A 55687-nucleotide genomic window follows, 5' to 3' on the forward strand; every position below is an offset into this window, starting at 1 on the left:
GTGGGGAAGAAAAACAGGGTTCCAGCATGGTTGCGCGCCGCCGTTTTTGCTGCGGCAGCCAGCATGGAATTCGCTGGTGCTTGACGCACATGGCCGTATTCTGGCCGTGTTGCTTTCATGGAGGAGCGGCAGCGGTCCAGTACGGAGAAGTCCGCAGCCGTTTAAAATATCATTATTTTTGGGTGGTTGGGGAAAACATGACACATGCAAAGCGACTTCAATCGTTGCTGCTCGGGCTGTCTTTGACAGCGTTTGGCATCGGGCGATGGGCCACGGCGGCACCGGCTGCCGGCACCTATCCCGGCACCGGCGGTCCCGTGCCGTTCGAAATGAATCTGCAACCGCCGGCGACACAGATCGCCCATGAAATCTACGATTTGCACACCCTGATGATGATCATCTGCCTGGTGATCTTCGTGGCCGTGTTCGGCGTCATGTTTTATTCCATCTTCAAGCACCGCAAGTCCCTGGGCCACAAACCGGCCACCTTCCACGAAAGCACCACCGTCGAGATCGCCTGGACCGTCGTGCCTTTCCTGATCGTCATCGGCATGGCCCTGCCTGCCACGCGCACCGTGGTGGGCATGAAGGATACCTCGAACGCCGATATCACCATCAAGGCCACCGGCATGCAGTGGAAATGGGGCTATGACTACCTGAAAGGCGAGGGTGAAGGCATTTCCTTCCTCTCCAACCTGTCCACGCCCCGTTCGCAGGTGGGGGCGCCAGGCGCGCCGCCGACGGAAAAACGCGGTGAAAACTACCTGATCGAAGTCGACAACGAAGTCGTGGTGCCGGTCAACAAGAAGATCCGCATGGTGCTGACGGCCAACGACGTTATCCACGCCTGGTCCGTGCCCGCCTTCGGCGTGAAACAGGATGCGATTCCCGGCTTCGTGCGCGACACCTGGTTCAAGGCCGACCATATCGGCACCTTCCGCGGCAATTGCGCCGAACTGTGCGGCAAGGAGCACGCCTTCATGCCCATCGTTGTCAAGGTCGTATCCAACGAGGACTACAAGGCCTGGGTTGATGTAAAACAAAAGGAAATGGCGGCATTGGCCGATGATCCAAGCAAGGTGTGGACCATCGACGAATTGAAGGTCAAGGGCGAGAAAGTGTATACGGCCAACTGCGTGGTCTGCCACCAGGCGACAGGCAAGGGCGTGCCCGGTGCCTTTGCAGCGCTGGACGGCTCTGCCGTGGTGAACGGTCCGAAAGCGGAACAGATTCATGTCTTGCTGAACGGGCAAAAGAGCGGCAAGTATCCAGCGGAAATGCCCGCCTGGAAACAGCTGTCCGACACGGAAATTGCCGCAGTGATCACTTACACGCGCAATTCCTGGTCGAACAAGGCCGAAGAGAACATCGTTCAACCAGCCGAAGTCGTGGCTGCACGCAAGTAATTAGGAGCCGTACATGAGCACTAGCACCTTGGACCACGCCGGTCACGACCATGCCCACGACCATCCCAGTGGCTACCGCCGCTGGCTGTTTGCCACCAACCACAAGGATATCGGTACCCTGTACCTGTGGTTCTCGTTCATCATGCTGTTGTCGGGCGGCGTGCTGGCCCTGATGATACGTACGGAACTGTTTCACCCAGGCTTGCAATTCTTTCACCCTGAATTCTTCAACCAGCTGACCACCATGCACGGCCTGGTGATGGTGTTTGGCGCCATCATGCCGGCCTTCGTCGGCTACGCCAACTGGATGATCCCGCTGCAAGTGGGCGCATCCGACATGGCCTTCGCCCGCATGAACAACTTCTCGTTCTGGCTGCTGCCACCGGCCGCGCTGCTGCTGGCCACGTCCTTCCTCGTGCCGGGCGGCGCCACTGCTGCCGGCTGGACCCTGTATGCGCCGCTGTCGACGCAGATGGGCCCCGGCATGGACATGGCGATTTTTGCCATGCATCTGATGGGCGCCTCGTCCATCATGGGTTCGATCAACATCATCGTTACCATCCTCAACATGCGCGCTCCCGGCATGACCTTGATGAAAATGCCGATGTTCTGCTGGACCTGGCTGATTACCGCTTACCTGTTGATCGCCGTGATGCCCGTGCTGGCCGGCGCCATTACCATGACCCTGACGGACCGCCATTTCGGCACGTCCTTCTTTAACGCTGCCGGTGGCGGCGACCCCGTCATGTACCAGCACATCTTCTGGTTCTTCGGCCACCCCGAGGTCTACATCATGATCTTGCCGGCCTTCGGCATCGTCTCGCAGATCCTGCCCGCGTTTGCCCGTAAACCCTTGTTCGGCTACGCCTCGATGGTCTACGCCACGGCCTCGATTGCGATTCTGTCCTTCATCGTCTGGGCGCATCACATGTTTACCACCGGCATGCCGGTGACGAGCCAGCTGTTCTTCATGTACGCGACCATGCTGATCGCCGTGCCGACGGGCGTGAAAGTGTTCAACTGGATCGCCACGATGTGGAAGGGTTCCATGACGTTCGAAACGCCGATGCTGTTTTCGGTGGGCTTCATCTTCGTCTTTACCATGGGCGGTTTCACGGGCCTGATCCTGGCGGTGACGCCGATCGACATCCAGCTGCAGGATACCTATTACGTGGTGGCGCACTTCCACTACGTGCTGGTGGCCGGTTCGCTGTTTGCCCTGTTCGCCGGCTTCTACTACTGGTCGCCGAAATGGACGGGCCATATGTACAACGAGACGCGCGGCAAGATCCACTTCTGGCTGTCCTTGATCACGTTCAACGTGACCTTCTTCCCGATGCACTTCCTGGGCCTGGCCGGCATGCCGCGCCGCTACGCCGACTATCCGGCGCAGTTCACGGATTTCAATATGATCGCCTCGATCGGCGGCTTCGGTTTTGGCCTGATGCAGGTGTACTTCCTGTTCTTCGTGGTCTTGCCGACCATCCGCGGCGGCAAAGCTGCGCCAGCGAAACCATGGGAAGGCGCGGAAGGCCTGGAATGGACCGTGCCGAGCCCTGCGCCATTCCACACGTTTGAAACGCCGCCAACCGTCAAGTAGTCATCGTCAATGTATGCCAGTGTCACGGGCCGGCGCTGCTGCCGGCCCCTTTGAATAGAGTGCCTGCCATGACCGAAGTAAAAACTGAGCGCAAGAAACCCAACAACCTGCGTACGGGGCTGATACTGGGGGCCCTGGCGGCCTTCTTCTTCCTGTCCGTATTTGTCAAGCGCATGTGGCTCTGACGTGACGACGCCGATGCAACAGGAAACACGCGGCCTGAACCGCAAGATGCTGGGCAAGCTGATCGTCATTGCCATCCTGATGTTTGGCTTTGGCTATGCCCTGATTCCCGTCTACAAGCAGATTTGCGAAGTGATGGGCATCAATGTGCTGACGCAAAAAGATGGCACGGTGGCCTACGATAACAATACGCAGGTCGATACGACGCGCAGCATCACCGTCGAGTTCGACGGCAATGCCCAGGGGCCATGGCGCTTCCGCCCGACCGTGTCGAGCATGCGGGTGCATCCGGGCGAACTGGTGACCGTCATGTATGAAGTGGTCAACACGCAAAACCGCGTCGTCAATGCGCAAGCCATTCCCAGCTATGCGCCGCAGAGCGCCACGCCGCATTTCAAGAAGGTCGAGTGCTTCTGCTTCAAGCAGCAGACCTTGAAACCCCACGAAGCGCGGCAGATGCCGGTGGTGTTCTTCCTCGATCCGGCGCTGCCGAAAGAAGTGAAAACCATCACCCTGTCGTACACGTTTTTCGAGATCGCCGGTCTGAGCCAGGCTCAAACGCCGGCCGTCCAATAGGAGAGTGTCATGGGCGAACCCAAGCAGCCTGAAAAAGCGTCGTTCCTGTATTCGCTGCGGGCCGTGGTGTGGTCATTCACGGGTCTGCGCCGCAAGAGCGATTTCGACACGGATTCGGCCAAGCTCAATCCCGTGCACATCGTCATCGCCGGTTTCCTGGTGGTGGCTTGCCTGATCGGCATCCTGATTTCGATTGTTAAATTCGTCGTTTTATAAATTATAAAAAACCACCCTATAAGTTTTTGAGGAGATGATGATGAGTTCCAACCACGCCGCCGTACCTTATTATTTCGTGCCCGGCCCGTCGCGCTGGCCCATGCTGGGCGGCGCCAGCCTGCTGCTGACCATGATCGGCGCCTCGGCCTGGGTCAACGACGTCTCCTGGGGCCCGTACGTGAATTACCTGGGCATCGCCGGCATCCTGCTGGTGCTTTATTTCTGGTTCGGCGACGCCATCAGCGAATCGGAGCAGGGCCTGTACAGCGAGCGCATCGATCACTCCTTCCGCTGGAGCATGAGCTGGTTCATCTTTTCGGAAGTCATGTTCTTCGCCGCCTTCTTTGGCGCCCTGTTCTATGCGCGCAGCATCTCGATGCCATGGCTGGCTGACCTCGACCACAAGGTCATCTGGCCCGATTTCGCCGCCCAATGGGGCAATACGGGCCCGGCAGGCACGGTGCAGGAATTTACCACCATGACGCCGTTCTGGATTCCGACCATCAATACGGCCTTGCTGCTGACGTCGGGCGTGACCCTGACCATCTCGCACCACGCGCTGCGCGCCGGCCACCGCGCCATGACGGCGCTGTTCCTGTTCGCCACCATCGTGCTGGGCGCCGTCTTCATGGGCTTTCAGGTGTATGAATACATGCACGCCTACAGCGAACTGAATTTGAAACTGACGTCCGGCATCTACGGCGCCACCTTCTTCATGCTGACGGGCTTCCACGGCTTCCACGTGACCCTGGGCGCCATCATGCTGTCCGTCATCCTGTACCGCGTGCTGAAGGGCCATTTTACGCCCGACCACCATTTCGGCTTCGAAGGCGCGGCCTGGTACTGGCACTTTGTCGATGTCGTCTGGCTGGGACTGTACGTGGTCGTGTATTGGTTATAATGGCGGGGCAGGGCGTGCGTCGTTGACGCTTGCGCCTGCACCATAAAAAAAAGCCGTACCGGGACATCCTGGGTACGGCTTTTTTCTTAGCGTGAAGAATTTGCCAATCAGGCAAGAAGAAGCTTAATGTATGCCGGTCGGCTGAATGTAGCCCAGATGATGCGCCAGCAGGATCAGCAGGAACAGCGTGATCGAGAAGCCCACGCGCATGGCCAGCGCCTGCACGGTGCGGTTGCTCTTGCCCTTGTCGCGCATGAGGAAGAACAGGGCCGAGCCCAGGCTGCCCAGAATCAGGATGAAGGCAATGGCAACGAGGATTTTCATGGATGGTAGCGCCAGGCTTGAGGAGGTTTCATTGTAATGCGTATCCGCTTCCATTTTAGATGGATTCCATTTGTTGTAATGCTGCTACTGGTGGCGCTGGGTATTTCTCTGGCGCAATGGCAGCAGCGCCGTGGCGACGAGAAAATCGCCCGCGCCGCCCGGCTCGAGGCTGGCAACCAGGCCGCACCGCTGGCATTGACGGCCGTGCCCTTGCTGCCGGCCGATGCGCAAGCGATCGAATACCGCCGCGTCACCGTCACGGGCCGTTTCCTGCCCGCCTGGACGGTCTACCTGGACAACCGTCCCTACAAGGGCCAGGCCGGCTTCCATGTGCTCACTCCCTTCCAGATCGACGGTTCCCGGATGCACGTGCTGGTGGCGCAGGGCTGGTTGCCGCGCAACAACGCCGAGCGCACGCGCATCCCCGACTACGCCACGCCCACGGGCACGGTGACCATCAGCGGCATCGCGCGCCTGAACGCTGGCCATGTCATGGAACTGGGCACGGCGCCGCCCCTGGCGCCGCACGCCATCGTGCAAAATGCCGACATCGGCCAGCTGGCACAGGCCAGCAGCCTGGCCTTGCAGCCCTTCCTCATCGAACAAACAGTCGCCCCAGTTGATCTGACAGCGCCGCCAGCGGCCAGCGCGCTTCCCGTGCGTGACTGGCCGGCACCCGACCTGGGCGCGGACAAGCACCGCGGCTACGCATTCCAGTGGTATGCACTGGCACTGATGGCTTTTTTATTTTTTGTCTTTACAGGATTTCGACGTGCAAACAAACAGCCCTGAAACAACACAAGACAGCACCGGCAAGCAGCTACAGAACACGGGTCGGTGGAAACTATTGGCCGTGGTGGCCGTGTGCGCCTTTCCCATCATCGCCTCGTATTTCACGTACTACATCATCAAGCCCACGGGCCGCAACAATTACGGCGCCCTGATCGACCCGCGCCTGCATCCTATACCGGAGGAGGCGTTGCAGGTGACAGAACTCGACGGCAAGGCCGCGCCGCTGGCGCAGTTCAAGGGCAAGTGGGTGCTGCTGCAAACGGGGCCGTCCGATTGCCAGGAAGCATGCAAGAAGCAATTATTTGACATGCAACAACTGCGCCTGATGCAGGGCAAGGAGCGCGAACGCCTTGAACGGGTCTGGCTGGTGACGGATGCGCAGCCGCTCGACACCCTCGTGATGCGCGAATTCGACGGCACCAGCATGCTGCGCGTGAATAACGACGCCCTGAAAGCCTGGCTGCCCGTGGAGGCGGGCGGCAAGACCAGCGACCACCTGTATTTGATCGATCCGCTGGGCAATTTGATGATGCGCTTTCCGAAAGATGCGGACCCGAACAAGATCAAGAAAGACATCGCCAAGCTGCTCAAAGCTTCGGCGATCGGTTAAGGAGTCTGCATGCCGACGATGCATCTCTCTGCGCTGGCCCAGCTGGGCTTGACGGGTCTGCTGGTGGCGCTGCTGCCGTTGACCATGGTCTGGGTGTCCGCGGACGCCAACAAATACCGCAAGCTGGTATGGATCGCCGTCTTTTTGACGGTCGACCTGATCATGTTTGGCGGCTTTACGCGCCTGTCCGATTCGGGCCTCGGTTGTCCTGACTGGCCAGGCTGCTATGGTTCCGCCAATCCTTTCCTCGCGCACGAGCACATCGTGGCGGCGGAAACCCTGATGCCGACGGGACCCGTGACGGTGGTCAAGGCGTGGATCGAAATGACGCACCGCTATCTGGCCATGGCCATTGGCGTGCTGATCGTGGCGATGATGGTGCAGGCGTGGCGCCAGTGGAAGAAAAGCAAACGCCAGGAATTTGCCCCGGCGTTGCCGACGGCGCTGTTTTTGTTCGTCTGCCTGCAGGGCGCGTTCGGTGCCTGGACCGTCACATTGAAGCTGCAGCCGGTGATCGTTACCATCCACTTGCTGCTGGGCATGGGCTTGCTGGCCATGCTGACGTGGCTGGGCGGGCGCCAGGACCATGCCGTCAAACCCTTGCTGCGCGCCGATGCGGATGCGTCCGTGCTGCGCCCCGTGCGCGCGCTGGCCGTCATGTCGCTCGTGCTGCTCACAATGCAGATCGCGCTGGGTGGCTGGGTGAGCACCAACTACGCCACCCTGGCCTGCACGGATTTCCCCCTGTGCGGCGGCAAAGTCATTCCGGAGATGGATTTCGAGCATGGTTTCCATTTGTGGCGCGAACTGGGCAAGACGGCCGCCGGCCATTACTTGCCGTTTTCAGCGCTGACAGCCATCCACTGGGTGCACCGCAATTTCGCCTTCATCGTGCTGGCCGGTGTCGGCTATACAGTGTTGCGCGCGTGGAAACTTCCATCCTTGCGCGGCACAGCCCGCTGGCTTGCCTTGGTGCTGGCCTTGCAGGCGGCCACGGGCCTGGCGACGATCTACCTGAGCTGGCCATTGTCGATTGCCGTCCTGCATAACGGCGGGGCGGCGCTGCTCGTGTTGTTGCTGACCATGTTAAACTACAAGGCTAAATTCCAACTCGATGTAGCGCGGAAATCTGCTTCCGCCTCCGCGCCAGTGCCCTCGGCACCAGCCAGTTCTTCCCGTATCGCATAAATGACTACTCAGACCATCAGCCGTAAACCATCCCCCCGCATCGCCCAGTACTGGGCGCTGACCAAGCCCCGCGTGACGCAACTGGCCGTGTTTTGCGCCGTCATCGGCATGTTCCTGGCCAGCGAGGAGTTGCCGGACTGGCGCGCGGTGGTGTTTGGCACCGTCGGCATCTGGCTGCTGGCAGGCGCCGCGTTTGCCGTCAACTGCCTGGCCGAGCGCGAAATCGATGCGCGCATGGCCCGCACGGCGCGCCGCCCGATGGCCATGGGCGACATCACCGTCAAGCAGACGGTGGTGTTCGCGCTGGTGATCGGCGGCCTGGGCATGGCGATTCTGTATAACCTCGTCAATCCGCTGACCATGTGGCTGACCTTTGTCACCTTTGTCGGCTACGCCTTGATCTACACCATGGTGCTGAAACCGGCCACGCCGCAAAATATCGTCATCGGCGGCCTGTCCGGCGCCATGCCGCCTGCGCTGGGCTGGGCTGCCGTCGCCAACGACGTGCCGATGCAGGCCTGGCTGCTGGTCTTGATCATTTTCGTGTGGACGCCGCCGCACTTCTGGGCGCTGGCCATGTACCGCCGCGACGATTATGCGCGTTCGGGCTTGCCCATGTTGCCCGTCACGCACGGCTTGAAATTCACGCAATTTCACGTCTGGCTGTACTCGATCGCGCTGGCCGCCACCACCTTGTTGCCCTTTGCCGTACGCATGAGCGGCCTGATCTACCTGGTCTCGGCCGTGCTGCTCAATGCCGGTTTCCTGTATTACTCGTGGAAAATGTACCGCCACTACACGGACTTGATCGCGCGCAAAGCTTTTACGTATTCCATCATTTACCTGGCATTGCTGTTCGCAGCCTTGCTGGTCGACCACTATATTCCCCTCGGAACATGAAAAAATACCTGACCTTGTTGTTGGCGGCCGCCCTGGTCGCCGTCCTTGCTGGCTGCGGCAAGCCGGCCGCGCCCAAGCTGGCATTCAAGAATACGGACGTGACGGGCCTGGGCTACGCGCGCGAGTTCGCGCTGACGGACCACACGGGCCACCCGCGCACCCTGGCCGATTACAAGGGCAAGCTGGTGCTGATGTTCTTCGGTTACACGCAATGCCCGGACGTGTGTCCCACTACCATGGCCGACATGGCGCAAGTGATGCGGGAAATGGGGCCGCAGGCGGAGCAGGTGCAAGTACTGTTCGTCACCGTCGACCCCGAGCGCGACACGCAGCAATTGCTGGCGCAGTATGTGCCCGCCTTCGACAAGCGCTTCGTGGGCCTGTATGGCGACGCCGCCGCGACGGCCAAGGTAGCCAAGGAATTCAAAGTGTATTACGCCAAGGTCGAGGGCGAAACGGATAGCAGCTACACGGTCGACCACACGGCCGGCACCTATGTGTTCGACCGCGAAGGCAAGATCCGCCTGTTCGTGCGCCACGGCGAAAAACCTGCCCTCATCGCGCACGATCTTAAACTTCTGCTATCCTGATCCGGTCGCGCCCCCGGGCGCCATCTTCAGGATTTGCAGTACATGGATAAACGTTTCGAGCCTCACGCACGCCTGGCAGCCATCATCTTCTTGCTGATCGGCTGCTTTTTCGTCCTGCGGCCCTTCCTGGCCGCCATGCTGTTTGCCGCCTGCGTGGGCATTTCCAGCTGGCCCCTGTATATCCTTCTGCTGGAGCGTCTGAAAGGCCGGCGCAACTGGGCGGCCGCCATCATGACCGTGTCCCTGATCCTCGTCATCGTGCTGCCGCTGGCCCTCGTCACTTACAACCTGGCCGACAATGTGTCGCGCGTGTACGAGCAGATCCGCGTCGCGCTGGAATCGGGCGGCCTGCATCCTCCGGCCTGGCTGTCCAGCATTCCCGTGGTGGGCGAAACCATCGATGGCTATGTGCGGCGCCTGCTGGAAGACCGCGAAGAATTATTGAATTTGGGTAAGACCATGCTGGAGCCGGCGCGCCATTTCCTCGCTTCCGGCGGCATCTTGCTGGGCACGGGCCTGGCGCAGACCAGCTTGGCCGTGTTTGTCAGCTTCTTCCTCTACCGCGACGGCCAGCAACTGAGCCGTGCCCTGATGACGGGCGCCGGCCGCATCATCGGCGACAGCGCACCGGGCGTGGGCCTGACCATCAGCCGCACCGTGCGCGGCGTCATGTACGGCTTGCTGGGCACGGCGCTGGCGCAGGCTTTGGTGGCCGTGGTGGGTTTTTTGATCGCCGGCGTGCCGGCCGTGGCGCTGCTGGGCGTGGCCACTTTCATCTTTTCGCTGATCCCCGTGGGGCCGCCCCTGATCTGGGGCGGTGCCGCCATCTGGCTGTTTACGGAAGGGCAGACGGGCTGGGGTATTTTCATGGTGATGTGGGGCGCGCTGCTGATCAGCGGCGTGGACAATGTCGTCAAGCCCATGCTGATCAGCCGCGGCAGCAGCCTGCCATTTTTGCTGGTGCTGCTGGGCGTGCTGGGCGGCGTACTGGCCTTCGGCTTCGTCGGCATCTTCATCGGCCCGACCCTGCTGGCGGTGCTGTACAGTTTGCTGCAAACGTGGACGGTGGGAGAGACCACCGTGCCACAGGGCAAAGATACGCTGACGCGCAAGAAGTAATCAGTCTCTTAAATCCGCATCCAGATCCCGCTCCTGCTTGGGGATTACCTTGATCAGTACGATGCGGGGCCCGTTCATTTTCTTGACGACGATGTCGAAGTCGACAAAGGTGATGCGCTGGCCCTGCTTCGGAATGTCCCCCAGCTTGACCATGATCAAGCCGCCCACCGATTCCACATCGTCCAGCCCCAGTTCCTCGTTTTCAATATCGATGCCGAGGATGCGTTCGAGCGAAAAGATGGGCAGGCTGGCCTTGCCGATCAGGGTGCCGTCGCTTTGTTTGAGCCAGTCGTTTTCATTGCGGCGGAATTCATCGCGGATTTCGCCCACCATGGCGCCAAGCAAGTTATCCAGGGTGATGAAACCCAGCGGGCGCTTGCCCTTTTCGCCGATCAAGGCGAAGTGGGGCGCGCCATCTCGGAACCGGCGGAACAGTTCCAGCGCCGGCGTGCGCGCGGAAATGATATCGACGGGACGCAGGAAGGGCGTAAACGAGGTGATCGGTTTACCCGCCTGCTGGGCAAAGAACAGGTCTTTCAGGTGCACCACGCCTAGCACATCGTCTTCATTCATGTCGAAATACGGGTAGCGGCTGAAGCGGTTGCGCAGCACCGTGTCGAGGTTTTCTTCCAGGGTGCTCGACGCGTGCAGGGCGATCACTTCATTGATCGGACGCATCAGGTCCGACACCGTCATTTGTTCGAAATCAAGCGACTGGGCCAGGATGTTGCGCTCGTCGCGCGTAAATTTTTCGCCCGGCTGGCTGGTGCGCAGGATCAGTTTCAGCTCTTCGGACGAGTAATGGGCGTCGTGGCCGCCCTTGCCGGACAGGCCCGCCATGCGCAGCACCCAGTTGGCGCTGGCGTTGAGCAGGTAAATGGCTGGATACATGGCCCAATAGAAACCATACAGGGGAATCGCGCTCCACAGGCCGACGGCTTCCGGATTGCGGATGGCCATCGATTTGGGCGCCAGTTCGCCCACGACGATGTGCAGGAAGGAAATGACGCTGAAGGCGACGACGAAAGACACGCCGTGGATCAGTTCTTGCGAAGTGACGCCGACGGCGCCGAACAGCGGCTCCAGCAAGCCGGCAAACGCCGGTTCGCCGACCCAGCCCAGGCCCAGCGAGGCCAGGGTAATGCCCAGCTGGCAGGCGGACAGGTAGGCGTCCAGCTGGCCATGCACCTTGGACAGGATGCGGCCCCGTAGTCCCTGTGTCTTGGCGATGGCGCGAATGCGCGTGCGCCGTAATGTAACGATGCCAAACTCGGCGGCAACAAAAAAACCGTTCAGCGCGACCAGGAAGAGGGCGAGCAGGACTAGCAAGACATTGTGCATGGGGGCGCTGAAGATGGGCTGTAAAAACGTCATCTTAAACGACGAAGGGCGGCATAACCTAATTTAGCCGCGCCCCCCGCCCCTGCAGGCGGTGGCGCGCGCTGGGTTATTCCCGCTTTTTCAGCCTTTGGCCGCCGTTTGCGGTCCTCCGCGCATGGCAAAGACCATGACGGCCGAGACGATGGCGGGGATGGCGACGACGAGGAAAATCGTGCTGTTGGGCCAGTTCAGGCGGATCAGTTCGCCACCGAGCACGGGGCCGATGATGGAGCCGATACGCCCGATGCCCAGGCTCCAGCCTATGCCCGTCGAGCGCAAGGTGGTCGGGTAGTAGCTTGCCGCCAGGGCGTTGACGGCAGGTTGGCCGCCCACCACGCAAAAGCCCGCGATGAAGATGGTGATGAAGAGGAAGGCCAGCGACACGTCGGGACGGCCGATCAGGGCAATCGCCACGGCGGCGACTAAAAAGCATGGCAGCAGGATGCGGCGGAAGCTGGAGCGGTCGATCAGCTGGCCCATGACGAGGGTGCCGATGGTGCCGCCCACTTGCAGGGCCGTGCCCGCCAGCACGGCGTTGGCCGTGGACAGGCCCGCTTCCTTGGCGATGGTCGGCAGCCAGTTCGACAGGAAATATAAATTCAGCAAGTTCATGAAGTTGATGACCCACAACAGAATTGTCATCTTCGCGCGGCCACCCGTAAACAATTGCAGCACGGGCGCGCCCTTGTGTGCCTTCTCATGCACGACATATTGCGTGTCGGCCGTGATGCTCACGGTCGGATCGATACGTTTCAACCACTGCGCCACTTTGTCGAGCTTGCGTTTCTTCAATACCAGGAATTGCATCGATTCCGGCAGCAGGAAGAACATCAGCACGCCGATCACCAGCGGCACCACGCCACCCACGTAAAACACGGATTGCCAGCCGAATGCGGGAATCAGCGCGGCGGACAGCAAGCCACCGAGCACGGCGCCCAGGGTAAAACCGCACGAGACCAGCATCATCAGCGTGACTTTCTTGCGCAGGGGGCTGTATTCGCCGGCCAGCGCCATGGCGTTTGGCATCACGGCGCCCAGGCCCAGTCCCGTGATGAAACGGATTAGCTGCAATTGTTCGATGTTCGTCGCCAGCGGCGTGACCAGCATGCACAGCGAAAAGAAGATGGTCGAGCCGATCAGTACGGGGCGGCGCCCGAACTTGTCGGCCGTGATGCTGAAGACAAGCGAGCCGACCAGCATGCCCAACAGGCCCGCGCCAAACACGGGGCCCAGGTTGGCCTTGCTGACATGCCAGTCGGCGATGATGGCTGGCGCCACATAGCCCATCGCCTGCACGTCGAAGCCATCCATGATGACGCACAGCCCGCACAGGATCAGCATGCCGATCTGGAAGGAGCCGATCTTGTTGTTATTGATGAGATCGGGAATATCGATCGTCTTGCCTGCCGTGGACATGGTGCCGCTCCTGTTTTTTTATGGTGGTCGCGCCCTTCCGGCGAGGGATAGGCGCGTGTTTGTCTCAGGCTTCATTACAATCGCTTTTGATTGATTATTCAAACGTTATTTTCGAATGGATTTATCGGATTAGCTAATGAATATGGCGCAGAAGCAACCTTATCTACATGCTAATATCGCACCATGAAAAATCTTGTTAGCCACTTTCTTGCCCTGCAAGCCAGCCTGCCGGCGCACGGCCCCGGTTTCAGCGCGCTGATCCTGCGCGACGGCGAGACCGTTTTGGAGCTGCATCACGGCCTGGCGTGCCTGGAACTGGGCGTGCCCCTGACGGCGCAGTCGCGTTACTACCTGGCTTCGGAATCAAAGCAATTCACGGCAGCCTGCGTGCTCGACCTGGTGCGCCGGGGCACCATTGGCCTCGACGATGACGTGGCGTCCCATCTGCCCGAGGTGCGGCAGTTCGGCGCCATCATCACGGTGCGCCAGTTGCTCAATCACACCAGCGGCATTCCCGATTATTTTGACTACCTGGCGTGCCAGCTGGGTCGCCACGACGGCGATTACTTTGACAATGCGCTGCTGCTGCGCCTGATCGCCCGGATGGACGCGCTGACGTTCCCGCCCGGCAGCGCGCATGCCTACAGTAATTGCAATTACATTTTGCTGGCCAAACTGGTGGAGGTGGTATCTGGTCAGCCGCTGGCCACGCAGGCGCGCGAACGCCTGTTTGCGCCGCTGGGCATGCACGCCACGGCATTTGATGTCGACCGGCAAGCTGTCATGCCGCAGCGCGTGCGCAGCTATACCGTTGATCCTGCGCAAGCGTGCGCCTATCGCCAGCACCTTGGCAATGCGAATACAGTCGGTGACGGCGGCGTGTATGCCTCGCTGCACGACCTGGTCTTGTGGGAGCGCGACTGGCAGCGCCAGTACCACGACCCGGCCAGCCTGGTGCGTGCGCAGCTGGCCGAAACGCCGGGCCCCGATGGCCAAAGCTGGTCCTACCGCTTTGGCCTGGAGCAAATCGAGCATGGCGGACGTGCGGTGGTATTCCATGACGGCGGGCTGTGGGGTTTCCGTGCCTTGCTGCTGCGCGTGCCCGAGGCAGGCCTGTCCGTGATCCAGCTGGCGAACGTGGATAGCTGCGAGCCGGACCAGGCGGCCTGGCTGGCAGCCATCGCCACCGATCTGGACGCCTGATCAGTGCCGCTTCAGTGCACGGCGCGGCCGGGCACGGCCGCCAGGATCACGTCCAGCGCCGGGTGCATGATCTTGCGTTCGTTCGAGATGACGTAAAACTGCTCGCGCAGGGACGAGGCGTCACCGACCAGCACGGCGCCGAATTGCTCCTCGATATCGGCCGCCAGGCTGGCCGAGGCGAAGAACAGGCCCAGGCCCTTGCGGCCGAAGGCGTTGAGCATGGCGTTGTCTTCGAATTCACCGACCACGTCGGGGCGCACGCCCTGCTGCACCATCCATTCGTCGATGCGTCCACGCAGGGCGTTATTGCGCGCGGGCAGCAGAAATGGCGCGCCGTGCAGGCTGTGCGGGAAATTATCGCGGTAGTGTTCGGCCAGCGCGGGGATGGCGAACAGCTTCATGGCGCTTTCGCCCCACAGGTGGCTGGACACGCGCAGGCTGGCGCCGGCCGGCACGGCGCGGTCCGTCAATACCAGGTCCAGCTTGTGCAGGGCCAGGTCGGCCAGCAGGGACTCGAATTCATCTTCCAGGCACACCAGCTTGACGGGCTTGTCCAGGCTGCGCGTGGCGTCGAGCATGCGGTAGGCCATCAGTTTCGGCAGGGAATCGGAAATGCCCACGGTCAGGCGCATCTTTTCCGCGTCGGTGTCGGCCAGCGCTTCCTGCATCTGTTCACCGAGCAGGAAAATCTGGTCCGCGTAGCCGAGCGCCAGCCGGCCCGCTTCCGTCGGCACCAAACGCCGTCCCTGCGGCTGCAGCAGGGACTTGCCCAGTTCCTTTTCCAGCAAGGCCAACTGGGTGCTGATGGTTTGCACGGCCAGGCCCAGGCGTTCGGCCGCGCGCGTCACGCCGCCTTCCTTGGCGACTACCCAAAAGAAATACAAATGGCGGTAATTGAAACCGGTAGTTTTCATCGTGAGGGCCTATCTTCTGTTTTTACGAAGTAATACTTCCATTATCTTCTATTTTTAAATGTGTCACACATCCCTATACTACGTTCCATTGAATTTGGATAAAGGGGAACTATCGATGAAACATTTCAGAGTGTCATTTTTAGTGACATTTATCTGCTTGGGAATTTCCGCCTGGTGGGGTTACACGCACGGTGGCGTGTCGACCATGCTGTCGGCATTGGGCATTGCGGTGATCCTGGGCGTGATGGAAGTGTCGCTGTCGTTTGACAACGCGGTGGTCAATGCCTCGGTGCTGAAGAACTGGGACAAGTTCTGGCAGAACCTGTTCTTGGGCGTGGGTATCATCATCGCCGTGTTCGGCATGCGTCTGCTGTTCCCGCTGGTCATCGTGGCGCAAGCGGCGGACCTGGGCTTGATGGAAGTGTGGAATCTGGCCCTGAGCAACCCGGAACAGTATTCGATGCACCTGACGAATCACCATGCGGAAGTGGCGGCTTTCGGCGGCATTTTCCTGCTGCTGGTGTTCCTGAACTTCCTGCTGGACTCGGAAAAAGAAACGCACTGGCTGGGCCGTATTGAAGAAAAACTGGGCGCGCTGGGCAAGATCTCCTCGATTTCCGTGATGATCGCGCTGGGTACCCTGATGGTCAGCCTGTCGATGATCGAAGAAGGCCAGAAGCTGGTGGTCTTGACGGCCGGCTTGTGGGGCATCCTGACCTACGTGGGCGTCGATGTGATCAGTGGCTTGCTGGAAGGCGATAACGGCGACGGCAACATGGGCGACATCATCAAGCGCGGCGGTATTGGCGGCTTCCTGTACCTGGAAGTGCTCGACGCCTCGTTCAGCTTTGACGGCGTGATCGGCGCGTTTGCCATCACCAAGGATGTCGTGATCATCATGCTGGGTCTGGCGATTGGCGCGATGTTCGTGCGGTCGATGACGGTGTTCCTGGTACGCAAGGGTACGCTCGACGAGTTCGTTTATCTGGAGCACGGCGCGCACTATGCGATCGGTATCCTGGCCGTGATCATGTTGGTCAGCATGAAGTTCCACATTCCCGAGATCTTCACGGGTCTGATCGGTGTGGCCTTCATTCTCGCCTCGCTGTGGTCGTCGATCCGCTACAAGCGCAGGATGGCCCTCGAAGAAGGCAAGATGGAAGCGCTGGAACCAGTCAAGGCAACAGTAGCCTAAAGAATGCGCGGCAAACGACTACACCGGTTTGTCGGCAAGTTGTAGCAAGCGTCGCCGCCGGCCTGGGGAGTCAGGCCGGTGGAGGGCGCCAGGTGTTATTTATTTCATTAGCTGGACTTTATTTCACATAGGAGAAATACATCATGGCAATCAGTCTGCAAAAAGGCGGCAACGTCAACCTGAGCAAGGAAGCTCCTGGCATTTCGAAAATGATCATCGGCCTGGGCTGGGATGCCCGCGCCACCGACGGCGCCGCCTTCGACATCGACGGTTCCGTGTTCCTGCTGAAGGCCGATGGCAAGGTACGCGCCGACGTCGACATGATTTTCTACAACAACCTGAAATCGAGCGACGGCTCCGTCACCCACTCGGGCGACAACACCACCGGCGCCGGCGATGGCGACGATGAAACCGTCATCGTCGACCTGGCCACCGTGCCAGCCGAGATCGACAAGATCGCCGTCTGCGTGACGATCCACGATGCCGAAGCGCGCAAGCAAAACTTTGGTATGGTATCGAAGGCTTACGTGCGTTGCGTGAATGCCAACGGCAACACGGAAATCGCCCGCTTCGACCTGTCGGAAGACGGTTCGGCGGAAACGGCCATGGTCTTCGGTGAAATCTACCGCAATGGCGCCGATTGGAAATTCAAGGCCATCGGCCAGGGCTACAAGGGCGGTCTGGGTCCTTTGGCAGCCTCGTTCGGCGTCGGTGTGTAAGGTAGCCACACCAAACCTACTGCGCGGTGCGCTTTGCGGCCGGCGATGCTCACCGTACTAAAGTACGGTTGCGCTTCTCGGCCACAAATCACATCCGCTCGCTACGGTTTTGTGCGGCACCGTTATTCTGTAGTAAGGGCGGCGGTTTAGCCCGACACCATCATCATCGTCAAGGAAGGAACAGTTGTATGCCAGTTTTCAATATTACCGGGGACGTCGACCCGTTCCTGCATGTGTCGCTTGCCAAAGGCGAGAAGATTTATTGCGAATCCAACGCGATGGTGATGATGGAAACCAATCTTGAGCTGAAAGGCAAGATGACTGGCGGCATAGGCGCGGCGCTGATGCGCACCTTTGCCAACGGGGAATCGTTCTTTCAGCAGCATATCGAGGCCATGCGGGGCGACGGCGACTGCCTGCTGTCGCCCACCTTGCCCGGCGCGATGCGGGTGCTCGAGGTGGGCGCCCAGCAATACATGATCAGCGACGGCGCCTTCGTGGCGGCCAGTGCTGGCGTGGAATTGAAGGTGCGCACGCAAAGCCTTGGCAATGCGCTGTTTGCCCAGAGCGGTGGTTTTTTCATCACCGAGACGGCAGGCAGCGGCCAGTTGGCGGTATCCGGTTTTGGCGCGATGTCGATACTGGAAGTGACGCCTGGCAAGGACGTGGTGATCGATAACGCCCACGTCGTGTGCTGGGATAACCGCCTGCAATACGAAATTTCCATGACGACCGGCAGCAGCGGCGGCTTTCTGGGTAATTTGATCAATAGCCAGACCAGCGGCGAGGGCATGGTGCTGAAGTTTTCAGGCACGGGGAAAATCCTCGTATGCTCGCGCAATCGCGCGGCCTTCCTCGCCTGGACCCAAAGCAAGCCGGCGTAACACGTAGTTGATGTAACCAACCAAACAGGAGCAATGCGTATGTCTGTCAATTTGAGCAAAGGCCAGAAGATTTCTCTGGACAAAGAAGCTGGTGCCACCCTGACCCGTATCACCATGGGCCTGGGCTGGGATGCCGTGAAGACCAAGGGTTTCCTGGGTTTCGGTTCGAAGACGGAAGCCGTCGACCTGGACGCCTCGTGCGTCATGTTCGATGAAAACAAGAGCACGTCCGATATCGTCTGGTTCCGCCAGCTGAAAAGCAAGGACGGCAGCATTGTCCACACGGGCGACAACCGCACGGGCGCGGGCGATGGCGACGACGAACAGATCAATGTCGATCTGTCGAAAGTGCCGGCGAACGTGAAAAGCCTGGTCTTCACCGTCAACAGCTTTACTGGCCAGAACTTCTCGCAGGTGGAAAACGCCTATTGCCGCATCTTGAATGCCAGCAATAACCAGGAAGTCGCGCGTTTCAATCTGTCTGTGCAAGGTTCCCACACGGCACAGATCATGGCCAAGCTGTACCGCCATAACGGCGAATGGAAGATGCACGCCATCGGAGAAAACGGCAACGGTCGCACCTTTGACGACTTGATGCCGCAAATTGCCGTGCATCTATAAGGAGCAGTACGCAGCGGGCGGGGGACGGACCGGATACCGGCCCTTGTCCGCTGCTCTATATTGAAGGAGAGTATGTCGTGATGCGATTGCTGATAGCCTTGCTATTTCCGTGTCTCACGTTTTTCATGCTGGGGCGCACGCTGGCCGGTGCCGCCGCCTTGATTTTGCAGTGCACTGTGATCGGCTGGGCGCCGGCGGCCCTGTGGGCCCTGTACACGGTGAACCAGCATAAAACGGAGCAGGAACTGGAAGGTGCATTAAGCCGCAGCTACATGCGCAGGCGTAGTCGGTTGATCTAAGTCAACCGGGCGCTTGGAATCCTTGCGCTAAAGCCCGCACGAGCGATCGTGCGGGCTTTTTTGTGCGCGCTCACTTCTTGCAGCGTATCGGCACATTCACAGAATTGCCGTCCGAACTCAGGTTGCGGTACTGCAAATCTTCGCTTTCGATGGCAAAGCGGGGCACGGCGTGCACATAGCGCTGCTTGCAGACGGTGTCGTCATTGATCAGCCGGCCCGCCAGCATGTAGTCGCACAGGGCGAAGCGCGATTCCTCATCGTCGAGGATCAGTACGCGCGCGGCGCTGTACAGGGCCGATTGCAAGACGTCCGGGCTGCAGTTTTCCGGGCCCGTCAGTTTCAAATGGGTTTTTGTCTGCGTAGCCAGGCGTTGCAGCTTGACGAGGGCGGCGCGCTCTTCCTTGCGCGCCCCATCGACTCGCGCATCGCCGCTGGACAGGCGCAGCGCCAGCGAGGCGATCTGGTCGATGGAAATATGCCAGGCAAAGCCTTCCAGCCGCGTGCGGATCTGGCCGGGCAAGGGATCGGCCGCATCGACTTCGCAGCGGTACTGGCCCAGGTGGGGGCGGCACAGCACGGGAATGGCAAAGGCCGAAGTGCGTTTGCCCTTGACGAATTTCTGGCTCAGATCGCCAAAATTTTCATGCGTGATGGTGTCGAAGCGGGCTTGCCCAAAGCCCATCTTGACGAGGTTTTCCTTGCGCTGGCGTGAAAACAGCGCGTCGACGGCATCGTAGATATTCTTGTTGAAAATGCGGTCCAGCGGCTGGCGTTCGTCCGACATCTTTTCAAACACGGCGCTGGAATTGGGCGCGTTGGCATCGATGGAAATGAGGATGAAGGGCTTGCTGTTCAGGCGCGGCGGCACGACGGCCATGTCGTTGCCATACAGCTGCGTCAGGGCCACGTCCCACAGGGTTTCCACGCCCAGGTTATCCGCCGCACCGCCGTCGAACAGATGCACGTAGGACGGCGATTCGCGCGATTCGGAACCGAGTTCCGGCACGAAACTGTTTTTTGGCCGGAAACGCTCGAAGGTGACGGAATCGAACACGCCGGGAAAGGCGGCCGAGGTGGCTACAGCCGTGGCCAGGCGGATATCCTGGATCGGCGAATGCAGGGTGCCGTAAAAATACTCATAGGAAAACACCACGCGCTTGCCGCCATCGGTGGCGTCCGTCGCATTGGCCAGGAAGATGGGGCCGTCATGCGGCAAGTCCTGGTAGGTTTTCTTATCGTACAGCACATCGTCAAACACGTCGGACAGGAACGATGTGCGCGTCTTGTTCGTCAACAACATCGTCGTCAGGTTGGCGGGTTTCAGGATGGTCTGGCCGAAGAAATCCGTTTTCAGCTTGCTGCGCAGCAAGGGCCAGTCCGTCTGCTTGCCATGCAGCGCATAGTAGCCGCCCGCGATGGCGCCGCCCGAGACGCCGGAAATGGCCGAGGCGCCGCTGACGAGGCCGAATTCTTCCAGCTGCTCCAGCGAGGCGGCCGAGAAATTGGCCGCCCGGCTGCCGCCGCCGGACAGGGCGATGCCGATGAAGTGGTCGTTGGGCATGGGCTTCTGGATGCGCGCCTTGGGCGCGTCAATGCGCAGGCGCGGTGCTTCCTGCACGGTAAATGTGCGGTTTTCGACGCCGCTGTTGGGGCGCAGGGCGAGTACCGTGCAGCCGCTCAGCAGCGCAAGGAGGATAAAGGATGCGAACAAAGGTGGATGCATGCGTGGTCTGTGCGTAGTCATTGCTTGGGATACGGACGGAAACGTGTGCGATTCTAGCAAATAAGCATTACCTGCCCAGCTGAAACGCCAGAATGGCCGCGTTATAGCCCGCATGCACGAGCATGGGTGCCAGCAGCGATGCGCTGCGCTCGTACGCCAGTCCCGTGCAAAGTCCCAGCACGAACACGGGCAGCATCGACGCGGGAGGATGCACGATGGCAAACAGGGCGGCGGCGATGCCGATCGCTTGCCAGGCGGGCAGCGAGCGGCGCAGGCCGCCCTGAATCAGGCCGCGGAAGATGAATTCCTCGCACAGGGGCGCGGCCAGCACCGTCAAGCCCAGCAGCCACATGCCGTTCCACGGATTGCCGCCCAAGGGCGCTGCCGCCGGCGGCTGCAGTAGCAGTGCGTAGGCGATGCCGCAGAGGGCCGCCACGGCCGCGCCCGCCGCACCCCAGCGCCCGGGGTGCCGGCCTGCTCCGATGCGCGGCACGTCGGCCGTCTTGCTGCGCCAATACACGAGGCGCACCAGCGCGTACGTGAGCGCGCCGGCGCCGCCGAAAGCGATGGCTACTTGCGCCAGCGGTTCGGCCACTTTGCCTTTGAGCAGGAGCAAGGCCAGGGTCTGCAAGGTGAAAAACAGCATGGCGGCGATCAGGCCGTCCGACGCGGAAACTTTGGCTGGCGGCGAGGCGGCCGGGTCGAGCAGGTAAGGCACTTCATCGCGCGCCTTTTGCCACAGGGCCACAGCCAGTGCCGCCGTCAGCACGACGAAGGCCAACTGCTGCGCCAGGCTGCCGGCCGCCAGCGCGGCGACGTACAGGCCGGTGAGCAGCAAATACAGATACATATACGTGGGGCGCATCTTTGCCGTTGCCTCGGTGGCCAGCGGGTCGCTGGCAAACACACCCAGCGCCACGGCGATCACCGCGTACATGGGAATGCCGGCCAGGGCCAGCAGCATCAGGCCCGCCGTCTGCCAGGACCAGGCTGGCAGCCAGGCCAGCGCCGCGCCAAACAGCATCACCGGGTAGAGCAGGGCCAGCACGGCCCAGAGCTGCGCCTTTTGCCGCAGCGCCTGCTCGACGCTGACGGGAAAGGTGTACAGCAGCCACAGCGCGCCGCCTTCCTTGTTGAGGGTCTGGAAGGCCGACATCATCAGCACATAGGTCCCGAGGAAAAAGCCGGTGGAGGCCAGCAGGACGGGATGCTCCAGCAGCGCGTGCAGGTTGCGCGCCTGGCCCGTAAACAGGGCCTGGCCGCCGAGGATCAGCAGGGGCAGCAGCAGGGTTTGCACCATGAAGTTACGGTCGCGTGCCAGCAGCGTCAGTTCACGGCGCTGTATCACCGTGCCGATGCGCGCGAAGCACGTGCCGGCAGGCAGCGCTATCGGGGCACTCTTGCGGCTGGCCTCGCGCTGGCCCGCGCCGACCACGCCGTGACGCAGCTGGTGGCGCAGGATGGCCATGCCCAGCCACATCAACAGCAGTACTTGCGCCAGCAGCAGGACGGCTGGCAGCAGCATTGCTGCCACGTCGGATGCATTGAGCAGGCGCAGCAGCAATCCCGGCGGCGTCCAGGCGCTCCAGGCGGGCATGGTAATCGCCCACGCATACGCGTAGCCACCCGTACCCACACCGAAGGACATGCCCATATACATGGGAAACAGGCCGGCTACCGAGATCAATGCCTGCAGGTTGCCCAGCTGGGCAGGGCTGAGCGACAGGCGCAAGCCCGTGTCGACCAGGGTGCGCAGCATGGCGGCCAGGGCCAGCAGGAGCAGGCTGGCGAGCAGTCCGGACAGTGGTGCAAGCCAGCCCTGGCCCGAATACCAGGCGATCACGGTGGTGCTGGGCCACAAGGCCAGCAAGCCGGCTGGATTGACGACCGTGCGTTCGAGCACGCGCGCCCACAGCATGGTACTTTTCTCGACGGGTAGGGTGACCAGCCATTCCAGGTCCCAGTCCGGCTTCGACAACTCTCCCATACCCAGCGGCAGCAGGACGCTGACCAGCCACAACAGCGCCAACTGCAGGGTCAGGCCGCCCATCAGCAGCGCGCTGAAGGGAGTGTGGATGAGCTGGTTGATGACGGGGTCGAGCAACTGGCTGCTGGTTTGCATGCTGCCTTTGGCCTGGCAGGCGGCCACCTGGTCCAGCAGGCAATGCATGTTCAGCAGGCTATGGCGGGCGATATTGCCGAAGGAAAAGAGCATGGGCAGTACCAGCAGCACGCCCAGCAGCCAGCGCCCCCGTCTCTTGCCGGGCGTGGCGGCGCGGCTTGTATTGTTTTTTTGGAAGGAAAAGCTCCGGCCGCTGACGTTGAGCAGGCGCTGCAGGCGCAAGCGGGTCAGCAGCCAGACGGCGCGCCAGTTGTCGGGTGGCACGGGCGTCACGCGGTGGCCGTTTCATCGGTGAGTTGCAGGAAAATGTCTTCCAGGCTGCCCTCGCTGGATAGCTGATGGCGGATATCGTCCAGGCTGCCCGTGGCAACGAGGGCGCCCCGATGAATGATGGCGACGCGGCTGCACAGCTTTTGCGCCATGTCGAGCAAGTGCGTGGAGACAAAAATCGTGGTGCCGGCCGCAGCGATGCGCAGCAAGCGTTCCTGTACGTCGCGCGAGGCGCGCGGGTCGAGGCCGTTGATCGGCTCGTCGAGGATCAGCACGGCCGGATCGTGGATCAGCGCACAGGCCAGGCCCAGTTTTTTTTTCATGCCCAGCGAGTAGTTGACGGCAAAATCTTCGCTCGCCTCGTCCAGGCCGAACTCCTTCAGCAGCCGCGCCGTGCGCACGGCGGCCTCGGCGCGTGGATAGCCATGCATTTCGGCCACGAACTGCAGGATTTCACGGCCCCGCAAATAATCGTAAAAGATGGGATTGTCGGGCAGATATCCCACCTTGCGCTTGACGGCGGCGCCGTCGCTGTGGCAATCGAGGCCATCGACCAGGACACGGCCGCTGCTGGGAACGAGTATGCCCATCAGCATGCGGATGGTGGTGGTCTTGCCGGCCCCGTTCGGACCCAGGAAGCCGAAGACTTCCCCCTTGCCTACCTGCAAGGTCAGCGGCTTGACGGCCTCGAACGTGCCGTACTGTTTGGACAAGCTTTCAAAGGCAATCATCAGGCATCCCGCAAAAAAGGTCGATGGCAGGATGATAGCCTGACACTCGCCGTCCGCAGGGGATGCCTGCGTCTTTAATGGTGCAGCATGACGCCCGTGGCGATGCAGGAGATGATCGCCACGCTCATGGTCAGGCCATATGCCGTTATCAGGAGCGCCCAGCGGCAGAGGGTAGCGAATTTTCCGCTCGGATACACCCGCCACATGGCCCAGGGCAGATAGGCCAGCAGCCAGGCGCCGAGCATGAGGCGGACGATATCGATGGGGATCAGGGTCATCAGCGCCATCGTGACGAACGCGAAGGCATTTGCATGCAGGGCGAACAGGAAATGCTCGCCATAGCGGCGCCCGCTGCCCAGGTAGAGGATCTTCAGATACAGGGCGAACAGCGGCATCAGGCAAAACATGGCGTACGGTGCGTAATGGAAAAAGCTTTCCCTGATGAGCTTTTGTTTTCCGGCCGCGGGCAGTTGCTGAAAGTCCTGCCACTGATGTGGCAGCGTGGGTGTCTGGCCCAGGATGCGTATCTGCATCTGCGATGGCCGGTTTTCTGGCGCCTCAGGGGAGACGTGGGCGCTCTCCTGGACTTGCTCGCCATTGTGTACCTGCAGGAATTCGAAGTCGCCAAATTTGAGGATGGCAAAGAACAGGATGCTGAAGGTCAGGTAGACGCGCAGCGGCTCGACGTAACGCACGCGGCGTCCTGTAATGTACTCATTCGTCAGCGCGCCGGGGCGAAACAGCAGCAAGGCCAGGGTACGCCAGAGCTTGCCTTCGAGCGCCACATAATGCGCGACAAATTCATGCAGGAATTCGCGTGCGCTGGGCACATGCAGGGTAGTGGCCTGGCCACAGGCGCTGCAGAAGTTGCCTGGCGCGTCGGTGTTGCAGTTATGGCAGGTGCTGGCGGGACTTGCGCTGGACGACACTGTTTTCAAGATGGACTCTTTCTATAGCCGAAAGGGAAAAATGAGCGCTCAAGAGCGCAGCATATGATGAATGAAAACAATGATAAAAGGGCATTTTTCTCGCCGTAGTTGCTACAGAGATACAAAATACCTACGCCGTTCAGCCGCCAGCGAAGGCGGCCAGCAGGCGCCGTTCGCCAGCCGGTGTGAGGTGCAGGGCGCGGCTGTCGAGTTCGCGCTCGGCCCAGCGCTGGCGCAGGGCCAGCTGCAGGATGGCCGCCCCCAGCGCGCCACCCAGGTGGGCGCGCCGTTCGCTCCAGTCCAGGCAGGCACAGGCGAAGCGGCGGCGCTGCAGCTGCAGTTGCGGCACGTCGATGCCCAGGGCCGCGATGCCGGCCGCGCCCGCTTCGGACAGGCGATATTCTCCGCCATCGTCCAGCAGCCAGCCTTGCGCGTGCAACTGGTCGTGCAGGGTGACAGCGACGGTGCCGGCCATGTGATCGTAGCAGGTGCGCGCATGGCGCAAGCGGTCCGGCGTGGTGGGCGTAAAGGGCATTGCCGGCACGCCGGCCACCACCAGCAGCGCTTCCAGCGCCCGTGCCACCTCTGCATTGGCCAGGCGGTAATAGCGGTGCTTGCCCTGCGCCACCATCGACAGCAAGCCATCGTCGCGCAGGCGCGCCAGATGGGCGCTGGCCGTCGAAGCGCCGGCCTCGGCCAGTGCCGCCAATTCCGTGGCCGTACGCGCGTGGCCATCGAGCAGTCTGCACAGCATGCGCGCGCGCGCCGGTTCGGCGATGGCGCCTGCCAGCTGTGCCAGGCGTACATCGGCCGTGTGGGGAAGGGTGCTGTCATCCATGATTCGTTCGCGGGCGAAGTGTTGTAGCGGGAGGAGCAGCATACTCGTGTCCCTATCTCACTGCAATGGAATGCGCATGCCGCTCGCTGATCCCACCGATCCTTTTTCTGCCGTCACCCACGCGGCGCCGTATGACTACTATCGCCGCCTGGCGGACGGTCCGCCCCTGCGATTCGAGGCGCAGCTCGATGGCTGGCTGGCGACGGGCATGGCCGGCGTGCAGGCCGTGCTGGCGCATCCCGCCTGCCGCGTGCGCCCGCCTGGACAGGGCGTGCCGCACAAGCTGGCGGGCACGCCGTGCGGCGCGATTTTTGCCGAACTGGTGCGTATGAACGATGGCGAGCGGCATGCCGTGCCGAAACAGGTGCTGGCGCGTGCGCTGGGCCAGGTGGACCTGGCGCGCCTGCATGCGCGCACCCTGCATCTGGCGCAAGAGCAGCTGCCCGGCAGCGCCACCCGGCTGAATGATGCGCTGTTCGAACTGCCCCTGTTCGTCATGGCGGACTTGCTGGGTTTTGCGCCAGCGCAATGGCCGCTGCTGGCCGTCTGGACGCGCGATTTCGTCGCCTGCCTGTCGCCGCTGAGCAATGGCGCGCAGCTGGCCGGAGCGCAGGCGGCAGCCGAGGCGCTGTTGCAACGCTTCACGGTCTTGCTGCGGGAGGGAGTGGTGCTGCCCGGCAGCTTGCTGGACGATATTGTCGCCGGGGCGCGGCAGGCAGGCTGGCACGCATCGGGCGGCGTGCTGGCCAATCTGGTGGGTCTGCTGTCGCAGACCTGCGACGCCACGGCCGGCTTGCTGGGCAATGCCATCGTGGCCTTGCGCACCCAAGCGGACTTTCTGCCGCGACTGCGTGCGGCGCCACAGCTGTGGCCAGCCATGTTGCGCGAGGTCAGCCGGCAGGATCCCGCCATTCACAACACGCGCCGCTACACGGTGGAAGACGTGGAGTTCAATGGCGTGTGCGTGCCGGCCGGGCAGATGATCGTCGTCGTGCTGGCCAGCGCCGGCCATACGGAGGCAGGCTTTGGCCATGGCCGCCACGCCTGTCCGGGCCAGGCTATCGCGCATGTGATCGGCACGGCTTGCCTGCAGGCATGGGCCGAGGGCCTGGAGCGCATGCCGCTGGCGTGGAGTTATTTGCCGTCGCTGAACGCCCGCATCCCTGTCTTTTGCGCGGGAGGAATAGCATGATCGCCGTGATTTTCGAAGTCTGGCCCAGTGCCGGAGGGCGCCAGCAGTACCTGGACCTGGCAGCCGCGTTGCGGCCCCTGCTCGACGAGGTCGACGGTTTCATTTCCATCGAACGCTTCAGCAGCCTGAGCGAGCCAGGCAAATTGCTGTCGCTATCCTTCTTTCGCGATGAAGCGGCGCTGGCGCAGTGGCGGCAGCGCGAGGCGCACCGCGCGGCGCAGTCGGCCGGCCGGTACGGCGTGTTTGATGATTACCGGCTGCGTATTGCCGCCGTGGTACGCGATTACGGCATGCTTGACCGGCAACAGGCGCCCACCGACAGTCGCCAGCGCCACGATGCCTAGCGTTTAGCGGGGCAGCGCCCCCTGCGTGATTTTTACTTTGACCCGGTACGTGGGCTCGGCCGCGTTCAGGGCGGGCGGCGTGGCGGGGTCGACGTCGAGCAGCGTGAACGTCAGGTGCCTGATGCTGACGGAACTGGCGGCGCCGGGCATGGAATCGGACAAGACGATGTCCGTGGCGCCCGCGCTGTTGAGCAAGCTGAAACTGTAGCTGACGTAGCCTTTCCACACGCACACGGCACCCTTGCGGCAGCGGCTGTCGTTGACACGCTCCAGTTTCAGGGTGTCGGTGGCTGTAATGGCGACTTGCTGGCCTGGCGAGAGCACGTGGGTGACGCTGCGCGGCGTGTTTTCCGCGTCGCCGGTGCTGCCGGCCGCGCCGCAGCCAGCCAGCGCTGCCAGGAAGGCAAAAAACAGGGGAAGTAACAGGGTAGGGCAAAAGCGGGTCAGATTAGGCATGTTTTTCCTTTCAGGTAGAACGTCCCTGGCGCGGCGTCCACGCATGGGATAATAATAACAAAATGATATTTTCCTGGCGCACCATAGGCGCGTTGCGGATGAATTGATGCGCCGGCCACGCGGCGCGCCGATTACTGCGTAGAATGGCTGTTTTGAAAATCAGGAAACAACCATGAAAAAAACTGCCCTGGCGAAAAGCGATGCCAAGAAACTGATGGGAAAGATGAATGTTCCCGGCGCCGGTGCATTCGGTAAGGAAGCGGTGGTCGTCGACCGCCGCGAGCAGCGCAAGCGCGATCAGGCCCTGGGCCTGGTGCCATTCGCCGTCAAACTGAACAGCGATCTGGTCTTGCAATTGCAGACACTGGCCAAGGAGCGCGGCGCAGATCTGAATGAATTGGTCGCCGAAATCCTGGTCAAGGGCTTGGCTGCAGCTTAATAAGCTGCCATGTTTATCTGTTGATAAACATCAAGTAATAAAACTAAAAGGCGCCTTGCGGCGCCTTTTGCATTGCGGAATGGCTTTCTTTATACGTAAGCTGCCAGCGCGCCCTTCATTTTTTTCAGCGCCGCCACTTCGATCTGGCGGATGCGCTCGGCCGATACGCCGAACTCTTCTGCCAAAGCGTGCAAGGTGGCGCCGGAACCGTCGTCGTTGGCCAGCCAGCGCGCTTCGATGATGCGGCGCGAACGGGCGTCCAGCTTGGACAGTGCCGTTTCCAGGCCTTCCGATTGCAGGCGCGTCACTTGTTCCGCTTCCAGCACCTTGGTCGGTTCGCTTTGCTCCGACGACAGGTAGGCGATCGGCGAAAACTTGTCGTCTTCATCGTCGGTCGGCGATTCCAGCGCGATGTCGCGGCCGCTCAGGCGCGTTTCCATCTCGATCACTTCTTCGCGCTTCACGTCGAGCAGCTTGGCCAAGGCATCGATCTGTTTCGGCGTCATCGCGTCCAGGCCCGTCTTGTGGCTGCGCAGGTTGAAGAACAGCTTGCGCTGTGCCTTCGTCGTTGCAACCTTGACCAGGCGCCAGTTTTTCAGGATGTACTCATGCATCTCGGCTTTCACCCAGTGCATGGCGTACGACACCAGGCGCACGCCCTGGTCCGGATCGAATCGTTTCACGGCTTTCATCAAGCCGATATTGCCTTCCTGAATCAGGTCGGCATGTGGCAAGCCATAGCCCAGGTAGCCGCGGGCAATCGAGACCACCAGGCGCAGGTGCGACAGCACCAGCTCTTGCGCGGCGGCCAGGTCATTTTTTTCGCGCAGGCGTTTCGCCAGCGAAATTTCTTCGTCGTGGGTCAACATGGGCAGGCGGTTCACGGCCGAGATATAGGCGTCGATATTGCCCAGATTGCCAGTGAACCCGAGGCCCAGCGCATTACTTTTGGTCGGAACCAATGCGGATGTTGCGGACATCATAGTCATGTTTTCTCCCTCGTAGTCTTGCTTTGTTCCAGTTGGCCATGTCACGCGACGTGGCCCGATAGTCTGTTCGTTTTGCGTATTCGGTCTTGCACTTGCAGATCGCGGCTCCATCTATATCTGGCGCTCATGGCGGTTCTGCTGTTGGTATGTCCCTATATTAGCACTCTCTGCTTGAGAGTGCCAATCAGCACATTTAATCGTCCTGATAGCCTAAATGCTATGGCGGTTTGCTAGTTGATAATTTATCTAAAACGCGCCGCCAAGGCGCATGGTTGCTGCAGTGTGTGCACCTGCCCCCTCGCGCCTGAGAGGGCTGCACGGCTCGCTACGACAACATGGCTAGTCTACGGCCTCTGGCTGAAGCGAACCTTAAGAATACTTGCTAAATATCAAGATAACCACAACATGGCGTGGATGGTAAAAAACAAGGAGAGGGTGAGGCGCACGGCGGCGCCTGGGGCGCCGCCGTGGGAGTGACGGTCAGTTCAGGCGCGCCAGGTGGCGCTGTACGCAGAGGAAGGCGCCGATCAGGCCCAGGCCGGCGCTGACGGCCAGCAAGCCGGCCATCGGCAGCGGTGCCAGCGGCACCAGCTGGAATTCGGACGCATACAGGCGGGCAAACTCGGCAATCGCCGTGTTCAGCGGATGCAAGGCCAGCGCCACGGCGCCCAGGGCCAGCGCGCCGGCGCACAAGCCCAGCAGGGCGCCCGTGTAATAGAAGGGGCGGTGAATGAAGGTGTCGGTGGCGCCGATCAATTTCGAGATGCTGATTTCATCGCGCTGCTGCATTACTTGCAGGCGGATGGTATTGAAGACAACAGCGATCACGGCCACGCCCAGGGTAATGGCCAGCAGCAGCAGCACCAGGCGCAGCACGCCCAGCAGAGCCGCCAGGCGCTTGACCCAGGCCGAATCGACTTGCGCCGATTCCACGAATGGCAGATGGCGCAACTGTTCCGCCACCGCATCGACATCCTGCGCTTCGCTGGCGCTGCTGAATGCGTCCAGTTTCAGCACATAGCTGTCGGGCAGGGGATTGTCGCCCAGAGTGCTGAGCACGTCGGCCAGGCCGTTCTTGTTTTTCAGGGTGTCGAGTGCCTGTTCGCGGGGGATGAAGACGATCTTCGCCTTTTGCTCGCCCACGATCTTGCGCATGGCGCTGGCCAGGGCCACGGCTTGCTCGCGCGGCGTGTCGATCTTCAGGAAAACGCTGATTTCCGGATCGACCGACATCTGTTCCGACATGGGGCGTACATTATCGAGCATGGTCAGGCCGGCGAACGGCAGCGACAGGGCGATGGCGACGACCAGCACGTTCAATAGGAAGCCGCCCGGCGACTTGCGCAAATGAATCAGCGCCGAACCCAGCGCGAAGCGGTGTTGACGGAACCAGCCTCTCATGCCTGTTCTCCCTGCGCGTCATCCGGGCCAGGTGGCGGGGCAAAATCGGGATCGGGCGGCGCGAAGACGGGTGCTTGCGTGGCCTTGTCGATGGCCACCAGCTGGCCGTTTTTCAGGTGGATCACGCGGGCGGCGGCGTCGAGCATCTGTTCGTCATGGCTGGAAATGAGGCAGGTCACGCCCACGGAATGAAAGGCTTTCAGGGCGTCGAGCACCTTGTTGGCGCTGGCGCGGTCCAGGTTGGCCGTCGGTTCATCGGCGAGGATGATTTGTGGCCGGTTGACGATGGCGCGCGCGATGGACACGCGCTGCTGTTCGCCGCCCGACAGCGACAGGGGACGCGCCATGGCGCGGTCCAGCAATCCCACTTTGTCGAGCGCGGCGCGCGCGCGCTGCTCGGCGGCCGCCTTGTGTGCGCCGACGACGAGCAGTGGCAGCATGACATTGGCCAGGATGGAGCGGTCGTTCAATAGTTTTTGTTGCTGGAAGATCAAGCCCATGTTACGGCGCAAAAACGGCACGCCAGCCGGCTTGATCTTCGCCATGTCCTGGCCATTGACGATCAGCTTGCCCGAGCTGGGGCGTTCCATGGCGGCGATCATTTTCAGCAGGGTGGATTTGCCGGCGCCGGACGGGCCGGCCAGAAAGACCAGCTCGCCTTTGGCAATACTGAGCGAAATGTCGCTAAGCGCCACGGCGTCGGGGGAGTATTGCTTGGAGACGTGCTGAAATTCAATCATGTATAGGCTTATCCGAGCAGCGCTTCGACAAATTCGGCAGCCACGAAAGGCTGCAAGTCTTCAATTTTCTCACCGATGCCGATGAAATACACGGGCACGGGGCGCACGCGGGCGATCGCCGCCAGCACGCCGCCCTTGGCGGTCCCGTCCAGCTTGGTGATTACCAGGCCGCTCAACTGCAGGGCATCGTCGAAGGCCTTTACTTGCGTCAAGGCGTTCTGGCCCGTGTTGCCGTCGATGACGAGCAGGGTTTCATGGGGGGCGCCCTCCATGCCTTTGCCGATCACGCGCTTGATTTTCTTTAATTCTTCCATCAGGTGCAGCTGCGTCGGCAAGCGGCCTGCCGTGTCGACCATCACCACGTCGATGCCGCGCGCTTTTGCCGATTGCACGGAGTCGTAGGCCACGGCGGCCGGGTCGCCCGATTCCTGCGAAATCACGGTGACGTTGTTGCGCTCGCCCCAGACCATCAGCTGCTCGCGCGCGGCGGCGCGGAAGGTGTCGCCGGCGGCCAGCAGCACGGACTGGTTGTTCGATTGCATGTGCTTGGCCAGCTTGCCGATGGTGGTGGTCTTGCCGGCGCCATTCACACCGGAAATCATCATCACCAGGGGCTTGTGACGGCCCAGTTCGAAGCGCTTTTCCAGCGGGCTCAGGAGGTCGATCAGCAGCACCTTCAGCGCGGCCTTCACGGCGGCGGCGTCGAGCAGCTTGTCTTCCTTGACTTTTTTCTTCAATTCCGTGAGCAGGAATTCGGTGGCGTCGATGCCCGCGTCGGACATCAGCAGGGCCGCTTCCAGCTCTTCGTACAGGGCGTCGTCGATCTTTGCGCCGACGAACAGCACGGATAAGGTGTTCGAGGTTTTCGACAGGCCGGCCTTGAGGCGCGTCATCCACGATTTTTTCTCGGGTTCAGCGGCCACGATGACGGGCACGAGCTCGGCCGGCGCGCCGCTCAGCGGCGCAGCGGCAGGCTGCGGGGCAGGCGGCGTGGCGGCGGGAAGGACGAGGGGCTCGGCTGGCGCAGCCTCGGGAGTGACGGGTTTTTTCTTGAAGAAACTAAACATGGATGTGTGGTGGCGGGTGCTGACCTAAGGCCCGGCGGCGCCGGACACTGTTGTTACGGGCTATTCTACCAGAGCGCGCCCGGCCCTTCATGCTTTACTGTTCGATTGGCAACATTGCGTGGCTATCCACGGAGATCGCCGCAGTTGCTCCGCTTTCCAGCCGGTTCAGTGTGTTTGCAGGGCGCGCGCCTGGTGGCGGCGGCGCCAGTCGGCGATGCTTTCGTCGACTTGCCGCAAGTCCAGCACATGCAAAAAGGGCGGCGGTTGCCTGGTCAGCACGGGACTGCGTCCGCCAGCCCACAATTCCATGTCTGGCGGCAAGCACCCGTGCAGCTGCTGCAGGCTGTCGCGCGTCTGCTTTTGCTTGCTGGCGCTGGAAAACGACAGCGCCACGATGTCGGCCCGTTGCACGCGGGCGGCCGCGACGATGTCGGTCAGCGGCGTTTCCACCCCCAGCGACATGCAATGGGCCCCGGCCGCCGCACATAGCGCCTCGGCCATCAGCAGCCCCAGGCCATGACGTTCCTGCGGCAAGGTACTGAGGACGATGCGCGGCGTGCGCGTGGACGGGCTGCTTGCCTGCGGCAGGGAAAAAATGGCATGGCGCATTACCGTCTGCAAGGTTTCGCTATATAGATGCTCTTCATACACGGCCAATTCGCCGCAGGCCCACGCTTCGCCAACCATGGCCGTGAGGGGCGCGATGACGTCGATGGTAAAGGCTTTCAAGCCCAGCACGGCCAAGGCCTGGCGCAGGGCACCGGCCAGTTCCGCCATCTGGTGGCCACGGCACAGGGACAGGTAGTACGCCAGTTGCGGTTGCGGCGCAGGCGGCGCCGCGTTGCCGGCGCTGGCTAGTTGCTGCAGTTGCAAGGTGCTGTGCTGCATGATTTTGCCCGGGCGAAATCCGAGATCCAGCAGGCGCTTGACCATGCGCAATTTTTGCACTTGCTCGGCCGGATAGCTGCGCTCGCCAAAGGCATCGCGCTGTGGCTGGGGAAAGGCGTAGCGGCGTTCCCAGACACGCAAGGTTTCCTTGGCCAGCCCCGTGTCGCGCTCGACGTCGCTGATGCTGAAGGCGGAAGGGGGGTGCAGCGGTTGCAAATCAGTATCCATACAGAGGGCTTGCTCGCATGCCAAAAGAACGTGGGAAGCATTTTACGCCTTCCTTCGCCCGGGACCAAATAGCTGAATCCGATTGAAAGTTGCCAGCGTATAAGTTTGTGAGCGGCAAGCGCCCTCATTGACATAGATCAATATTTGACTGACTATGCAGAAAAGTTATTTTGTCCAGGACAAATATGAAACGGGTGCAGCCATGAAGATCGCCGTCGTCGGTGCAGGAATAGCAGGTTTGTCGTGTGCCTATCGCCTGGCGCAGGCCGGCCAGGACGTGACCTTGTATGAGGCGGGTGACTATTTTGGCGGTCACAGCCATACGGTGGACGTCACGCTTGATGGTGTCACGCATGGCGTCGACACGGGTTTTCTCGTGTTCAATCACGCCACTTACCCGAACCTGGTGCAACTGTTCCGGGAACTGGGCGTCGAGGCGGCCGACAGCGATATGTCGTTTTCCGTGAAAATGCCCTTGGGCACTACGCCCGATGCCCGCGTGCTGGAATGGGCGGGCGCCAATTTTGATACCGTGTTTACCCAGCGCAGCAACCTGCTGCGCCCCGCCTTTCTGCGCATGCTGCGCGATATTGTGCGCTTCAACCGTCAGGCCAGCGCCTTGGCCACGGCGAGCGTTCCGGCGCCGGCCATGTCACTGGGCGAGTTCCTGGACCTGCACGGCTATGGTGACGAATTCCGCCACTGGTACCTGTTGCCGATGGCTGCCTGCATCTGGTCGTGCCCGGCGCGCCAGATGCTGGCCTTTCCCTTGGCGACGTTTATTCGTTTCTGCCACAACCATGGCTTGCTGCAAGTGAGTGACCGGCCCCAGTGGCGCACGGTGCGCGGCGGCTCGCGTGTTTATGTGGAAAAACTGCTGGCGGGCATCCCTCAGCAGCGCCTGGCGTGCCCGGTGCTCGCCGTGCGCCGCCAGCCGCACGGCGGCGCGCGCATGGTCGAGCTGCACACGGCCGCCGGCGTCGAGCATGTCGATCATGTGGTGCTCGCTTGCCACAGCGACCAGTCGCTGGCCTTGCTGGCCGATATCCGCGACGACGAGCGCGGTGTGCTCGAAGCCGTGCGCTACCAGCCCAATCGCGCTGTGCTGCATACGGATGCATCCTGCCTGCCGCAGCGTCGCAAGGCCTGGTCGGCCTGGAATTATCAGGGCAGGCCGGCTGCGCACGGCGATGCGCCGCAGGTATGCGTACATTATTTGCTGAACCAGTTACAGCCGCTGCCATTCAGCACGCCCGTCATCGTCTCGCTCAATCCGCTCGACGAGCCCAATCCGGCGTCCATCATCGATGAGTTTTCCTATGCCCACCCCGTGTTCGACGGCGCCGCCATTGCCGCCCAGGCGCGCCTGGCCGGGTTCCAGGGAGCGCAGCACACGTGGTTTGCGGGTGCCTGGACGGGCTACGGTTTCCATGAAGACGGCTTGAAGTCGGGCCTGGGCGTGGCCGAAGCGCTGAACGGCATGGCGTCGGCGGAGCTCGGCCATGCCGCGTGATCCCTCGCCGCCCGTGCCGCCGCAGCCGCAGCTGTGCCTTGGGCGGGTGCGCCATGCGCGGCTGCGTCCGCGCGCGCATGCTTTTAGTTACGGCATGTTTTATCTGCGCCTGCCTTTGCGCAGCATGGGCGCGCACGACTTTCCTGCCCGCCTGATCTCGCGCAATGGCGCCAACGTGCTGGCCTTCCGCGACAGCGACCATGGCGATGGCACGACGCCGCTGCTGGAGTGGATCGACGGCGTGCTGCGCCAGCATGGCGTGCCGGACGCGGACGGCGAAATCTGGCTGCAAACCATGCCGTGCATGTTCGGCTATGTCTTTAATCCCGTCAGTTTCTGGTTTTGCCACCGCCCCGATGGCGCGCTGCGCGCCGTGTTGTGCGATGTGCGCAATACCTTTGGCGAGCGCCACCTGTATCTGCTCGAACAGGGCGGCGCCATCGCCTATGGCAGTGAGTTGCGCGCCAAGAAGATTTTCCATGTCTCGCCATTTTGCAAGGTGGAAGGACAGTACCGATTCCGTTTCCTGCGCAACAACGACAAGGGCGGCGAGCGCCACCTGGCCCGGGTCGATTACGACGACCTCGACGGTCCGATTCTGGAAACGAGCTTGTCCGGCACGGCGCAGCCGCTGCGCGACGGCGCCATTGCCTGGGCCTTGCTGCGTTACCCCCTGATGACGTTTGGCGTGATGGTGCGCATCCATTGGCAAGCTTTGCGCCTGTGGCTGCGCCGCGTGCCGTTTTTCAGCAAACCCCACCCTCCACAAGAAAAGGTCTCCTGATGAGCTCTGACTCCCTACCGACCGGCATGCATGCGCGCAGCAGTGTACGTCCTGATCTCCTGAGCGACCACGCGCATCTGGACCTGCCCGCCACCGGGCGCATGATTCTGCGCCTGCTGCAGAAATTACAATATGGCGCCCTGCGCCTGCGCACGCCGGATGGCAGTATCTTGTTGTACGGCGATGGCAGCCACCCCGTCACCCTGGATTTGCACAACTGGCGCCTGTGCTCGGCCGTTCTGCGCTCGGGCGACATCGGCTTTGCCGAAACGTTTATCGCGGGCGACTGGCGCACCGACAATTTGCCGGGCTTGATCGAATTGATGATACGCAACCGTGCGCAGATCGAGTCCTTGATCTATGGCAACTGGTGGGGCAACCTGATCTATAAGGTGCGCCATCTGCTGCACCGCAATTCGCGCGCCGGCAGCAAGAAGAATATCCACGCCCATTACGACATTGGCAACGCCTTTTATCAGCTGTGGCTGGACCCGTCGATGACGTATTCGAGCGCGCTGTTTACCGAAGGCGCCAGCCTGGAACAGGCGCAGCTGGCGAAATACCGGCGCATCGCCGACCAGCTGCAGCTGCAGCTGCAGCCGCAGCTGGGCCAGCGCGTGCTGGAAATCGGCTGCGGCTGGGGCGGCTTTGCGGAAACGGCGGCGCGTGACTATGGCGCCCACGTGACGGGCCTGACCTTGTCGACCGAACAGCTGGCGTATGCGCGCCAGCGCCTGCACGAGGCGGGGCTGGCCAGCCTGGCCGATTTGCAGCTGTGCGATTACCGCGACAGCCACGGCCAGTACGACGCCATCGCTTCGATAGAGATGTTCGAAGCGGTGGGGCAAAGCTACTGGCCCGGCTATTTCGCCTGCGTGGCGCACAACTTGAAGCGCGGCGGGCGTGCCTGCATCCAGACCATCGTCATCGCCGATGAATTGTTCGAGCGCTACAGCAAGAGCACTGACTTCATCCAGCAATACATTTTTCCGGGTGGCATGCTGCCTTCGCCGGCCGAGTTTCGCCGCGCCGCCGAGGCGCAGGGCTTGCGCGTAGTGGACGCCTTCAGCTTTGGCCTCGATTACGCGGAAACCCTGCGCCTGTGGCGCGCCAGCTTCCTGGCCCAGCGAACGGCGCTGGAAAAGCAGGGTTTTGATGGCCGTTTCCTGCTGACCTGGGAGTTTTACCTGGCCTATTGCGAAGCGGCCTTCCAGGCGCACAACACGGACGTCATGCAATTTACTCTGGTCAAGGAGTGATCATGCGCCGCTTGCTTACTGCTGTTGTGCTGTCCTTGACCATGTACGGTGCCGTGGCCGCGCCCCCGGCCTTTGTGAATGTGGACGTGCCCGAGGCCCGCCTGGCGGGGGAGGGCGACTATACGTGGTTCGGCATGCGTATTTATCGAGCGCAACTGTGGGTGGGCGCACAAGGCTACCAGGGCGCGGCGTCGGCAACGGCGCCTTTTGTGCTGGAATTGCGCTACGCGCGCGCCCTCGATGGCAAGAAGATTGCCGAGGCCAGCTATGAGCAGATGCAAAAACTGGGCGTGGGAACGGAACAGCAACGCCTGGCGTGGCTGGCCACCATGCAGCGCATCTTTCCGGACGTCAAGGAAGGCCAGCGTATCGCGGGCGCCTATCGGGCCGGCATCGCGCCCGGCGTGCGCTTTTATCTCGATGGCAAGATGCTGGCCGATGTGAGCGATGGCGACTTCGCGCGCGCTTTCTTCGCCATCTGGCTGTCGCCCGAGTCGACGGCGCCGAAGCTGCGGGCGGCCTTGCTGCAGAGTGCGGCGCCGCTGCCATGAGCAGCGGGACCAGCGCCTTGACCTTGCCTGCCTTGTTCAGTTATGGCCTGTTCGGTTTGCCGCTGGCCATGCTGGCGCTGCCCATCTATATATATGTTGCGCCATTTTATGCGCAGCGCAGCAGCCTTGATCTGGCGCAAATCGGCGCCGTGCTGCTGGCGGCCCGCATTGCCGCCGCCTTCATCGATCCCGCCATGGGCGCCTGGATGGCGCGCGGCGGGCGCAGCTATGCCGTACTGGTCGGTGCCGCGCTGCCCTTGCTGCTGCTGGGCTTTGGCGCCCTGTTCCATCCGCCGCTCCTGTCGCATGGGGCGACCCTGGCATGGTTCCTGGCGTCCTTGTTGCTCGTGTATTCCGCCTATGGCCTGGCCGGCATCGCGCACCAGAGCTGGGGCGCGGCGCTGAGTCAGGCGCCCACGCAGCGGGCGCGGGTGGCGGCCGTGCGGGAAGGCTGCGGCTTGCTCGGCGTTATCCTGGCGGCGGCACTGACTTCCGTGCTCGGCTATGACGGCTTGTCGCTGGCCTTTGCCGTCTGCCTGCTGGCGACGGGCGCGCTGTTGCTGGCGCGCGCGCCGCGGCCGACCTCGCGCAGTGCCGGGGACGTGATCGTCGGCAGTGGCTGGAAAGTCCCGTTGCGCCAGCGCGCATTTCGCTGGCTGTTCGCCGTCTTGCTCGTCAATGGCGTAGCCGCCGCCATCCCCGCCACCCTGTTCCTGTTCTTTGCCGGCGATTATTTGCGCCTGGGGCATTACGCGGGGCCGTTCCTGATTGTGTATTTTTGTGCGGCAGCCGCTTCGATGCCCCTTTGGGTGGCGCTGGCGCGCCGCTTTGGCGAAGCGCGCGCCTGGGGCGGCGCCATGCTGCTGGCGGCCAGCGTGTTTGTCTGGGCGTATGGCTTGGACGCGGGCGCCGCGTGGGGCTTTGCCAGCATCTGCTTGCTTTCGGGCTTGGCGCTGGGTGCCGACCTGGCCTTGCCGCCGGCCCTGCTGGCAGGGTTGATCGGCGCGGCGGGCCACGCCAGGCGGCATGAGGCGGCGTACTTCGGCTGGTGGAACTGGGGCGTGCAGATGAGCCTGGCGCTGGCGGCCGGCATCGCCTTGCCCTTGCTGGCCTGGCTGGGTTATGTGCCGGGCAGCAGCAGCGGCTTGCCAGCCTTGTCGGCTGCCTACGCCTTGCTGCCCTGCGCCCTGAAACTGCTGGCGGCGCTGCTGCTGTGGCGCGCGCCTTTACAACATATATATAGTGAAACCAGGGAGTAGCGACTATGCACCTCATGAGATCCTGCCAACGCGGCATTACGGCGACGGCCTTGCTGCTGGCACTGGCCGCCTGTTCCACGCCACCCACACCGGCCATGTACGCGCAGGAACTGCCCGTGCTGGATCTGCAACAGTACTTCAATGGCACGCTCGATGCCCACGGCATCTTCCAGGACCGGTCGGGCAAGGTGGTCAAGCGCTTCACGGTGGTGATGCGGGCCAGCTGGGCGGGCGAGACGGGCACCCTGGACGAGGATTTCACGTATTCGGACGGCAGCCGCCAGCGGCGCGTGTGGACCCTGCGCAAGACGGCGCCCGGGCGCTTCATCGGCACGGCGCCCGACGTGGTCGGCGAGGCCATCGGCGAAGTGGCCGGTAATGCGCTGCGCTGGCAATACGTGCTGGCGCTGCCCGTCGATGGCACGGTCTACCACGTCGACTTCGAGGACTGGATGTTCCTGATGGATGACAAGGTCATGCTCAACCGCGCCGCCATGAGCAAATTCGGCTTCAGCCTGGGCGCCGTCACTTTATCGTTCAGCAAGCGTCCACAGGCGGTCCCATGAATCGCAAGATCACCAGCTGGGCCGGCAAGCGCGTGTGGATCATCGGCGCGTCCAGCGGCATCGGCGCCGCGTGCGCCACCTTGCTGCTGGAGCAGGGCGCGTGCGTAGCCTTGTCGGCCCGCCATCGCGCCAGCCTGGAGCAGCTGTGCCAGGGACAGCCGCTGGCGCAGGCATTACCGCTCGATATCACCCAGCCCGCGCAGCTACGGGGCGTCTGTGCGCAGCTGCAGCTGCAGTGGACGCATATCGACCTGATACTGGTGGTGGCCGGCGGCTATCAGGCCATGCGCGCCGACAGTTTCGATCTTGAGGCTGCCCAGAGCTTGCTGGCCTTGAATGTGGGCGGCGTCTTCAATTGCCTGGAGCAGGCCTTGCCGTGGTTGTTGCGCCAGGGTAGCGGCGGCATCGGCATCGTCGCCTCGGTGGCCGGCTATGGCGGCTTGCCCAAGGCGCTCGCGTATGGCGCCAGCAAGGCGGCGCTGATCAACCTGACGGAGTCGCTGTATCTGGATTTGCATCCACGCGGGATTGATGTGTATCAAATCAACCCGGGTTTTGTCGCCACGCCCCTGACGGCGGACAATGATTTCAAGATGCCCGCCCTGATGACGGCGCACGACGCCGCCGCCGCCATGCTCGACGGCATCGAGCGGGGCCAGTTTCACATCCACTTTCCCAAACGCTTTACGAATACCCTGCGCCTGGCGCGGCTGTTGCCGTACCGCGCCTATTTTTGGCTGATCCGCAAAGTGACGGGTGTATGAGCGCAAGCATGCCGGAGACGGAGCGCGTGGAGGAGGCGTTGGCGCGCCTGGTGGCGTTTTATGAGCACCTGAGCCTCGAAAACCTGGCGCAACTGGGCGCCGTCTATGCGCCGGACGCCCATTTCAAGGATCCTTTCAACGAGGTGGTGGGGCATGCCGCCATCCTGGCCATCTTCGAGCACATGTTCGTGCAAGTCGACGCGCCCCGGTTTGTCGTGCTGGAAAGCCTGGGGCAGGGGCAGCAGGCGTTCCTGACGTGGGAGTTTCGCTTCCGCATGAAACGACTGGTCTCTGGCGATCAATGTATTCGTGGCGCAACCCATGTGCGCTTCGATGCGCAGGGACGGGTGCTTATGCATCGCGATTATTGGGATGCGGCGGAAGAATTGTATGAAAAATTGCCGTTGCTGGGCGGCCTCATGCGCCTGCTCCGGCGGGCCAGCCAGCGCTAGTATTGTTTCTTGATGCTTTAAGCAAAAAATGCGAAAAAGAAAAAGTAAATTGTGCGGATTCGGGCGCGTAAAAACTTGATTTCGCTCAAAGTGTCGTTTTTTTGACACAAATTTGTCAAAATATTTAGAAGGCAACATTGTAAGAAATTGTTTCAATTGATGCGCAATTTGCAAGCAAGAGTCGTCCTCATCCGCTTCGCTCTGTTCGCCGGCGCATGCGCTGGTAAACATGGAAAACATTTCTATGTGAGCAATTTAAATTACCGGAAAGTCAGTAATTTCATTGTCACTCTGGCTATTTTTTGGGAGCCTACGTCGACGTGAAAATTTGCGCCTACGCCCCTGAATAATGCGGCAACGCACCAAAAAAGCGCGCATTATTTCCCGTTTTTGGGCATTCGGCAGCAAACATCGGCGATGCCGTGTATGCTTCGTCCCGTTTATCCATTATCGCCTGACAAATTGTGCGCTTTGTCGCGTAAATCTTTGAGGGCAAATGACGGGTAAAGCATGTTGACGTTTTAATCACTCGCCTGATACTGTTGCACTAATACAACGGGTGCCAGCATGCCATGCGCTATGATGGAATGGTCAATCAGGCCAATGCATTGGTTGGCAAGGGGCACTGGCTCTGTCGCGTAGTACGGTTGGCGATGGTCGGGATGCCTGAAAAAGCCCCTGGCCTGGTACCGGAAGTAACATGTTGGAACTTGATGGAATGTGAAACGGTCGTTATAGTGCCGCTTCCGGTGCCCTTTGAGCACCGAACCGGCGCACGAATGACGGTCGTTATGCAGCCTTCAAGCTTATCGGTGCAATAGCGTGCCGATACCGATATGAATGTTCCCCTGACCGGAACAGCAATGTGGCAGGTGGAGACCTTGCCCTCACTCATAAAAAGCGCTCTGCTAGAGCGCAGCTCGAGATGCATAGGCTGTATTACTTTTTGCTTCAAAAATTAAAGGAAATTGCAATGAAAAAAACTCTGATCACCCTGGCAGTTCTGGCAGCAGCCACTGGCGTAGCTCAAGCTCAATCGAGCGTTGTTATCTACGGTACCGTTGACGCTGGTTTCGTCAGCGAGCGCGGCGGCGTTAAAGGCAATGTAAACAAGCTGGACAGCGGCGTTGCTTCGGCTTCCCGTCTGGGCTTCAAAGGCACCGAAGATCTGGGCAGCGGCCTGTCGGCTCTGTTCCTGTTGGAATCGGGCTTCAGCGTTGACAACGGTCAACAAGACGTTGCAGGTACCTTGTTCAACCGTCAAGCTTACGTTGGTCTGAGCAGCAAAACGACCGGTACCCTGACCCTGGGTCGTCAATACACCCCTTGGTACAACACCCTGTCGAAAGTTGCTGATCCATTCGCAGCTGGCTACGCTGGTTCCGCTAAAAACTTGTTCCCAGCGAACACCCGCACCAGCAACACCGTGCTGTACACCTCGCCAAACTTCAACGGTTTTGACGGCGACGTAGCGTACACCTTCGGCGAAAACGCTGATTCGAACAAAATCGGCCGCAAAATCGGCGCGTCGGTTGGCTACTCGAATGGTCCTCTGAATGCACGTCTGGCTTACAACAACACCAGCAACGACACCGCGACCATCGAACAAGGTAGCGGCCGCAACTGGTTGGCTGCAGCTAACTACGACTTCGCAGTTGCTAAAGCTTACGTCGCATACGGCGTGAACAAAGGTGCACAAAGCGCCAACCTGAACAACGGTAACGTACAGAACTACAACTACGCTCCTGCTGCTCTGAGCACCGACAGCAACAACATCCTGGTCGGCGCAACCGTACCAGTCGGCCCAGCTGGCACCGTAATGGCTTCGTTCATCCGTACGAACGACAAAACCGCTGCTAACGCTGATGCTGATCAATGGGCACTGGGTTACTCCTACGCTCTGTCGAAGCGCACGAGCACCTACGCTTCGTACGCCAAGATCAAGAACAAAAACGGCGCTAACTACACCGTTGGTAACAACAGCAATGTTGGTACGGGCGACAAAGCCTTCAACGTTGGTGTTCGTCACTCGTTCTAATATTCGCGCAAGCGAAGCTTAGTACCGCCAAGGCATCCCCTCGGGGATGCTGCAAGCAAAGAAACGCGCTGTCTGGCTTCGGCCTGGCAGCGCGTTTTTGCATGTGCGGCGCCAGTTATAATGGCGCCGTTACTCAAGTAAAGGAATGCCATGAATTCATACACCTCGCCGCGTCTGGCTGCCATGCTGGCCGCGCTGCTGCTCGCCAGCGCCACCGGTGCCGCCTTCGCGGCAGTCAAGGGAAAGAAGCCGGTTGGACTGGAGCGCTATGGCGTGGCCGTCTACTCGGATCTATGTCTGCAAAAGGATAGCGGCGAGATCGGCGGCCAGCGCGTGACCCTGCACCGCTTCGCCGAGGCTGATTCCGTCATCTACGAATTCACGGCGGGTGCCCTGAGCTGGCCTATCGTGGCCAACGACGTCAACCTGGACACCGCCACGGGCGCCTTCGATTTCACCATCGCGGGCGCCGACAATGAAGAGCGCACCATCGTCGGCAAGTTTTCCAAAGATGGGCAAACCCTGACACTGGAAGGTGATTACTGCGGCGGCAATGTGCGCATGCCCATGAAACTGAGCCGCGTGCGCGATTTCGGCCGTCCCCTGAAAAATTGCACGCCATGCCCGCCGATGCCGGAAGCGCCGGCGGAGGCCGTGCCTGCCGAGGAAAGTGCGCCCGTGCCCGCTGCCTGAGCGATTGCCTCTGTCAAAAAGAAAAAGGCCCGGTATCGACCGGGCCTTTGTTGTTTCTCGCCTTGCAAGGGGCTTATTTGGCCGCCTGCGCCTTTTCTGCCGTGGCACGGATGGTGGCCAGGGTGGCATTCGGCGTGATCAGGTTGCCGTCGTAGCGCAGCTCGATCAGGGCCGGCAAGCTGTGCGTCCTGGCGTGCGCCAGCGCCCGTTGCAGCGCAGGAGCGAACTCTTCTGTCGTATTCACCACTGCGCCATGCGCGCCATACGCTTGCGCCAGCGCCGCGAAATCGGGATTGTGCAAGGTCGTGCCAGAGACGCGGCCCGGGTAGTCGCGTTCCTGGTGCATGCGGATGGTGCCGAACATCTGGTTGTTGAAGACGATGATGACCACGCCCGCCTGGTATTGCACGGCGGTGGCCAGTTCCTGGCCATTCATCATGTATTCGCCATCGCCGGCAAAGGTGATCACGGTGCGCTCCGGATGCACGATCTTTGCCGCCACGCCGGACGGCACGCCGTAGCCCATGGCGCCATTCGTCGGTGCCAGTTGCGTGCGCATGCCTCCATAGCGGTAGAAGCGGTGCGCCCACGAGGCGTAATTGCCGGCGCCGTTCGTCAGGATGGTGTCGGGGGGCACCTGTGCCATGATTTCCTGCGTCACTTGCCACAGGTCCAGCGGCGCCTGGCCATCCTGGAAGATGGGCGGCTGCTCTTGGTAGGCTGCCAGCTCGGCCTTGGCTTCGGCCGGCGACTGTTTCCATGCGGAAGCGTCCACGGGGTCCATGGCAGCCAGCATGGCGCAGACCTGCGGCATGCCGCTGTTGATCATCAGCTCAGCCTGGTAAACGCTGCCCAGCTCTTCGGCGTCCGTGTGGATGTGCACCAGACGCTGGCGCGGCACGGGCGAGTCGAACAGGGTGTAGCCGCCCGTCGTCATTTCACCCAGGCGCGGGCCGATGGCGATGACGAGGTCGGCATTTTTCACGCGCGCGGCCAGTTTCGGGTTGATGCCAATGCCGACGTCGCCGATATAGTTCGGGTGGGCATTGTCGAGCAAGTCCTGGAAACGGAAGGCGCAGGCGACGGGCAAGTGATTCGCTTCGGCGAACTGTTGCAGGTCGGCGCACGCCTGCGGCGTCCAGGTGGTGCCGCCCAGCAAGACCAGCGGCTGTTTCGCCGTGGCCAGCATGGCGCGCAGCTGCTGCAGCTGCGCGTCTGATGGCGCAGCCTGCACGGGCTGGTAGGCGCGCGTGTCTGCGACAGTCGCCATGGAAATGAGCATGTCTTCCGGCAGGGCCAGCACCACGGGGCCGGGGCGGCCGCTGGTGGCCACCTGGAAGGCACGTGCCAGGTATTCGGGAATGCGCTCGGCGCGGTCGATCTGCGCCACCCACTTGGCCATCTGGCCGTACATGCGGCGGTAGTCGATTTCCTGGAACGCTTCGCGGTCGACAAAATCATTGCCGACCTGGCCGATGAACAGGATCATCGGGGTGGAATCCTGATACGCCGTGTGCACGCCGATCGAGGCATTGGTGGCGCCCGGTCCGCGTGTGACGAAGCAGATGCCCGGCTTGCCCGTCAGCTTGCCGTAGGCTTCGGCCATGAAGGCGGCGCCGCCTTCCTGGCGGTTGATGATGAAGCGGATGCCCGAATCGTGCAGTGCGTCGAGCACGTCCAGGTAGCTTTCGCCAGGCACGCCAAAAGCGGTGTCGACACCATGGATCTGCAGGGCATCGACCAGGATCTGGCCGCCGGTACGGGATTGTTGCGTCATGTTCGGCTCTTTATATTCTAGTGGGTGGCAAAGAAGTGGGGCAAGCGGTGCGCATGCGCTTGCATGCAAGCAGCTTGCCTCATTCTATGTGAGCCGATTTGGCCCGGCTTTTGAAATGGCGACACCGAATTACACAATCCCCCGGGCCGGGGCCCGACGAGGGGCCCGGCGAGCGGTTTCGCGCCTGCACATGCCTTTTTGCAGAAACATGCTGCGGCGCGGTACAATGGCGGGTGAAGCAGGCCAGACAGTCGCTGGCTGGTGCAGCAATGCACTGGCGGGAGGAAGGTCCGGACTCCATAGAGCGGGGTGACGGTTAACGGCCGTCCGCTGAAAGCCGCAAGGTATAAGGCGAGGAATAGGGCCACAGAGACGAGCGTATTAAGTTACGGTGAAACGCGGTAACCTCCACCTGGTGCAATTTCAAATAGGCACGCGATGATGCTGCTCGCGGAGCGTGCGGGTAGAAAGCTTGAGCGCCCGAGTAATCTGGCGCCTAGAGGAATGACTGTCATAGCGCCAACCTGCAAGGGAAGGCGCCGTAACAAAATCCGGCCTATCGGCCTGCTTCACTTGAATTTGTGTTCCCTGGTCTGCCGGGGAGTGTATCGGTCACAGCGGCTTGCCTGCTGCGCGCCACCAAAAAGCCCCCCGCAAAGGGGCTTTTTTTGTTTCTAAAAATATAGCAGTTAAGATAAAGTTGTATATACAACTAAGAATGAACAATTGGTTAAAGTTTCTTCCTTTCAATTAATTGCTGCATTGCAAAAATAGTTTGCCTGCATCAGGCTAGCCCCGGAAAACCGGGCGGGAACGCGTTATGGGCGAATTTTTTTTGCCTTAAACCAAGTCTTTTGCTGTGGCTGCTTGCTGTTGTGCCTGGATGACGAAAGTATTGTCATGTGTCAACTAACTGTAAAAAATTCAATTTTTCGATTTCGTCTTTTTCGATGTTTACGGTAGGAAAACACATGTGTGCAGATGAGGTAGCACATTCACTATCTTTCATAAGTATCTAATTTATCGATATATTTTTATTTGAGACTGCTTCAACGATATGCGCTAAGTCCTTAATTTCATTAATAAAATTCCTGTTTTACCAATCGGAAACCGCTTGACCACTATCTTTGCTTACTCTAAAGTGGGCAACTGTGTGAAAAAGTGTGTTTTTGTGGGAAATTTCCCCTTTTCATCGTGATGCGCAAGCGTCGCAACCCAAGCTCAAAAAAGGTCTTCCGTGTTTCAAGGCGCGTCCGCAATCAATCTCGATGCCAAAGGCAGGATGTCTATCCCTGCCAAGCACCGTGACGCGCTGGCGATTCAATGCGAAGGCCGTTTGACCCTGACCAAACACCCCGATGGCTGCCTGCTGTTTTTCCCCCGTCCCGTGTGGGAAAGCCACCGCCAGCAAATCGCCGCCTGGCCCATGTCGGCGCGCGCCTGGCAGCGCATCTTCCTCGGCAACGCCGTCGACGTCGAGCTGGACTCGGCTGGCCGCGTGCTGATCTCGCCCGAATTGCGCAACGCCGTGGGGCTGTCGCGCGAAGTCATGATGATCGGCATGGGCAGTCACTTTGAAATATGGGATGCCGTCAAGTTGGCTGACAAAGAACAGCAGGCGATCGATGCCGGCACCCCCGATGTACTTTCCAATTTTTCTTTCTAAGGCTCCGTAATGACACAACTCACGGTGCCGGAATTTCAGCATCGCACGGTGCTGCTCGATGAAGCGGTCGATGCGCTCGACCTCACGGGCGACCGCGCGCACGGCATTTACGTCGATGGCACGTTTGGCCGCGGCGGGCATAGCCGATTGATTTTGTCGCGCCTGGCCGCTGATGCGCGCCTGATCGGCTTCGACAAGGATTTGCAAGCCATCGCCACGGCCGAACAGATCGGCGACCCCCGCTTTGAAATTGTCCATGACAGCTTTGCCACCATGACGGCCAGCCTGGCCGCGCGTGGCGTTCGGCAGGTGGACGGCATCTTGCTCGACCTGGGCATCTCGTCGCCGCAGGTCGACGATGCGGCGCGCGGTTTCAGTTTCCGCAACGACGGACCGCTGGATATGCGCATGGATACCACGCGCGGTATCTCCGCGGCCGAATGGCTGGCGGTGGAAACCGAGCAGAATTTAGAGAAAGTGATACGCGATTATGGGGAAGAACGGTTTGCTTTTCAGATTGCAAAGGCGATTGTTGCTGGCCGGGCAGTCCAGCCAATTTCAAGCACACGACAGCTTGCCAGCATCGTGGCAGGCGCCGTCAAGACCCGCGAGAAGGGTAAGGACCCCGCTACCCGCACCTTTCAGGCCATACGCATTTTCATTAACAAAGAGCTCGAGGATCTCGAGATCGGGCTGAGCCAGGCGTATGCCTGCCTGGCGCCCGGCGCGCGCATGGCCGTGATCAGTTTTCATTCGCTGGAAGACCGCATGGTCAAGCGCTTCTTCGCCTCGAAGGCGAACGTGGAGCAGCCTGACCGCCGCCTGCCGATCCGCGCGGTCGACTTGCCGCAGCCGGAAATGAAGCTGATCTTGAAGATGAAGCCGTCCGATGCCGAGATCGAGGGGAATCCCCGTTCGCGTTCGGCCGTGATGCGCGTGGCGCAGCGCCTGCCGCTGGTCGCCCCTGCGAATGGCGGCTCCCGATGACTGGCAAGCTGTGTGTCGTGCTGTCGGCCCTGCTGGTGTGCTGTGGCCTGTCGCTGGTGAACGCGCAGTACCAGTCGCGCCACCTGCTGATCGACCTGGAGCGCGCGCAAGCGCTGTCGCGCCAGCTCGACATCGACTGGGCGCAGCTGCAGCTGGACCAGTCGACCCTGGGCAAGCATGAGCGCATTGAATCGATTGCTCGGCGTGACCTGAGCATGACGCCGCTGACGGCGGCGCGTACGCAGTACCTGACGGAGGGCGAATAATGAAGTTGGGCGGTAACAGCAACGGCAGGGTGGCGGCATCGAAAGGCGTGCCATTCTCGAAGAACCCCGTACTGGCGGTGCGACTGCCCGTCTGGCGTTCGCGCGTCGTGCTGTTCCTGCTGTTCTTCGCTTTCGCCGGCCTGGGCGTGCGCGCCCTGTGGCTGCAGGGCGTGTCGACGCAGTTTTTGCAAAAGCAGGGCAAGGCACGCTACGAACGCACGCTGGAACTGCCGGCCACGCGCGGCAAGATCACCGACCGCAACGGCCAGGTGCTGGCCTCGTCCGTGCCCGTGAAAGCCATCTGGGCCATTCCCGACGACGTGCTGCAGGCGTCACCCGAGAAAATCAACGCGTTGGCCGGCTTGCTGGAAATGAATGTCAACGAATTGCGCAAGAAGCTCGATTCGGACCGCAGCTTTGTTTACCTGAAACGCCAGGTCGAGATGGACGTGGCCGACAAAATTTCCAAGCTGGGCATCGACGGCATCGACGAGCGCAAGGAATACAAGCGCTTTTATCCACAGGGCGAAGTGATGACCCACGTGGTCGGTTTTACCAATGTGGAAGACGTGGGCCAGGAAAGCATGGAACTGGCGCAGCAGAAAACCCTCGTCGGCACCACCGGCAGCCGCCGCGTGATCAAGGACCGCCTGGGCCACATCGTCGAAGATATCGGCTTCATCCACGAACCGCATGACGGCAAGGACCTGACCCTGTCCGTGGACAGCAAGATCCAGTACATCGCCTTCACGCAGTTGAAGGAGGCGGTGGAAAAATTCAATGCCAAGGCTGGCGGCGCCGTGGTGCTCGACGTGCACACGGGTGAAGTGCTGGCCCTGGCCAACTACCCCAGCTATGACCCGAACGACCGCCGCAAGCTCACGGGCCAGCAGCTGCGCAACCGCGTCATGACCGACACCTTTGAGCCCGGTTCGACCCTGAAACCGATCACCGTCTCGCTGGCGCTCGATACGGGACGCGTCAAGCCGACCACCCTGATCGACACGGGGCCGGGCCGCTACACCATCGCCGACCGTACCATTACCGATACCAAGCCGCACGGCGTGATCAATGTCTCTGAAATCATCGAGATGTCGTCGAACATCGGCACCTCGAAAATCGCGCTGGGCATGCCGTCGCAGGAAATGTGGGAAATGTTTACCAAGGTAGGCTTCGGCCAGCAGCCGAAATGGGGCTTCCCCGGCGCTGTGGCCGGCCGCGTGCGTCCATATAAATCGTGGCGCCCGGTGGAACAGGCCACCATGAGCTACGGTAACGGCATTTCCGTGTCGCTGATCCAGCTGGCGCGCTCTTACATGATGTTCGCCCGTGATGGCGACACGATTCCATTATCGTTCCAGAAGGTCAATGAGCTGCCTGTGGGCCAGCAGGTGATCAAGCCGAAGACGGCCGCCGAAATGCGCGCCATGCTGGAACTGGTGGTCTCCGGCGCGCACGGCTCGGCCAAGCGCGCCCAGGTCGCCGGTTACCGCGTCGGCGGCAAGACGGGTACCGCTTACAAGGTGGAAAACGGCCGTTATGCGATGCCGCGCAAATACATTGGCTCTTTCGTGGGCATGGTGCCGATGTCGGCGCCGCGCTTCATCATTGCCGTGATGATCGATGAACCGACCGGCCCCGCCCACTATGGCGGCCAGGTTGCCGCTCCCGCTTTCGCGGCGATTGCGACCAACGCGCTGCGCGCGATGAACGTACCGCCCGATTCCTCCGTTACCGAAATCGTGGTCCCGGCCAATGCCGGCCCGGAGGCCATGTGAAGTCACTCATGACCATACAAGACATCAGTTTGTGGATCAAAGCGGCTGCCCCGTCCGGGCAGCTGACGTCCGATTCGCGGCGCGTGCAGCGCGGCGACGTGTTTTTCGCCTACGCTGGCGCCACTCATTTCATCGACGCCGCTATCGAGCAGGGCGCCGCCGCCATCGTGCATGACGCCGTGGAATGGAACGCCGCATGGAATGTGCCGCATCTGCTGGTCGGCGACCTGAAGCGCCTGGCTGGCCCCGTGGCACATGCTGTTTACGACATGCCCGACAGTGCCATGTTCAGCGCCGGCGTGACGGGCACGAATGGCAAGACCTCGTGCGCCTTGTGGCTGGCGCAGGCCTTGGCGCGCCTGGGCGAAACATCGTCCGTCATCGGTACCTTGGGCGTGGGCCTGTGCAAGCCGCGCGGCGCCATCGAATTCGACGTCACCGGCTACACCACGCCCGACGCCGTGCTGCTGGCGCGTAAACTCGCCGCCATGCGCGACGCTGGCGCCAAGGCTGTTGCCATCGAAGTGTCGTCGATTGGCCTGGACCAGGACCGCGCGGCCGGCATGCATTTCGATGTCGCCATGTTCACCAATTTGACGCGCGACCACCTTGATTACCATGGCGACATGGCCACTTACGAGGCGGCCAAAGTCAAGCTGTTCGACTGGCCCGGCCTGAAGACGGCCGTCATCAACCTGGACGACCCCATGGGCTTGCGCCTGGCGCGCCACGTGGACGGCAAGCTGGCGGGCGAGTATCCGGTCATCGGCTACACCTTGCAGGATGCGGCGGCCTTGCCCGACCTCCCGGGCGTGCTGATGCTGCGTGCCAGCCAGTTCCGCAGCCGCAATGCCGGCACCGACTTCCATCTGGAATGCGCGCTTGGCGTGGCGCTGGTCAAAACGCAACTGGTGGGTCACTTCAATATCAGCAACGCGCTGGCCGTGCTGGGCGCCTTGCTGGCGCATGGCACTGGCCTGCGCGCCGCCATCGACGGCATCGAATCGCTGCAGCCGGCTCCCGGCCGCATGCAGCAGGTGGGTGGGCAGGAAGCGCCGATGGTCGTCATCGATTACGCGCATACGCCGGACGCGCTGGAAAAAACCCTGGCCGCCTTGCGCCAGGTGGCGCAGGAACGGGGCGGCCAGCTGTGGTGCGTGTTCGGCTGCGGTGGCGACCGCGATCCGGGCAAGCGTCCGCAGATGGGCGCCATCGCGCAGCTGGCCGATCACGTGCTGGTTACCAGCGACAATCCGCGCAGCGAAGACCCGCACGCCATCATCGCGCAGATCGTCGCCGGTATGCGCACAGACGGTCCGCAGCCGCAGGCTATCGAAGACCGCGCCGCAGCCATCCTGTCGGCCATCAAGCATGCCGCCAAGCCGGACGTGATCCTGCTGGCGGGCAAGGGCCATGAGCCGTACCAGGAAATCAAGGGCAAGAAACTGCCGTTCTCCGATGCCGATCATGCGCAGCTGGCCCTGTCCGCGCGCCTGACCATGATGAGGACGAACTGATGGACCGCCTCATGCACGCGACCCTGGCCGAACTGATGCCTGCCCTGCACGGCGCGCAGATGACGGGCGACGCCGTTTTTGACGGTGTATCAACCGATAGCCGCAGCGCGCCAGCCGGCTCGCTCTTCGTCGCCTTGCGCGGCGAAAGCTTCGACGCCCATGACTTCCTCGACCAGGTGGCCGCCAGTGGCGTTGCCGCCGTGGTGGTCGAGCGCCTGCCCGCAGGCTGGGATAGCAGCAAGGTGCCGGCCATCGTGGTCGCTGATACCCTGGTCGCGCTGGGCCGCATCGCCAATTACTGGCGCGGCCGTTTCAACCTGCCCGTCATTGGCGTTACCGGCAGCAATGGCAAGACCACCGTCAAGGAGATGATTTCGTCCATCCTGGCGACGGCCTTTGGCGAAGAAGGCCGCCTGGCCACGCGCGGCAACCTGAATAATGAAATCGGCGTGCCATTGACCCTGTTCCGCCTCAGCGATCAGCACAAGGCGGCCGTGATCGAGATGGGGATGAACCATCCGGGCGAAATAGCGCGCCTTGCGGCAATCGCCGCGCCGACGCTGGCGATGGTTAACAACGCGCAGCGCGAGCACCAGGAATTCATGCACACGGTGGTAGCGGTGGCGCGCGAAAACGGCGCCGCGCTGGCTGCATTGGCCGACGACGGCGTGGCCGTGTTCCCGCACGGCGACGAATTCACGCCCCTGTGGCGCGAACTGGCCGGCGCGCGCGCCGTCATCACCTTCGGGCTGTCGAAGGATGCCGACGTAAGCTGCACGCATCGCGTGGCCGAGGATTTTGGCAGCGACATGTTCGTCAGCGTGCGCGCGCAGGATGGCAGCTTGCGCCAGTTCTTCGTCGGCTTGCAGGCGGCGGGCGAGCACAATGTGCGCAATGCGCTGGCTGCGGCGGCATGCGCCATTGGCGCCGGTATCGCCATCGAGCATATCAAGCAGGGCCTGGAGGCGTTCGCGCCCGTGAACGGTCGCCTGCAGAAAAAACGTGCCGTCAACGGCGCCACCATCATCGACGACACGTATAACGCCAATCCGGATTCGGTGAGGGCGGCCATCGACGTGCTGGCGCAGGCCGCAGCACCGCGCATTCTGGTGCTGGGCGAGATGGCGGAAGTTGGCACGCAGGGGCAGCAGTTCCACGAAGAGATCGGCGCCTACGCCGCCGCCAAAGGCATCGAACACGTGCTGGCGACGGGCGGCCTGGCGCGCCATCTGGTGAATGCGGCGCAGGCTGCCGCCAGCCAGGAATCGGGCACGGTCGTGGAGTATTTCGAACAGTTCGACGGCTTGCTGGCAGCGCTCGATGCGCATCTGTCCGGCCGCTCGGATGCAACAGTATTAATCAAGGGCTCCCGCTCCATGAAAATGGAACGGGCCGTGCAGCATTTGATTGGTTCAAACAACAAAAACAAGGAAGCTCACTAATCATGCTGCTCTGGCTCGCTCATTATTTCCAGGACGACATTGGCCCACTGCGGGTCTTTAACTTCATCACTTTCCGCGCCGTCTTCGCGACCCTGACCGCGATCCTGATCGGCCTGTGCGCCGGTCCCGCCGTGATCCGCATGCTCACGCGCATGAAGGTCGGCCAGGCCGTGCGTACGGACGGCCCGCAAACGCATCTGAAAAAACACGGCACCCCGACCATGGGCGGCGTGCTGATCCTCATTGCCATCGGCATTTCCACCTTGCTGTGGGCCGACTTGTCGAACCGCTTCATCTGGCCAGTGCTGATCGTCACCCTGGGCTTTGGTGCCGTCGGCTGGGCCGATGACTACCGCAAGGTGGTGCACCAGGACCCGGAAGGCATGCGCTCGCGCGAAAAATACTTCTGGCAGTCGCTGATTGGCATCGCCGCCGCGTTTTACCTGGCGTTTTCCGTGTCCATCTCCGAGCCCAATGCTGGCCAGGTGTGGAATCTGATCTACGCCTGGGTGCAGTCCGGCTTCGCCATGGACTTGCCGCCCAAGGCCGACCTGATCGTCCCGTTCTTCAAGACCATCAGCTATCCGCTGGGCGTGTGGGGCTTTATCGCGCTAACGTATTGCGTCATCGTCGGCACCAGCAACGCCGTCAACTTTACCGATGGTCTCGATGGCCTGGCCATCATGCCGACCGTGATGGTGGGTACGGCCCTGGGCCTGTTCGCCTACCTGACGGGCAACGCCACGTATGCGCGCTACCTGTTCATCCCGCATATTCCTGGCGCCGGCGAACTGGTAATTTTCTGCGGCGCGCTGGCCGGTTCCGGCCTGGCCTTCCTCTGGTATAACACGCACCCTGCGAAAGTGTTCATGGGCGACGTGGGCGCGCTGGCACTGGGCGGCGCACTGGGCACCGTGGCCGTCATCGTGCGCCAGGAAATCGTCCTGTTCATCATGGGCGGCATCTTCGTCGTCGAAACACTGTCCGTGATCATCCAGGTCGTCTGGTTCAAGTACACCAAGAAGCGCTACGGCACGGGCCGCCGCGTCTTCCTGATGGCGCCACTGCATCACCATTTTGAACAAAAAGGCTGGAAAGAGACGCAGGTTGTCGTGCGTTTCTGGATCATCACCATGATGCTGGTGCTGCTCGGCCTGACCACCTTGAAGCTGCGCTAATGATGTACGACGCTAAAACCGCACTGGTACTGGGCCTCGGGGAGTCGGGCCTGGCCATGGCCCTGTGGCTGGCCCGCAGCGGTGCGGCCGTGCGCGTGGCCGATACGCGCGAGGCGCCAGAGCGTCTGGCCGCGTTGCAGGCCGCCGTGCCGCAGGCGCGCTTCATCGCTGGCGCCTTCACGGCCGAATTGCTCGATGGCGTCGACTTCGTCGCGGTCAGCCCCGGCCTGGCGCCGGGCCGCGAACTGGCGCAGATTGCACCTGCCGCTGCCGAGAAAAATATCCCCGTATGGGGCGAGATCGAACTGTTCGCGCAAGCGCTGGCGGCGTTGAAGGCGGAACGCGGCTATGCGCCGAAAGTGATCGCCATCACGGGTACGAACGGCAAGACGACGGTGACCAGTCTGGTGGGTCTGCTGTGCGAACGCGCAGGCCTGGCCACGCGCGTTGCCGGCAATATCAGCCCGGCGGCGCTGGACGTGTTGCGCGAAGTGCTCGATGGCGAGCCTGCGCCGCAGCCGGTGGATGCGGAAGCTGACGTGGCGGAAGCTGTCGCCAGCACCTTGCCGCAGGCGTGGATTTTGGAGTTGTCCAGCTTCCAGTTGCACACGACCTTCAGCCTGCAGGCCGATGCGGCCACGGTCCTGAATCTGTCGCAGGACCACCTGGACTGGCATGGCGACATGGCTGCGTATGCCAAAGACAAGGCGCGCATCTTCGGCGACCAGACCGTGCGCATCCTGAACCGCGACGATGCCGCCGTGATGCACATGGCCGATCCGCTGACCGAGACCGTTACCTTCGGCACGGGCGAGCCGGCGGAGGTGGACAGCTTTGGCCTGGTCAATGAACGGGGTATTTTCTGGCTGGCGCAAGCCGTGCCCAGCGAAGAAGTTATCGAGAAAAAACGCAGGAAGAACGATCCGGCACCGGAACCGGTGCCGACGATGGCCAAGAAACTGATGCCGGCCGATGCGCTGAAAATCCGTGGCCAGCACAATGCCTCGAATGCGCTGGCGGCGCTTGCCCTGTGCCGCGCCATCGGCCTGCCGTTCGCGCCACTGCTGCACGGCTTGCGCGAGTACCAGGGGGAGCCGCATAGGGTGGAACTGATCACGGCCGTCAATGAAGTCGAATACTACGACGATAGCAAGGGCACCAACGTGGGCGCGACAGTGGCTGCGTTGTTCGGCCTGGGCAAGGCGTTTGGCGGTGCGGAACAACGCCTGGTGCTGATCGCCGGCGGCGATGGCAAGGGCCAGGATTTCTCGCCGCTGGCTGAACCCGTGTCGCGCTATGTGCGCGCCGTGGTGCTGATCGGCCGCGACGCGCCGGCGCTGCGCACGGCCCTTGAGCCGGCCGGCGTGGACATCGTCGACTGCGCCACCTTGCCGGAAGCGGTCAAGCGCGCCAGCAGCCTGGCGCTGGCCGGCGATGCCGTGCTGCTGTCGCCCGCTTGCGCCAGCCTGGACATGTTCAAGAACTATGCGCACCGCGCGCAGGTGTTTGTCGACGCCGTGCGCGACATCGCGCTGGAAAACGGACAGGATATCTGATGGCCTTCCAACTGCCCTTCAGCTTTGGTTCCGGCTCGGCTGCCAAGCCGCTGGATAGCCGCGCGCGGCAGTCGAAGATGATGGACTATGACAAGCCGCTGGTGTGGGTGGTCCTGTTGCTCATGTTGCTGGGCATGGTGATGGTGTATTCAGCATCGATTTCGCTGTCGGACGCGCGCAAGTTCGCCGCCTACACCAACAATTATTTCGTTGTGCGTCAGGCGCTGTTCATCGGCGTATCGATCATC

General features: G+C 61.6%; 57 protein-coding genes and 1 other RNA gene (2 of these 58 cut by a window edge). 41 read left to right on the top strand and 17 right to left on the bottom strand.

The genetic code is table 11. The features are described 5' to 3' along the window. Positions 1 to 119, bottom strand: partial view of a hypothetical protein gene (locus CLU92_RS27560; protein WP_133988629.1) — the 5' portion only. It extends 109 nt beyond the left edge of the window; only the first 119 of its 228 coding nucleotides appear in the window; its start codon is at positions 117 to 119; its stop codon lies off the left edge, out of view. Between the two features lie 78 nt (positions 120 to 197). On the opposite strand from CLU92_RS27560, the gene coxB reads away from it, so the two are divergent. The 6 genes from coxB (at position 198) to CLU92_RS23920 (ending at position 4882) form a co-directional block, all read left to right on the top strand. Next, positions 198 to 1406 carry a cytochrome c oxidase subunit II gene (gene coxB, locus CLU92_RS23900; RefSeq protein WP_101483885.1) on the top strand — a complete coding sequence of 403 codons (1209 nt, stop codon included), beginning with the start codon at positions 198 to 200 and terminating at the stop codon, positions 1404 to 1406. A 13-nt stretch (positions 1407 to 1419) separates the two neighbouring features. Further along, a complete protein-coding gene (gene ctaD / locus CLU92_RS23905; RefSeq protein ID WP_101483886.1) occupies positions 1420 to 3006 on the top strand; it encodes a cytochrome c oxidase subunit I in 1587 nt (528 codons plus the stop codon). Between the two features lie 68 nt (positions 3007 to 3074). Beyond that, positions 3075 to 3191: a cytochrome oxidase small assembly protein gene (locus CLU92_RS28040; RefSeq protein ID WP_216350353.1), complete on the top strand. Its 117-nt coding sequence runs from the start codon at positions 3075 to 3077 to the stop codon at positions 3189 to 3191. Positions 3192 to 3204: 13 nt separating this feature from the next. Then, entirely contained in the window at positions 3205 to 3765 is a 561-nt protein-coding gene (locus CLU92_RS23910) for a cytochrome c oxidase assembly protein (protein WP_101484862.1), read from the top strand. Positions 3766 to 3774: 9 nt separating this feature from the next. Next, positions 3775 to 3981 (top strand): DUF2970 domain-containing protein, encoded by a 207-nt coding sequence (locus CLU92_RS23915; protein WP_101483887.1) that lies wholly within the window; start codon positions 3775 to 3777, stop codon positions 3979 to 3981. A 40-nt stretch (positions 3982 to 4021) separates the two neighbouring features. Then, positions 4022 to 4882, top strand: coding sequence for a cytochrome c oxidase subunit 3 (locus CLU92_RS23920; RefSeq protein WP_101483888.1), 861 nt, complete (start codon positions 4022 to 4024; stop codon positions 4880 to 4882). Between the two features lie 123 nt (positions 4883 to 5005). On the opposite strand, the gene CLU92_RS23925 is transcribed toward CLU92_RS23920, so the two are convergent. Next, positions 5006 to 5206 (bottom strand): twin transmembrane helix small protein, encoded by a 201-nt coding sequence (locus CLU92_RS23925; protein WP_101483889.1) that lies wholly within the window; start codon positions 5204 to 5206, stop codon positions 5006 to 5008. 36 nt (positions 5207 to 5242) lie between these two features. Here CLU92_RS23925 and CLU92_RS23930 point away from each other — a divergent pair, with 36 nt between their 5' ends. Genes CLU92_RS23930 through CLU92_RS23955 form a run of 6 tightly spaced genes read left to right on the top strand, consistent with a single transcriptional unit; the run spans position 5243 to position 10405 of the window. Beyond that, entirely contained in the window at positions 5243 to 5998 is a 756-nt protein-coding gene (locus CLU92_RS23930) for an SURF1 family protein (RefSeq protein WP_101483890.1), read from the top strand. Further along, a complete protein-coding gene (locus CLU92_RS23935) occupies positions 5979 to 6608 on the top strand; it encodes a cytochrome C oxidase subunit I (protein ID WP_101483891.1) in 630 nt (209 codons plus the stop codon). Before CLU92_RS23930 ends, CLU92_RS23935 begins: the two co-directional genes overlap by 20 nt. Before the next feature lie 18 nt (positions 6609 to 6626). Continuing rightward, entirely contained in the window at positions 6627 to 7796 is a 1170-nt protein-coding gene (locus tag CLU92_RS23940) for a heme A synthase (protein ID WP_101484863.1), read from the top strand. Beyond that, entirely contained in the window at positions 7797 to 8696 is a 900-nt protein-coding gene (gene cyoE / locus CLU92_RS23945; RefSeq protein ID WP_101483892.1) for a heme o synthase, read from the top strand. Then, complete coding sequence (locus CLU92_RS23950) at positions 8693 to 9286, top strand: SCO family protein (protein WP_101483893.1); 594 nt, start codon at positions 8693 to 8695, stop codon at positions 9284 to 9286. Before cyoE ends, CLU92_RS23950 begins: the two co-directional genes overlap by 4 nt. Positions 9287 to 9328: 42 nt before the next feature. Beyond that, positions 9329 to 10405: an AI-2E family transporter gene (locus tag CLU92_RS23955; RefSeq protein ID WP_101483894.1), complete on the top strand. Its 1077-nt coding sequence runs from the start codon at positions 9329 to 9331 to the stop codon at positions 10403 to 10405. Here CLU92_RS23955 and CLU92_RS23960 read toward each other — a convergent pair whose 3' ends face one another. Next, positions 10406 to 11746, bottom strand: a complete 1341-nt coding sequence (locus tag CLU92_RS23960; protein WP_101484864.1) for a hemolysin family protein — start codon at positions 11744 to 11746, stop codon at positions 10406 to 10408. It lies immediately after the preceding gene. 120 nt (positions 11747 to 11866) lie between these two features. Beyond that, positions 11867 to 13201 carry an MFS transporter gene (locus CLU92_RS23965; protein WP_101483895.1) on the bottom strand — a complete coding sequence of 445 codons (1335 nt, stop codon included), beginning with the start codon at positions 13199 to 13201 and terminating at the stop codon, positions 11867 to 11869. Between the two features lie 183 nt (positions 13202 to 13384). Between CLU92_RS23965 and CLU92_RS23970 the strand changes: the two genes are divergently transcribed. Beyond that, entirely contained in the window at positions 13385 to 14404 is a 1020-nt protein-coding gene (locus tag CLU92_RS23970) for a serine hydrolase (protein ID WP_101483896.1), read from the top strand. An 11-nt stretch (positions 14405 to 14415) separates the two neighbouring features. On the opposite strand, the gene nhaR is transcribed toward CLU92_RS23970, so the two are convergent. Then, positions 14416 to 15318, bottom strand: coding sequence for a transcriptional activator NhaR (gene nhaR / locus CLU92_RS23975; RefSeq protein ID WP_101483897.1), 903 nt, complete (start codon positions 15316 to 15318; stop codon positions 14416 to 14418). Between the two features lie 115 nt (positions 15319 to 15433). On the opposite strand from nhaR, the gene CLU92_RS23980 reads away from it, so the two are divergent. The 5 genes from CLU92_RS23980 (at position 15434) to CLU92_RS24000 (ending at position 19036) form a co-directional block, all read left to right on the top strand. Beyond that, positions 15434 to 16513 (top strand): DUF475 domain-containing protein, encoded by a 1080-nt coding sequence (locus CLU92_RS23980; protein ID WP_101483898.1) that lies wholly within the window; start codon positions 15434 to 15436, stop codon positions 16511 to 16513. Between the two features lie 143 nt (positions 16514 to 16656). Continuing rightward, positions 16657 to 17232: a TerD family protein gene (locus CLU92_RS23985; protein ID WP_034784897.1), complete on the top strand. Its 576-nt coding sequence runs from the start codon at positions 16657 to 16659 to the stop codon at positions 17230 to 17232. A gap of 188 nt (positions 17233 to 17420) precedes the next feature. Next, complete coding sequence (locus CLU92_RS23990) at positions 17421 to 18116, top strand: TIGR00266 family protein (protein ID WP_101483899.1); 696 nt, start codon at positions 17421 to 17423, stop codon at positions 18114 to 18116. A 39-nt stretch (positions 18117 to 18155) separates the two neighbouring features. Beyond that, on the top strand, positions 18156 to 18737 hold the full coding sequence (locus CLU92_RS23995) for a TerD family protein (RefSeq protein WP_101483900.1): 582 nt from the start codon (positions 18156 to 18158) through the stop codon (positions 18735 to 18737). An 80-nt stretch (positions 18738 to 18817) separates the two neighbouring features. After that, positions 18818 to 19036: a YqaE/Pmp3 family membrane protein gene (locus tag CLU92_RS24000; RefSeq protein ID WP_101483901.1), complete on the top strand. Its 219-nt coding sequence runs from the start codon at positions 18818 to 18820 to the stop codon at positions 19034 to 19036. Between the two features lie 70 nt (positions 19037 to 19106). On the opposite strand, the gene CLU92_RS24005 is transcribed toward CLU92_RS24000, so the two are convergent. From CLU92_RS24005 to CLU92_RS24025, 5 genes are all read right to left on the bottom strand, one after another. Beyond that, complete coding sequence (locus tag CLU92_RS24005) at positions 19107 to 20759, bottom strand: patatin-like phospholipase family protein (protein ID WP_166674639.1); 1653 nt, start codon at positions 20757 to 20759, stop codon at positions 19107 to 19109. Between the two features lie 67 nt (positions 20760 to 20826). Then, positions 20827 to 23154: a CPBP family intramembrane glutamic endopeptidase gene (locus CLU92_RS24010; RefSeq protein WP_101483903.1), complete on the bottom strand. Its 2328-nt coding sequence runs from the start codon at positions 23152 to 23154 to the stop codon at positions 20827 to 20829. Beyond that, positions 23151 to 23882: an ABC transporter ATP-binding protein gene (locus CLU92_RS24015; protein ID WP_101483904.1), complete on the bottom strand. Its 732-nt coding sequence runs from the start codon at positions 23880 to 23882 to the stop codon at positions 23151 to 23153. Before CLU92_RS24015 ends, CLU92_RS24010 begins: the two co-directional genes overlap by 4 nt. Positions 23883 to 23956: 74 nt before the next feature. Then, entirely contained in the window at positions 23957 to 24811 is an 855-nt protein-coding gene (locus tag CLU92_RS24020) for a DUF3667 domain-containing protein (RefSeq protein WP_257562702.1), read from the bottom strand. Between the two features lie 139 nt (positions 24812 to 24950). After that, positions 24951 to 25649, bottom strand: coding sequence for a helix-turn-helix transcriptional regulator (locus CLU92_RS24025; protein WP_101484865.1), 699 nt, complete (start codon positions 25647 to 25649; stop codon positions 24951 to 24953). Between the two features lie 76 nt (positions 25650 to 25725). Here CLU92_RS24025 and CLU92_RS24030 point away from each other — a divergent pair, with 76 nt between their 5' ends. Beyond that, the gene (locus CLU92_RS24030; protein WP_101484866.1) at positions 25726 to 26841 is read left to right on the top strand and encodes a cytochrome P450; all 1116 of its coding nucleotides are present in this window, start codon (positions 25726 to 25728) and stop codon (positions 26839 to 26841) included. Next, on the top strand, positions 26838 to 27185 hold the full coding sequence (locus CLU92_RS24035) for an antibiotic biosynthesis monooxygenase (protein ID WP_101483906.1): 348 nt from the start codon (positions 26838 to 26840) through the stop codon (positions 27183 to 27185). Before CLU92_RS24030 ends, CLU92_RS24035 begins: the two co-directional genes overlap by 4 nt. A gap of 3 nt (positions 27186 to 27188) precedes the next feature. On the opposite strand, the gene CLU92_RS24040 is transcribed toward CLU92_RS24035, so the two are convergent. Continuing rightward, complete coding sequence (locus tag CLU92_RS24040; protein ID WP_101483907.1) at positions 27189 to 27641, bottom strand: hypothetical protein; 453 nt, start codon at positions 27639 to 27641, stop codon at positions 27189 to 27191. Between the two features lie 172 nt (positions 27642 to 27813). On the opposite strand from CLU92_RS24040, the gene CLU92_RS24045 reads away from it, so the two are divergent. Continuing rightward, positions 27814 to 28080, top strand: a complete 267-nt coding sequence (locus CLU92_RS24045; RefSeq protein ID WP_101483908.1) for a hypothetical protein — start codon at positions 27814 to 27816, stop codon at positions 28078 to 28080. Between the two features lie 89 nt (positions 28081 to 28169). Here the strand turns inward: CLU92_RS24045 and rpoH are convergent, their stop codons facing one another. The 5 genes from rpoH to CLU92_RS24070 all read right to left on the bottom strand — a co-directional run bounded on the left by rpoH (position 28170) and on the right by CLU92_RS24070 (position 33393). Continuing rightward, positions 28170 to 29063 carry an RNA polymerase sigma factor RpoH gene (rpoH, locus tag CLU92_RS24050; RefSeq protein ID WP_070222520.1) on the bottom strand — a complete coding sequence of 298 codons (894 nt, stop codon included), beginning with the start codon at positions 29061 to 29063 and terminating at the stop codon, positions 28170 to 28172. A 486-nt stretch (positions 29064 to 29549) separates the two neighbouring features. Beyond that, entirely contained in the window at positions 29550 to 30470 is a 921-nt protein-coding gene (gene ftsX / locus CLU92_RS24055) for a permease-like cell division protein FtsX (protein WP_101483909.1), read from the bottom strand. Then, on the bottom strand, positions 30467 to 31210 hold the full coding sequence (locus CLU92_RS24060; protein WP_101483910.1) for a cell division ATP-binding protein FtsE: 744 nt from the start codon (positions 31208 to 31210) through the stop codon (positions 30467 to 30469). Before CLU92_RS24060 ends, ftsX begins: the two co-directional genes overlap by 4 nt. A gap of 8 nt (positions 31211 to 31218) precedes the next feature. Continuing rightward, a complete protein-coding gene (gene ftsY, locus CLU92_RS24065) occupies positions 31219 to 32277 on the bottom strand; it encodes a signal recognition particle-docking protein FtsY (protein WP_101483911.1) in 1059 nt (352 codons plus the stop codon). Positions 32278 to 32442: 165 nt separating this feature from the next. Continuing rightward, positions 32443 to 33393, bottom strand: coding sequence for a MerR family transcriptional regulator (locus CLU92_RS24070; protein ID WP_101483912.1), 951 nt, complete (start codon positions 33391 to 33393; stop codon positions 32443 to 32445). A gap of 202 nt (positions 33394 to 33595) precedes the next feature. On the opposite strand from CLU92_RS24070, the gene CLU92_RS24075 reads away from it, so the two are divergent. From CLU92_RS24075 to CLU92_RS24120, 10 genes are all read left to right on the top strand, one after another. Beyond that, positions 33596 to 34906, top strand: a complete 1311-nt coding sequence (locus CLU92_RS24075) for an NAD(P)/FAD-dependent oxidoreductase (protein WP_101484867.1) — start codon at positions 33596 to 33598, stop codon at positions 34904 to 34906. After that, a complete protein-coding gene (locus CLU92_RS24080) occupies positions 34896 to 35690 on the top strand; it encodes a DUF1365 domain-containing protein (RefSeq protein WP_101483913.1) in 795 nt (264 codons plus the stop codon). The genes CLU92_RS24075 and CLU92_RS24080 overlap by 11 nt, the downstream gene beginning before the upstream one ends. Positions 35691 to 35716: 26 nt before the next feature. Further along, positions 35717 to 36949: a cyclopropane-fatty-acyl-phospholipid synthase family protein gene (locus tag CLU92_RS24085; RefSeq protein WP_180338661.1), complete on the top strand. Its 1233-nt coding sequence runs from the start codon at positions 35717 to 35719 to the stop codon at positions 36947 to 36949. Positions 36950 to 36951: 2 nt separating this feature from the next. Continuing rightward, positions 36952 to 37500, top strand: a complete 549-nt coding sequence (locus CLU92_RS24090; RefSeq protein ID WP_101483914.1) for a chalcone isomerase family protein — start codon at positions 36952 to 36954, stop codon at positions 37498 to 37500. Beyond that, a complete protein-coding gene (locus CLU92_RS24095) occupies positions 37497 to 38759 on the top strand; it encodes an MFS transporter (protein WP_101483915.1) in 1263 nt (420 codons plus the stop codon). The genes CLU92_RS24090 and CLU92_RS24095 overlap by 4 nt, the downstream gene beginning before the upstream one ends. 14 nt (positions 38760 to 38773) lie before the next feature. Then, positions 38774 to 39325, top strand: coding sequence for a DUF3833 domain-containing protein (locus CLU92_RS24100; protein WP_243857852.1), 552 nt, complete (start codon positions 38774 to 38776; stop codon positions 39323 to 39325). Then, positions 39322 to 40089 carry an SDR family oxidoreductase gene (locus tag CLU92_RS24105; RefSeq protein WP_101483917.1) on the top strand — a complete coding sequence of 256 codons (768 nt, stop codon included), beginning with the start codon at positions 39322 to 39324 and terminating at the stop codon, positions 40087 to 40089. Before CLU92_RS24100 ends, CLU92_RS24105 begins: the two co-directional genes overlap by 4 nt. Then, positions 40086 to 40541: a nuclear transport factor 2 family protein gene (locus tag CLU92_RS24110; protein WP_101483918.1), complete on the top strand. Its 456-nt coding sequence runs from the start codon at positions 40086 to 40088 to the stop codon at positions 40539 to 40541. The genes CLU92_RS24105 and CLU92_RS24110 overlap by 4 nt, the downstream gene beginning before the upstream one ends. 973 nt (positions 40542 to 41514) lie before the next feature. Then, entirely contained in the window at positions 41515 to 42579 is a 1065-nt protein-coding gene (locus CLU92_RS24115) for a porin (protein ID WP_101483919.1), read from the top strand. A 150-nt stretch (positions 42580 to 42729) separates the two neighbouring features. Further along, positions 42730 to 43272, top strand: a complete 543-nt coding sequence (locus tag CLU92_RS24120; protein ID WP_101483920.1) for a hypothetical protein — start codon at positions 42730 to 42732, stop codon at positions 43270 to 43272. Between the two features lie 73 nt (positions 43273 to 43345). On the opposite strand, the gene CLU92_RS24125 is transcribed toward CLU92_RS24120, so the two are convergent. Then, a complete protein-coding gene (locus CLU92_RS24125) occupies positions 43346 to 45049 on the bottom strand; it encodes a thiamine pyrophosphate-binding protein (protein ID WP_101483921.1) in 1704 nt (567 codons plus the stop codon). Between the two features lie 235 nt (positions 45050 to 45284). On the opposite strand from CLU92_RS24125, the gene rnpB reads away from it, so the two are divergent. From rnpB to ftsW, 10 genes are all read left to right on the top strand, one after another. Continuing rightward, an RNA gene (gene rnpB / locus CLU92_RS24130) (RNase P RNA component class A) lies at positions 45285 to 45624 on the top strand. A gap of 662 nt (positions 45625 to 46286) precedes the next feature. Next, positions 46287 to 46715, top strand: coding sequence for a division/cell wall cluster transcriptional repressor MraZ (gene mraZ / locus CLU92_RS24135; protein ID WP_101483922.1), 429 nt, complete (start codon positions 46287 to 46289; stop codon positions 46713 to 46715). A 9-nt stretch (positions 46716 to 46724) separates the two neighbouring features. Further along, the gene (gene rsmH, locus CLU92_RS24140; RefSeq protein WP_101483923.1) at positions 46725 to 47702 is read left to right on the top strand and encodes a 16S rRNA (cytosine(1402)-N(4))-methyltransferase RsmH; all 978 of its coding nucleotides are present in this window, start codon (positions 46725 to 46727) and stop codon (positions 47700 to 47702) included. Further along, positions 47699 to 47968 carry a cell division protein FtsL gene (ftsL, locus tag CLU92_RS24145; protein ID WP_034748894.1) on the top strand — a complete coding sequence of 90 codons (270 nt, stop codon included), beginning with the start codon at positions 47699 to 47701 and terminating at the stop codon, positions 47966 to 47968. Before rsmH ends, ftsL begins: the two co-directional genes overlap by 4 nt. Next, complete coding sequence (locus tag CLU92_RS24150) at positions 47968 to 49746, top strand: penicillin-binding protein 2 (RefSeq protein ID WP_101483924.1); 1779 nt, start codon at positions 47968 to 47970, stop codon at positions 49744 to 49746. Before ftsL ends, CLU92_RS24150 begins: the two co-directional genes overlap by 1 nt. Before the next feature lie 8 nt (positions 49747 to 49754). Next, positions 49755 to 51263 carry a UDP-N-acetylmuramoyl-L-alanyl-D-glutamate--2,6-diaminopimelate ligase gene (locus tag CLU92_RS24155; protein ID WP_101483925.1) on the top strand — a complete coding sequence of 503 codons (1509 nt, stop codon included), beginning with the start codon at positions 49755 to 49757 and terminating at the stop codon, positions 51261 to 51263. An 11-nt stretch (positions 51264 to 51274) separates the two neighbouring features. Next, positions 51275 to 52705 (top strand): UDP-N-acetylmuramoyl-tripeptide--D-alanyl-D-alanine ligase, encoded by a 1431-nt coding sequence (gene murF / locus CLU92_RS24160; RefSeq protein WP_101484869.1) that lies wholly within the window; start codon positions 51275 to 51277, stop codon positions 52703 to 52705. 2 nt (positions 52706 to 52707) lie between these two features. Continuing rightward, positions 52708 to 53883 carry a phospho-N-acetylmuramoyl-pentapeptide-transferase gene (gene mraY / locus CLU92_RS24165; protein ID WP_101483926.1) on the top strand — a complete coding sequence of 392 codons (1176 nt, stop codon included), beginning with the start codon at positions 52708 to 52710 and terminating at the stop codon, positions 53881 to 53883. Beyond that, positions 53883 to 55439 (top strand): UDP-N-acetylmuramoyl-L-alanine--D-glutamate ligase, encoded by a 1557-nt coding sequence (murD, locus tag CLU92_RS24170; protein WP_101483927.1) that lies wholly within the window; start codon positions 53883 to 53885, stop codon positions 55437 to 55439. Before mraY ends, murD begins: the two co-directional genes overlap by 1 nt. Beyond that, positions 55439 to 55687 carry the 5' portion of a putative lipid II flippase FtsW gene (gene ftsW / locus CLU92_RS24175; protein WP_101483928.1) on the top strand. 963 nt of this gene lie beyond the right edge of the window, so only the first 249 of its 1212 coding nucleotides appear in the window; it begins with the start codon at positions 55439 to 55441; the stop codon falls past the right edge of the window. The genes murD and ftsW overlap by 1 nt, the downstream gene beginning before the upstream one ends.

The organism is Janthinobacterium sp. 61 (assembly GCF_002846335.1).
Taxonomy (GTDB): domain Bacteria; phylum Pseudomonadota; class Gammaproteobacteria; order Burkholderiales; family Burkholderiaceae_D; genus Janthinobacterium.

Excerpts from the sequence above, each read along its gene's own strand:
- CLU92_RS24080 (WP_101483913.1), top strand. The coding sequence starts at position 34,896 with ATGCCGCGTGATCCCTCGCCGCCCGTGCCGCCGCAGCCGCAGCTGTGC.
- CLU92_RS23980 (WP_101483898.1), top strand. The coding sequence starts at position 15,434 with ATGAAACATTTCAGAGTGTCATTTTTAGTGACATTTATCTGCTTGGGA.
- CLU92_RS24100 (WP_243857852.1), top strand. The coding sequence starts at position 38,774 with ATGAGATCCTGCCAACGCGGCATTACGGCGACGGCCTTGCTGCTGGCA.
- CLU92_RS23940 (WP_101484863.1), top strand. The coding sequence starts at position 6,627 with ATGCATCTCTCTGCGCTGGCCCAGCTGGGCTTGACGGGTCTGCTGGTG.
- ftsX (WP_101483909.1), bottom strand. The coding sequence starts at position 30,470 with ATGAGAGGCTGGTTCCGTCAACACCGCTTCGCGCTGGGTTCGGCGCTG.
- murD (WP_101483927.1), top strand. The coding sequence starts at position 53,883 with ATGATGTACGACGCTAAAACCGCACTGGTACTGGGCCTCGGGGAGTCG.
- rpoH (WP_070222520.1), bottom strand. The coding sequence starts at position 29,063 with ATGATGTCCGCAACATCCGCATTGGTTCCGACCAAAAGTAATGCGCTG.
- CLU92_RS23985 (WP_034784897.1), top strand. The coding sequence starts at position 16,657 with ATGGCAATCAGTCTGCAAAAAGGCGGCAACGTCAACCTGAGCAAGGAA.
- CLU92_RS23920 (WP_101483888.1), top strand. The coding sequence starts at position 4,022 with ATGAGTTCCAACCACGCCGCCGTACCTTATTATTTCGTGCCCGGCCCG.
- CLU92_RS24000 (WP_101483901.1), top strand. The coding sequence starts at position 18,818 with ATGCGATTGCTGATAGCCTTGCTATTTCCGTGTCTCACGTTTTTCATG.
- CLU92_RS24115 (WP_101483919.1), top strand. The coding sequence starts at position 41,515 with ATGAAAAAAACTCTGATCACCCTGGCAGTTCTGGCAGCAGCCACTGGC.
- CLU92_RS24045 (WP_101483908.1), top strand. The coding sequence starts at position 27,814 with ATGAAAAAAACTGCCCTGGCGAAAAGCGATGCCAAGAAACTGATGGGA.
- CLU92_RS23960 (WP_101484864.1), bottom strand. The coding sequence starts at position 11,746 with ATGCACAATGTCTTGCTAGTCCTGCTCGCCCTCTTCCTGGTCGCGCTG.
- cyoE (WP_101483892.1), top strand. The coding sequence starts at position 7,797 with ATGACTACTCAGACCATCAGCCGTAAACCATCCCCCCGCATCGCCCAG.
- CLU92_RS24025 (WP_101484865.1), bottom strand. The coding sequence starts at position 25,649 with ATGGATGACAGCACCCTTCCCCACACGGCCGATGTACGCCTGGCACAG.
- CLU92_RS23970 (WP_101483896.1), top strand. The coding sequence starts at position 13,385 with ATGAAAAATCTTGTTAGCCACTTTCTTGCCCTGCAAGCCAGCCTGCCG.
- CLU92_RS24015 (WP_101483904.1), bottom strand. The coding sequence starts at position 23,882 with ATGATTGCCTTTGAAAGCTTGTCCAAACAGTACGGCACGTTCGAGGCC.
- CLU92_RS24070 (WP_101483912.1), bottom strand. The coding sequence starts at position 33,393 with ATGGATACTGATTTGCAACCGCTGCACCCCCCTTCCGCCTTCAGCATC.
- CLU92_RS24125 (WP_101483921.1), bottom strand. The coding sequence starts at position 45,049 with ATGACGCAACAATCCCGTACCGGCGGCCAGATCCTGGTCGATGCCCTG.
- CLU92_RS24110 (WP_101483918.1), top strand. The coding sequence starts at position 40,086 with ATGAGCGCAAGCATGCCGGAGACGGAGCGCGTGGAGGAGGCGTTGGCG.
- CLU92_RS24035 (WP_101483906.1), top strand. The coding sequence starts at position 26,838 with ATGATCGCCGTGATTTTCGAAGTCTGGCCCAGTGCCGGAGGGCGCCAG.
- ctaD (WP_101483886.1), top strand. The coding sequence starts at position 1,420 with ATGAGCACTAGCACCTTGGACCACGCCGGTCACGACCATGCCCACGAC.
- CLU92_RS24085 (WP_180338661.1), top strand. The coding sequence starts at position 35,717 with ATGCATGCGCGCAGCAGTGTACGTCCTGATCTCCTGAGCGACCACGCG.
- CLU92_RS28040 (WP_216350353.1), top strand. The coding sequence starts at position 3,075 with ATGACCGAAGTAAAAACTGAGCGCAAGAAACCCAACAACCTGCGTACG.
- ftsY (WP_101483911.1), bottom strand. The coding sequence starts at position 32,277 with ATGTTTAGTTTCTTCAAGAAAAAACCCGTCACTCCCGAGGCTGCGCCA.
- CLU92_RS23955 (WP_101483894.1), top strand. The coding sequence starts at position 9,329 with ATGGATAAACGTTTCGAGCCTCACGCACGCCTGGCAGCCATCATCTTC.
- murF (WP_101484869.1), top strand. The coding sequence starts at position 51,275 with ATGCACGCGACCCTGGCCGAACTGATGCCTGCCCTGCACGGCGCGCAG.
- mraY (WP_101483926.1), top strand. The coding sequence starts at position 52,708 with ATGCTGCTCTGGCTCGCTCATTATTTCCAGGACGACATTGGCCCACTG.
- coxB (WP_101483885.1), top strand. The coding sequence starts at position 198 with ATGACACATGCAAAGCGACTTCAATCGTTGCTGCTCGGGCTGTCTTTG.
- CLU92_RS24090 (WP_101483914.1), top strand. The coding sequence starts at position 36,952 with ATGCGCCGCTTGCTTACTGCTGTTGTGCTGTCCTTGACCATGTACGGT.
- CLU92_RS24005 (WP_166674639.1), bottom strand. The coding sequence starts at position 20,759 with ATGCATCCACCTTTGTTCGCATCCTTTATCCTCCTTGCGCTGCTGAGC.
- CLU92_RS24150 (WP_101483924.1), top strand. The coding sequence starts at position 47,968 with ATGAAGTTGGGCGGTAACAGCAACGGCAGGGTGGCGGCATCGAAAGGC.
- CLU92_RS23990 (WP_101483899.1), top strand. The coding sequence starts at position 17,421 with ATGCCAGTTTTCAATATTACCGGGGACGTCGACCCGTTCCTGCATGTG.
- CLU92_RS24155 (WP_101483925.1), top strand. The coding sequence starts at position 49,755 with ATGACCATACAAGACATCAGTTTGTGGATCAAAGCGGCTGCCCCGTCC.
- ftsL (WP_034748894.1), top strand. The coding sequence starts at position 47,699 with ATGACTGGCAAGCTGTGTGTCGTGCTGTCGGCCCTGCTGGTGTGCTGT.
- CLU92_RS23965 (WP_101483895.1), bottom strand. The coding sequence starts at position 13,201 with ATGTCCACGGCAGGCAAGACGATCGATATTCCCGATCTCATCAATAAC.
- CLU92_RS24120 (WP_101483920.1), top strand. The coding sequence starts at position 42,730 with ATGAATTCATACACCTCGCCGCGTCTGGCTGCCATGCTGGCCGCGCTG.
- CLU92_RS23925 (WP_101483889.1), bottom strand. The coding sequence starts at position 5,206 with ATGAAAATCCTCGTTGCCATTGCCTTCATCCTGATTCTGGGCAGCCTG.
- CLU92_RS24075 (WP_101484867.1), top strand. The coding sequence starts at position 33,596 with ATGAAGATCGCCGTCGTCGGTGCAGGAATAGCAGGTTTGTCGTGTGCC.
- CLU92_RS24030 (WP_101484866.1), top strand. The coding sequence starts at position 25,726 with ATGCCGCTCGCTGATCCCACCGATCCTTTTTCTGCCGTCACCCACGCG.
- CLU92_RS23915 (WP_101483887.1), top strand. The coding sequence starts at position 3,775 with ATGGGCGAACCCAAGCAGCCTGAAAAAGCGTCGTTCCTGTATTCGCTG.
- CLU92_RS24060 (WP_101483910.1), bottom strand. The coding sequence starts at position 31,210 with ATGATTGAATTTCAGCACGTCTCCAAGCAATACTCCCCCGACGCCGTG.
- CLU92_RS23930 (WP_101483890.1), top strand. The coding sequence starts at position 5,243 with ATGCGTATCCGCTTCCATTTTAGATGGATTCCATTTGTTGTAATGCTG.
- CLU92_RS23910 (WP_101484862.1), top strand. The coding sequence starts at position 3,205 with ATGCAACAGGAAACACGCGGCCTGAACCGCAAGATGCTGGGCAAGCTG.
- nhaR (WP_101483897.1), bottom strand. The coding sequence starts at position 15,318 with ATGAAAACTACCGGTTTCAATTACCGCCATTTGTATTTCTTTTGGGTA.
- CLU92_RS24105 (WP_101483917.1), top strand. The coding sequence starts at position 39,322 with ATGAATCGCAAGATCACCAGCTGGGCCGGCAAGCGCGTGTGGATCATC.
- CLU92_RS24040 (WP_101483907.1), bottom strand. The coding sequence starts at position 27,641 with ATGCCTAATCTGACCCGCTTTTGCCCTACCCTGTTACTTCCCCTGTTT.
- rsmH (WP_101483923.1), top strand. The coding sequence starts at position 46,725 with ATGACACAACTCACGGTGCCGGAATTTCAGCATCGCACGGTGCTGCTC.
- CLU92_RS23950 (WP_101483893.1), top strand. The coding sequence starts at position 8,693 with ATGAAAAAATACCTGACCTTGTTGTTGGCGGCCGCCCTGGTCGCCGTC.
- CLU92_RS24095 (WP_101483915.1), top strand. The coding sequence starts at position 37,497 with ATGAGCAGCGGGACCAGCGCCTTGACCTTGCCTGCCTTGTTCAGTTAT.
- CLU92_RS23995 (WP_101483900.1), top strand. The coding sequence starts at position 18,156 with ATGTCTGTCAATTTGAGCAAAGGCCAGAAGATTTCTCTGGACAAAGAA.